Raw genomic sequence first — 54,306 nt, 5'->3', positions numbered from 1 at the left:
CAGACTCTCATTACTGGGATTGCTCTCATAAAGTTCTTTCATTAAATGATTAAACTTATTATAAAACTCCAACGCCTGATCCATCTTACCAAGAGACTGATAAATATTTCCCAGTTTAGAATAAGAGCTTGCCAGACCGTTTTTCAGACTCTCATTACTGGGATTGATCTCATAAAGTTCTTTAAACAAATGATTAAGCTTATTATAAAACTCCAACGCCTGATCTAACTTACCAAGAGACTGATAAATTTCTCCCAGGTTCGCATAAGAAATTGCCAGACCGTTTTTGAGACTCTCATTACTGGGATTGCTCTCATAAAGTTCTTTCATAAAATGATTACACTTATCATAAAACTTTAACGCCTGATCCAACTTACCAAGAGACTGATAAATGTCTCCCAGTTTAGAATAAGAAATTGCCAGACCGTTTTTGAGACTCTCATTACTGGGATTACTCTCATAAAGTTCTTTCATTAAATGATTAAACTTATAAAAAAACTCCAACGCCTGATCCAACTTACCAAGAGACTGATAGATATTTCCTAGTTTCTCATTTAATGCAGCAAAATCATAACCAAATTCTTTATTACTAGAAATGCTGGTCTTAGTTTTGATATGATCATGCAAAGTATCAAGTAATTCCTGTCTTTCATTCAGGTTGCCTTCCACAATTAATGCATCATTCAAATCATAAATATAGTGATGTGCTAATTTCATGATCTCATCTCCATTTCCACCGGCTGCTCTCAAAATGGCAAAACACCATTCATGTTGCTTTTCATCTCTGGATACTGCTTCTGCTAAAACTGTGGTAGCACCCTGTCTTTCCTGTTCTGAACATGAAACATAATAATTCAAAGCTTTATCAGCATTTCCGGCTTTCATCAGGAAATACATTGTCTCAGATATTCGAATATCATCAATTTCAGGCAAGGTCAGCAAATGGAAAGCAATAGCATTGTGGATATTTTTAAATTCATCTACTTCTAATTTATTCAGAAGTGAACTTCGCAAAATGCTGTGTGCCAGGTTCCATTGCAGGTTATCGCCTTCTTCCCGGATATGAGCAGCGAACCAGCGTCTGATGCTCGCAAAAGTCAGAGCATCCCAGTTTTCATTTTTTTCAGGAATGAGTTTTTCCAGGTCACTTTCCCGCAATCCATTCCGACTGCAGGCAAGGTAATTAAATACTTTGAGTGTGAATTCATCTCCGAAGTAACCTGCGGCTTTATCAACCAAATCCAGAAACAACTCACCTGGGGTATCTTTATAACCATTTACCAACTCCAGCATAAAATCATTGAACGCTTGGTCAGCTTTCCCTTTCCCTTTCTGGATTTCTTCAAAATCATGACTATCCAAAGCCATAAGGATATTCACTGCCATGCTTAACCATAAGGGACTTGAGCAGGCTGATATGCCATCATTTCTATTTCTTGCCAGGATAGAATTTTTTACATTTTCAGGCATGTCTTTATGCTGCTTAAGGCAAAGCATCACCAGCATCGCTTCTGCTTCTTCTTTTGTAAAATGGTCAATGTCTCTGGAAACTAATTCTCGATGATATTGTACTGCCTTCACCTCGGTTCCTGTAATGGCTGTGCACAGCATCCGCACCTTGCCCGGCATCACCTGCGGCAGCCAGGTCATATTTATTGCCCGTGAAGTAGGTTCAAAGCGGTCCAGGGCATCAAGCAATATAACTACCTGTTCTTTTTCTGCAATGGCAAAGAGCAGTTCTTTGAATTTCTGTTGAAGCTCTTCAATGGCAGGTTTCTGATCTTTTTGCTGTGAGGATATATTTTTCAGGTCAAATTCATCTGTTTTGCCAATATCTGTTTCATATTTAATCCCAAGCCTTTTACTTAATTGCTTGTTCCACCTCTGTAATAGATCAGCTACATTTCTGGAGCGAGGTGAAATCCCGGCAGAATTTGCCAGCAGTACGCAATCTTCCCTTTGCAGCATCCTGTAGATCATCGAAAATACCGCACTCTTCCCCGATCCGCTTTCACCAGTCAGCACCAGTCCCCATTTCTCTGCATCCGTATTCAGCAGATGCTCTTTCAATTCCTTGAGTAATTCAATCCGTCCGCAAAAAGTTGGGACTTCCTCTACAGTAGTGCCGGTTTTTATAGTCGTAATATGAGTATGGTCTTCAATAAAAGCGTCCAGCAATGCTTCTTGCTGCTCATAAACATTCTTCGGCACATCGCTTTCTTTGATCTTTGCCTGGGCTTTGCATTCCCGGATTATATCTTCATATACTATTTCTCCCCAGGCTTCCAAACCCACCACTTTATGCTTATTTTTATCCCAGTTTCCTGAATATGGCTTAACCTTATCTTTTAATCTCTTCTTATCAAAATGATCTCTGATTTCAACTTTCAGATTATTGAGTGCAACCTTTCGCTCTGATAATTCCTCATCTTCCAGTTCAGGATCATATTCATCACAGTATCTGGCAGCAACATCGCCTGGCATTTCTTTATAAGGCAGTGGATCTCTAAAATAAAACACGCTACGGGTCAATTGCTCTTCACTGGCGAGTACACCAAACTCAATCTCCAATGCCGTAACGCTTTTACATATATGAGAAACATCAGATGGGATGGTATTGGTAGGTTCTTTGGAAACAGGATTATCATTAATTTCTTTTTTATTTCTCTTAAAAATGCTAAACAAACTTTTTTTAAAAGGGGTTTGTGGAACATCTTCCCTATTCTCAGAAATTGTTGTTAATCGAGTGTGACCTTTCATCTCTTCCATTCTTTTTATAGCATCTTTCATCCGATCTTCCGCCGGTACCCAGCCATACCTGTCACCCAGCAAACCAATAAAGAAAGGACGGCAACGCTTTATCTCATCCAGGCACACCTGCAATACCCTTACCTCACGATCAGATTCATCATTGATAGTTGACGTATCCAATCCCCATCGCAGATCTACAACTTCCAGCCGTACCCGGTTTTTCCTCAATTCCTCTTCAACTTTTGGAAATACAATATTCTTCAGATGATCACGCTCTGCCTGCATATCTATAAAAGTACTGCTGATAAATATAGAAAACGTCTGCCAGGCTATAAATTCCGCTTTAACTTTTCCCTCATTATTCATGGTTTCCCCTCCTTTTCATTACACAATAATCTATCCGCTAAGCTATTTTTCGTCTGTTATTTAATAATTAAATTCTCATGTATAATGAACATATTTCCTGTTAAATGGTCAAGAAAATTATTTTATAGTTCTTACGAATAATCACGAGTCTGTTCAACCTAAGTTATTGATAAATAAAGGTGAAAGTCAATATTTGGCTCATTTAGTGCACATCTCTGCTTAATTTGTGGCATTAATCAAAAATGACATTTTTGCTAATTTATCACCTCAAAAGAAGCTGCAAGAAGCTTTTCCCCTGATTGAGCAACAGGTTTTATCAGCTCCTTTACTTAGCTCCAGATAATATGTCATCGACTAAAATAAACACATAAAGAGCTATGCCAGGAGTTTAGTTAAAGAGAAAGTAGATAGAAAAATTTTCAAGGAAATTTGTATATATTTTGACTAATTTTAAATCAAATAATTGCACTTCAAAGCAAATTGGAATTGAATTTGATAAAAGTGTAACCGGCAATAAAACTAAAGGCTACTGAGAGGAAAGAATCAAACACAAAAAAGGTTTACATTATATATCGATCAATTTAGTTGCTTCATATAGGATGAAATTTACCATCGAAGAGTAATCAAAATGACCAACAAGTGAATTATTGTGTATGCTAATTATCAAGCAGAGATTATGTTTTTCCATAATAAAAGAACCCATTATGCTAACTTACTTTTAACCTTCTGGCAACAAAGGGGCAAGAAGTAAGCAAGACAAGGCTGAACGGCATAACACATATATGTCATGCCGTTCAGCCTTGCACAGCCTATAGGTTGCCCCTTTGTTACCAGTATGCTGCCAGTATGCTCCTTTAAGGCATACAGTGGGGATTTTGAGGCAATCCAGATAATTTTCCTGAGCAATTTTGCCTGTGCGGCAGAGGCATGCAATTTACTTAAAAAAAAGGGAGGTTATTTATGCTTATACACTATCAGACATCTTAATGGGAGTAGAGAGACAATCATTTTTAAGAGACTGATTCTTTATAAATTATTCTGGAGAGTTGAGGATAAAATTCAGATGAAAAACGGGAGGATGTCAGAACAAATTTACAATAATTGACAAATATTGAAGTACACGAAATTTTGATATCTAATGGAAAAAAAGAAGTTTGGATATTTAATACAGATAATATTTGTGGTCATCCTGATAGGAATCGGGTTATGGTCACAGCGAAATCGTGTTAATGAGAGCAGGCAGACTGCTTTCATCATGGACACTTTTTTTGAAATAGAAGCATCAGGGCGAATACCTGATCTGGATGCTGTAATTGATAGTGCATTTGCTCTGGCACGTGATTATGAGCATCTTTTATCATATTATGTTGAAGGTAGTTTGATAAGTGCTGTGAACAATTCTCGGGGTGAGAAAACACATATTGACAGCACCTTGAAGGAAATACTCGTTAAAGGAACATATTTCTATCAGGCGACTGCTGGGAAATATGATCTGAGTATTGGCAGTTTAAGTGACCTTTGGGATATCTCAAAAGCCAGAATTCCTGAAGAAAAGGAAATAATTGAAGCTCTGGCAAATACGGGATTTGACAGAATAATTGTTGAAGGAGACAGTATCCTGATTCCAGCAGGGATGAAACTTAATCTGGGTAGTATTGCCAAGGGATATATAGTTGACCAAGTAATTGATTTTCTGATAAGTGAGGGTGTGAGTGAAATTCTGGTCAATGCTGGAGGTGATATTCGAATCTGGGGAGGAGATGGAATGTTGATAGGCATTCAGCATCCCCAGAAAGACCATGGAGAAGTAATAGATAAGATCCGTATAAAAGATCAGGCAGTAGTAACCTCAGGAGACTATGAGCGGTATTTTGAGGTAGATGGAGTGAGATATCATCATATAATTGATGCTTTAACCGGATATCCTGCGAGGCAGTGCGTGAGTGTGACGGCAATAGCTGATGATGCAGAGACAGCCGACGCACTTTCTACAGCAGCTTTCGTGTTATCTGTACCAGATGCTATCAAGCTTGCTGATGCACTTCCTAATGGCTGGGTGATCATATATCACATGGAAGATGATAAACTGGTGAGAAGTGTAAGTTCTGGTGCAGAAGAATTTCTGGAGTAAATGATATGAAAAATAAAGACGTACAAAGTGAACGTGATACAAGAGAAATAACTATTGACCGGGTGGGGGTAAAAAAAATACGCTATCCGATAGTAGTAGAAGATCGTAGAAATGTAAATCAGCAGACAGTGGCAGATATAGCACTTTATGTAGATTTGCGGGAGCATGAGCGTGGAACACATATGAGCAGATTTCTGGAAGTACTTAATAAATATCATAAAGAAGATATCATCAGTAATCTGGAACAGTTTCTGGCAGACCTGCGAGAACGTATGGGCTCTGAGACCGCATTGGCAGTAATAGATTTTCCTTACTTCATCGAGAAAGAGGCACCAGTGAGTAAGATCAGATCATTATTATCTTATCAGTGTCATTTTCAAGCTTCATTGAAAGAGGAATATAGGCTGGTGATAGGAGTGAAAGTGCCAATCACAACATTGTGCCCATGCTCCAAAGAGATCAGTGATAATGGAGCACACAGTCAGCGATCTTATGTAAATATCCAGGTGACACTCGGTGAATTTGTGTGGCTGGAAGAATTGATAGAAATGGTGGAAGCTTCCGCGAGTTGTGAAATATATTCATTATTGAAGCGTCCAGATGAGAAATACGTAACAGAGCAGGCTTATGATAATCCCCGCTTTGCTGAAGATATTGTGCGGGAGATAACGCTAAAATTAAGGCAGGATGAACGCATAGCCAGCTTCAAAGTTGAAACAGAAAACCTGGAGAGCATTCATGATCATAATGCTTATGCCGGTGTGTGGAGTAATAATTTCTGGGAAATCAAGGATTAAGGTAAATATAAATAAATGGAAAAAGATTATAGAGTAGAAGATATAAAATTAGCTAATGGTTTGAAAGTGATTTTTGCCGAAGACCAGATAATACCATTGGTCAGTGTACAAATGCATGTCCGGTTTGGTTCAGCCTGGGAATCAGAAGCAGAAGCAGGATTTTCACATTTTGCCGAGCATCTGGTATTCAGATCAACCCGGAATTATCCAGATGGGATCATCATGGATAGAGTTGCCTATCTTGGCGGCTCTATGAATGCCTACACAGAATATGACAGCACCTGTTATTATATTGATATTTCCAAAGAATATCTTGAGGAAACAATAAAAATACTTGGAGATCTGGTTCGCTATCCGGAATTTACTCAAGCAGATTTTAATTCAGAAAAGAAAGTGATCATTGAAGAATTAAAGGAATCTGAGAATGACAGAGAAGATAATCTGATAGAGCGGATAGCTAATGATTATCTGAAAGACAATCCTTATCGAAATCCCATTATTGGTAATCGGAAATCATTGAAAAACGCTACACGGGAAATTTTGCAGGAATTTATCCAAGGGCATTATTATCCGGGAAACTGCGTACTGGTTGTAGCAGGAGATTTTGAGCGGAACCAACTTGATGAATGGATAAATAAATATTTTGCTGATTGGGAAGGAAAAGAAAGCACAGAGCGTAAACCAGTATATGGAGGACACCCGGAAAAATTCTCCTTCAAAGTTATCAAACATAAATCAGATTCTGATATCGTGGCAGTGGCAATCCCTGATCTGACAGAGAATCATCCTGATGCGATTGCACTATCAGTGGTTTATAAATCATTTATGATTGGCAAAAACTCATATCTTTATGATGAGCTTTTTAAACGAAGGAAACTGGTGGACAGCATAAAAATTAATGGAATCAGTGGAATCAATGATGGTGTGAGTATCATTCTACTGTTTCCTAATCAGGGAATTGAAGCCCTGGATGTGATCAAGGGATTCTGTGAATGCTGGAATGATTTCTGCAGCAGGGGTATCAGTGCTGTTCAACTCATGCAGCAAAAAGCAGAGATCCTTAACAGTTTCAGATTTTCCAGGGAATACATGGAATCTTATGCTTCAAATCTTGGAATGGATGAGATATATTCAGATTATCATGACTATTTCACCTTTCCCGACAAATTGAAGCAAATATCCCGCGGTGCTATAAGAGCGGTAATTGATAAATGGCTTCGCATAGATTATATGAAGATCTATTATCAGGGTTCTAAGAATGTCTCTGATCTCGCAGTTAAGCAGATATTCACCAGCAGACAACCAGTGAATTTTAATCATGCTGATCAGGAATATGCTCAGCGGACTCTTGCTAATGGCATCAAGGTGCTTTATAGAAAAATTATTGGCAAGCCAACAGTTGGTATATCAGCAGTATTTAATGTTTCTCAATTATATGAAGAAGAAGGTATCAAAGGAATAAATTCAGTTTCTGGAGCATTAATGCTATATGGTAATCAGCAGCATAATTATGATAAATTTCTGGATTTTTGCAGTTTGCATGGCATCAACATGCGGATCAGTCCTCAGATGGATTATACAACTTTGAAGTGCAAATGCTTTACAGAAGATCTGGCAATGGCTTTGGAATCAGTATCGAATGTATTATTTGCTCCAGAACTACCCAGGGAACACTTTTTAAATATCAAACAAGCAATATTGAGTATGATGCGCCGGCAGAAAGACTATCCGCAACGCGAAGCGCTTAAGAACTGGCGAAAAATGATCTATAGCACGAAAAGCAATTTGTACAGCCGGGACGGAAGACGGAATGATCTGAATAAATTGACTTTGTCCCGTGTAAGAAGATGGCAAAAAGACTACTATACTCCGGATAATATGACTCTGGTTGTAACTGGAGATATAGATTTTTCTGCAGTTGATGAACTGGTGGAAAAGCATTTTGGTGATAAAACCGGCAAGCATATTGACTACAAACCGAATTATCAGGTCTATCCTTCTGTAAAGCGTTATAAGGTAATCGACACGCAATCCAGTCAGGGGATAATAGTAACCGGTGGGTTTGGTCCTGGTCTGGAATCACAGGAAGAAGCAATGGCAATGTCTGTACTCTGTCAGATACTGGGTGGAGACACAAATTCGCAACTATTCAATGAACTGCGGGAACAGCACGGTCTGGCATATTCTGTAGATATGGATTATTATACGATGATGAATTCCGGTTCGTTTATTATGGCAGCAGCAGTCGATCGTGAAAATACTGAAATAGGTCTTAAAATGATCAAGCGGATATTTAAACAGGTTGGTGAAAAAGGTGTAAGCGAGTATGAACTCACAAAAGTGAAAAACCACCTGGCTGGTCAAATGCTCCAGCAGGAAGAAAGCGTATCGGCAATAGCATCGACAATGGGCTCACGAATTGCGTTAGGACTGGGTTTGGAGCACTATCTTAACCGCAGGGAAAGACTGCTGGCAGTTACTGGTGAACAGGTAAAACTGGTAGCAAAGAAATATTTGCGAGAAGATAAATTATATACTCTGATACAAAAATGATAAAAGAAGATCTGATGATCAAGATTGCAGGAGAAAGGAATTGAGAGGTTGTGGAATAGACTCGGGTTCGCGTACTACGAAGCTGGTTTTTCTGGAAAATAACCAGATCATCTGGGATGATGTGCAGCCTACAGGTCTGTCACCTGTACGGACAGCAGAATCCATGCTGGAGAAGGCAAAAAGGGAAATTCCTGCTGAATTGGTTGATGCACTATCAATTGTTGTTACCGGCTATGGCAGAAACCTGATATTGCAGAACCGGAGAAAAATTTCTGAAATAACTTGTCATGCCCGGGGTGTAAATTATTATTTTCCCGATTGTAAGTTAGTAATCGATATTGGTGGACAGGATTCCAAAGGAATATTGCTTGAAAATGGTGGAAAAGTAACAGATTTTGTGATGAATGACCGATGTGCAGCAGGAACAGGCAGATTTCTGGAAAAAGTTGCAAATATTCTGGAAGTGGAAGTTTCAGAATTAGGAGATCTGGCTGAACAATCCGAGCGAGAACTGGAAATCACTAATACCTGTGTGGTATTTGCTGAATCAGAAATGATAGGGATGATATCCAGGGGTGAGAAACGATCTGATATTGCTCAGGCTGTTCACAGGTCAATTGCGCGTAGAATCGCAAATATGGTCGCTGGTTTCCCCAAAGAACAGGAAGCAGTTTTTACTGGTGGAGTGGCTTTGAATAAAGCTATGGTGAAATGTCTGGAAGAAGAAATAGAGACGAAGATCAAGGTGACAGATAATCCTTTTTTGACTGGAGCACTGGGTGCTGCCTTATTTGCTCAGGAGTATGATGAAAAGAAGTAATATGATAATTCTGGCTGTATTGATGAGTTTGTGCTGGCTTTGTGAAGCCCAGGATCAGAATACGATCACTTTGAATTATCCAGTGGAATTAATGAAACATTATATTACCAGTGAAGAATATGATCTGGCATTGGAAACAGCAGAAAAATATCTGCCGGAAGATGCCAATGCAGATTCTCTGATCTGGCTGAGTGCATATATTTATAAAGACAGGCAGGAATTTCAGGCAGCAGCAGAAAGATATAACAAAGTAATCGAGGTTTCACAGGATTCCCTGCTGGTGACCAATTCTGCTGAGAATCTGATAATACTGGTTCCTAATCTGGATTCACGCGCTGCAATTGATTTGCTGGTTTCAGCAGTTAAAAAAGTTAATGATGACAAAAATTATCAGAAATTGATCATGAAGCTGGCTAGCCTGTATGAGAGCAATTATCTTTATAGTGAAGCAAATGATATTTATTTTATCCTTTTGGAAAGCGATCTTGATATCAATGAACGAGATCTCTATATAAAAATAGCTACTAATAAAGTATTTGAAAAGAAATACCATGAGGCAGTGGAATATGCTGATAAAGCAGATGCTGCCATTGATAGTGTATTGAGTGCTGAAGCTTTATTTATAGAGTTTTTGAGCTTTCAGGCATTGGGAAAGAATGATCAGGCATTACCTCCTTTGATCAAATTGTATAATAATTTTCCTGAATTTGCCAGATTATTTGAAATTAATCTAAATCTTGCTGATCTACTGCTGCAGGCTGATGAAAAACTTGCTGCCTGGTATGTTTTGGAGAAATTTTATCCTTCTGCAAGTAAACTGGAAAAAGAGCTGATCTCAGATAAGATAAAAGAAATAGTTGATTCTATTGAAATAGATGCCGGTCAGATGAATTATTTTGATAATTTTGATCAAAATTTTGATTCTCTTATAGAACAAAAATAGAAAAGATCCCCATTTTAATAAATTAATATCTCTTTATTTAACTAAGCTAAAAAAGATTTTATTGTTAACACTGATTTTCAGGTTGACGGAAAGTGGAAGGGACAAAATCTGGGAATAAATTAAATTATTAGGAGGTTGCATGAAGAAAGAATTCAAAAAAGCAACAGTAGATGGCAATACTGCCGCAGCCCATGTGGCGTATGCCTTTAGTGATGTTGCAGCAATTTATCCAATCACTCCCTCATCACCAATGGGAGAATATGCTGATACATGGGCAGCAAATAATAGAAAAAATATATTTGGTGAACGAGTAGATGTGGTTGAAATGCAATCTGAGGCGGGAGCTGCTGGAGCGATCCATGGTTCTTTGACTGCTGGTGCGTTAACCACTACCTTCACTGCTTCGCAGGGTCTTTTATTGATGCTTCCCAACATGCACAAAATAGCTGGTGAGATGCTTCCTACAGTATTTCACGTTTCTGCCAGATCACTTGCAGCACAAAGTTTATCGATTTTTGGAGATCACTCGGATGTAATGTCTGCCCGTAATACCGGATTCGCTTTGATGGCAGCGTCATCATTGCAGGAAATTATGGACCTGGGTATTGTATCTCATCTTTCTACATTGAAAGCAAAAGTACCATTTTTGAATTTCTTTGACGGTTTCCGTAATTCTCATGAAATCCAGAAAATCGATATGGTTGATTATGAAAGCATGAGAGAACTTGTAGATATGAAATTTATAGAAGATTTCAGGTCTCGTGCTTTAAATCCTGATGACCCTCGCGTTAAAGTCGGTGCTCAAAATCCTGATGTATATTTCCAGGGACGTGAGACTGTTAATAATTATTATGACGCTACTCCTGATATTGTGAGAGAATACATGGGAGCTGTTTCTGAACTCACTGGACGGGAATACCATCTCTTTAATTATTATGGTGATCCTAAGGCTGATAAACTTATAATTGCTATGGGTAGCGGTTGTGAGACTATTCAGGAAACAATAAACTACTTAAATAAGAAAGGTGAAAAACTAGGATTACTTTCTATTCATCTTTATCGTCCTTTCTGCATAGAAGATTTTGTGTCTGCTATTCCTGCCAGCGTTATGAAAATCGCTGTTCTGGATAGAACTAAAGAACCAGGAGCTATAGGTGATCCATTATATCTGGATACTGTAGCTGCCTTAAAGAATCGTTATGATCTCACTATTATTGGTGGAAGATATGGACTCTCTTCTAAGGAATTTACTCCTGCTATGGTGAAAGCTGTATATGATCATCTGGAAAATGATGGATTCCATGGCTTCACTGTAGGAATTAATGATGATGTTTCTCATAAATCTATCCCAGTTGGTGACACTTTACCAACTTCACCCGAAGGAACTATCAGTTGTAAATTCTGGGGACTAGGTTCTGATGGAACAGTGGGTGCTAATAAGAACTCTATCAAGATTATTGGTGAGGGAACAGACATGTATTGCCAGGGCTATTTTCAGTATGATTCCAAGAAATCTGGTGGAGTAACCCGCTCACATCTTCGTTTTGGCAAATCTCCTATTCAGAGTGAATACACTGTTGTTCATGCAGACTTTATCGCCTGCCATAATCAGGCATATATTGGCAGATATGATATTTTGGAAGGAATTCGCGAGAATGGTGTATTCCTTTTGAACTCAATCTGGGAAGCTGATGAAGTATTTGATAATCTCACTGCTGATATGCAGAGAGTAATAATCGATAAGAAAATCAATGTGTATAATATTAATGCATTGAAGATCGCTCAGGAAGTTGGGTTAGGAACCAGAATAAATACCGTGATGCAGACAGCTTATTTCATGATCTCAGGTATATTACCAGAAGAAACTGCTCTTAATATGATCAAGACCTTTATTAAAAAGACCTTTGCCAAGAAGGGTGATAAAGTGATCAATATGAACATGGAAGCGGTTGATAAAGCTACAGAACATATCCAGAAAATTGAGATACCTGCCGAATGCGGTTGCAAAGCAATGGATATGCATAAACTGGTACCAGATGGCTCAGATAAATTTACTCGTAACGTGATTGAAAAGATCATGCGTGAAAAGGGTGATGACATCCCAGTATCTGATATGCCTTATGATGGTTATATCCCATCAGCAACTTCACGTCTTGAAAAACGTGGTGTATCGCCATTCGTTCCGCAATGGGTCGCTGAAAATTGTATTCAATGTAATCAGTGTTCATTTGTTTGCCCTCATGCAGCCATAAGAGCAAAATTGATCGATCCTGAAAATCTGAAAGACGCTCCCAAAACCTTCAATACTCTTGATGCCATGTCAAAAGATGCTGGAATGAAATTTAAAATCCAGATCTATCCAGAAGATTGCCAGGGTTGCATGGTGTGCGCTAATGAATGTCCTAAAGATGCTCTTGTAATGAAACCTATTCAGGAAGAACGTGATAGAGGCGAAACTATAAATGCCGAATTTTTTGATGCCCTGCCAAATGATGTACTCTCAAAAGTTATGGGTGAATTCACTGTAAAAGGCAGTCAGTTCAAGCAGCCATTATTCGAATTCTCAGGTGCTTGTGCAGGTTGTGGAGAAACTCCCTACGTTCGCGTGATCACTCAGTTATTTGGAGACAGGATGCTGATTGGAAATGCCACAGGCTGCTCTTCCATATATGGTGGAACCTTCCCCACAATTCCCTATTGCCATAATAAAGATGGTCATGGACCCGCCTGGGCTAATTCTCTGTTTGAAGATAATGCAGAATATGCCATGGGTATGCGTTTGGCAGTTGATGCTAATCGCAAGCAATTAAGAACAAAACTTGCTCAATTGCATGAAGCTGGCTGCGAAGCAGAATTAGCAGATAAGGTCAAGTGGTCTCTTGATAATTGGAAAAAAGTTGATCAGGAAGCAAAAGATAATACAGCAGCAATTAAGCAGCTATTGCCAAAAGCCTTGGAAACAGCTACAGAAGAAACCAAACCTATAGTACAAAAAATCATTGAACTTAAGAACTTCCTGATTGATAAATCAGTATGGGCTTTTGGTGGAGATGGCTGGGCTTATGATATTGGATATGGTGGACTTGATCATGTATTGGCTTCAGGAAGAAATATCAATATTCTTGTTCTGGATACGGAAGTATATTCCAATACTGGTGGACAGGCGTCTAAAGCTACACCTCTTGGTGCAGTAGCTAAATTTGCTGAATCTGGCAAAGTAACTGTGAAGAAAGAGCTTGGAAAAATGATGATGGAATATGGGTATATTTATGTAGCTTCCTGTGCTATGGGTGCCAATAAGAACCAGTTCGTGAAATCTCTCAAAGAAGCAGAAGAATATGATGGACCATCAATTGTGATCGCTTATTCTCCCTGCATCAATCATGGTATCAATATGAGCATGAGCCAGAAAGAAGAAAAGAAGGCTGTTGATGCCGGTTACTGGTTGCTTTATCGTTATGATCCACGCCGTGAAGAATTAGGTGAGAATCCCTTTATCTTTGAAAGTCCTAAACCTAAAATTGACGTAGCAGATTTCCTGAATGGTGAGAAACGCTATTCAAGTCTCCAAACCACTTTCCCGGAAAATTCTGCTAAATTTGTTGAACAGTTCAAGGGCTATGTTATCAAGCGTTATAACAAGTTCAAAAAGATGGCTGAAGAATAAACTTCGGCTATTGAATATAACTAATAGCCTTCGCGTTTGCGGAGGCTATTTTCTCTTAAGGCAGGCAGTATTTGAACAATAGCAAAAAAGCTTCCAAAAATGAAATCAGATATGACTCAATTCTGGAAAGTATCTCTGACGGTGTATTTACAGTTGATGAACACTGGCAAATAACCTCCTTTAACCGTGCTGCTGAAGATATCACCGGGATTTCACGCCAGGAAGCGATTGGCGAAATCTGCTCTGATGTCTTTCGTTCCAGTATGTGTGAAAAGGACTGTGCTCTGCGTAAGACGATGCACAGCAATAAACCAATCATTGATAAGTCCTGCTATATAATCAATGCCAAAGGTGATAAAATCCCTATAAGCGTTTCCACTGCTGTTTTGCGCGATCAAAATGGTAATATCTGTGGAGGTGCAGAAACCTTTAGAGATTTGCGTGAAGTTCACACTTTGAGAAAAAAACTTCATAATCAGTACCGAATAGGAGATCTAATCAGTCGTAGTCCAGCTATGCAGGAAATATTTCATCTGCTCCCAATTGTTGCTGAGAGCAATTCAAACCTGTTGATAACCGGCGAGACTGGAACCGGTAAAGAACTCCTTGCCAGAGCAGCACACGGCATGAGCAATAGAGCAAAACAGCCATTTATTGCTGTAAATTGTGCTGCCCTTCCTGATACGCTTCTGGAATCTGAATTATTTGGTTATAAAAAGGGTGCTTTTACGGGAGCTGAGCGAGATAAACCAGGCAGATTTGCTATTGCAGATAAGGGAACTTTGTTTCTTGATGAAATAGGAGAAATCTCACTTTCTATGCAGGTGAAGCTGCTGCGTGTATTACAGGAACATGAATATGAACCGTTAGGTGGAATTAAAACAGAAACTACCGGTGCAAGAATTATTGCTGCTACCAATAAAGACCTCAGCGAGCTGGTGAGTGAAGGTAAATTTAGAGAAGATCTGTTTTACCGAATTAATGTGATAAAACTTGAACTACCACCTTTAAGCGACAGAAAAGAAGATATTCCATTACTTGTAGAACACTTTATTGCCAAATTCAATCATCTTCAAAACAGGAAGATCAAAGCTGCCTCCACCCAGGTTCTGGGTGTATTGATGACACAAAAATGGCAGGGTAATATCAGAGAACTGGAAAATGTAATTGAACGGGCTTTTGTACTTTGCCGTAATGATATGATTGAATTGCAGCACCTACCTCTGGAATTTCAGGTAAATCAGCATGATATCAGCCAGTACAACACGATCAGACAAGTGAAACAGCAGACCGAAAGACAATTAATAATAGAAGCACTCAAAAATAATAATTTTAATCGCAATGCTGCCGCCCGTGAGCTGGGATTGCATAAATCCACGCTTTACCGCAAGCTGAAGAAATTAAATATTGAATTGCCTGCCTCGCATTACAAGCCTCCCCGGTAGCGTAATAGCTACCAATGCTTACCATAAATTCGCACTGACGCTACCAAATTAAATCCTTCTCAATAACCCCTGATTCGCCTAAATTATTACCAATAGCATAGTTATAACTATTTTCGCTAACTGGTACACCTTTTGCATGTATATATTCTGTATTTGATAAGGAGAAAATTATGCTTATAGCGATTCCAGAGTGGAATAAAAGGATTTCACCTGTATTTGATGAAGCACTGCACTTCAAGTTCTACAGGATTCAAGCTGGAGAGGTCAGCGAGATAGCTGATCACGAGCTCCCCGCTCTTTTGACTGGCAGGCAGATAGATTTTTTAGCAGAAGCAGAAGTGAATATATTGATATGCGGAGCAATCAGCAGGCATTTACAGAGAGAAGCAGAGCGTAATGGTATCAGAGTAATACCCTTTTTAGCAGGAGAAACAGAGTTAGTGATACAGGAGTGGCTGTCTGGGGGCTGGCAGCAGGGACGTCATTACATGCCGGGTTGTGGCAGAAGGCAATGGCGCGAGGATTCCAGCTCCTGTCCCAGCAGAGGGAATCGCGGCAATAGAGATAAAACTAAGCACTCAAGGAGGTGATAATATGCCAAATGGAGATAGAACAGGACCAGAAGGACGTGGAAGTATGACAGGACGTGGAGCAGGTTACTGCTCCGGTAACAAACGACCCGGAAACCAAAGTGGTTTACCTGGAAGAGGATTAGGAAATCTTATCAGAAACGGAGTTCGTCTATTATTAGGCGGACGCAATCAGAATGTAAATCGAAGAACAAAATAAGACAGGAGGAAAATTATGCCTTATGGTGATGGAACAGGACCAGAAGGACGTGGAAGAATGACAGGAAGACAGGCAGGATATTGCACTGGAAATGATCGACCTGGAAGATTTGAACGCTGTATTAGCTTCGGAAGAGAGCGTGGTAGAGGAATGGGACGTGGATTAAGGAATTTTGCACACCGAGGTTACTATCCCGCAGATTATGGCTATGAGCGAGAACCCGTGAAGGTTCAGGAAAAGGACGCTCTCCAGCAGCAGCAATCCTGGTTTAAAAATCAACTTGACAATATAACCCGTAGATTATCTGAATTATCAGAAGAAAAAATAGAAAAGTAAATAAATTATAGAAATCAGGAGTAGATTGATCTACTCCTGATTTATGGTGGAGTAATATAATGAAAACATTTCATGATTGCATCCCCTGCCTGATGCGACAAACAATCCAGGCTGTGAGACAAATTTCAGATGATGAGCAATTAATCGAAAGAGTATTAAGATCCGCATTGTTTCTGGCTTCAAAAATGGATTACTCTCAAACTCCTGCCTTAATAGGCAGAGAGATCCATAAATTGATCCGCGAAGAAACTGTAAATAATGATCCCTATGCTGAGATAAAACACAAAGCGAACGATATTGCCTTGGCTATTGCTCCTGCAATTAGGGAAGAGATATTAGCCAGCGATAATCCTTTGCAAATGGCTATCCGATATTCTATTGCCGGTAATATTCTTGATTTTGCTCTTTACAATGGCTGGGATGATGAACGATTTCGGAAAAGTTTACATTCTTCCCGCACCAAAAATATAGATCAGCAACAGCTTGAAATTCTTCAAGCAGAAATAGAAAAAGCTGAGAATATTTTAATATTAGGAGATAATGCAGGAGAAACGGTTTTTGATCGACTTTTAATTGAGCAATTAATGCCGAAGCAGATCACTTATGCTGTTAAGGGCTATCCAGTCATCAATGATGCCTTAAGACAAGATGCGATCTTCGCTGGTATTGATAAATTTGCCACCATTATAGATACTGGTCTGGATTGCGCTGGAACTATTCTCAGCATGTGTTCCAGAGCATTTTTGGATATCTTTTACAATGCTGATCTGGTTATCGCCAAGGGACAGGCTAATTATGAAACACTATTTAATTGTCCCAGACAGGTATTTTTTTTAACTCAGATAAAATGTTCGGTTATTGCTCAGGATTTAGATAGTAATGTTGGTGACTGGGTGATCGCTTCAACCCAGTAGAACAAAAAAAATAGATGGACAATTGTAATTATTCAATTATCTTAATTTATAAATATTAAGGAGAAAATGAAAAATGCGTATAGCGATACCTATAACTAATGGTGCATTAAGTATGCACTTTGGGCATTGTGAAAATTTCATGATCATCGATGTTGAAATGGAAAGCAAAAAGATCATTAGTGATGAAACCCTAAAACCTCCACCTCATGAACCAGGCTTACTTCCCCGCTGGCTGGCAGAAAAAAGCGTTAATGTGATCATTGCCGGTGGTATGGGGCAAAGAGCTCAGGATCTGTTTAAAGCAAACAATATAGATGTTATCGTAGGAGCTCCAAATAAAACCTTTACTGAACTGGTTAATGATTTTATGAATAATAACCTTCAGGGTGGAGCAAATTTCTGCGATCATTAATTGATCATTGATTAAGAAATAAAAAAAACCTGCCGGAAAATATTTCTGGCAGGTTTCTTTTTTTACTCAGAGGGGTTTAATTTATTACCTGGGTCCAGATTCACCATGATTGATTTCATACTCAATTTCGTTTGAAAGCTTATCACCAATATCTTCAAGATTCTTGTAATAGAAATCGATAGGTTTGTCCTTATTCATAAATATCTTGATCACGTCATTTTCCAAAATTCCACTATAATATTTTTCCCAGACTTCATCTGTGACGGGTTTCATGATCAAAATAAGATCCTTTGGTTTCTCATCCCTGATGATATTAACCTTGAATGAATCATCATAATCAACTTTACTGATGATCTCACCAATATCATCAAATTCCGAAACATCTTCACCATTGATCTTCAAAATGATATCTCCTGCCTGCATTCCACCTTCTGCCGCTGGGGTTTCGGGTATTACTTTTTCTATCACAAGACCCTCAGTTTTGCCGTGATCTTCATCTTCTTCATGCGGACCGGAAACTATTACACCCAGAATCTTGCTCGATGAATCCTGATAGGCAAACACGTGCATGGATTCCGGTAATCCCAGTGAATTCCAGATGCCATAAACGTCATCCAGGTCATCAAGTATATCAAGACCGCTGAATACCTGATCAATTGCCTGAAGATCATACCAGTCGAATGACATCTCACCTAATTTGAGCTCTGTTTCTTCCTGGTTGCCATCACGCCAGTATTTCACCATGATCTTATCTTCAGGTTGATATTTCTTCAACATGGGACGAACCTGATCTTGAGAATAAAGTTTCTCTCCCTGAATTTCCAGCATAATATCATCATCTAACAATCCTGCTTTTTCGGCTGGACTATCTTCTGATACCATAGTGATCAACAAGCCATAATTTAAATCGAAGTTTTCCTGATCAAAATCATCTTTGAGGGAGACACCCATCCATACAGGGTTCTTATGCTTTACATATTCTTTTTCTCCCAACACAACGTTAAAGGTTTTTTCACTTTCATTATCAAAAACTACAATTTTAACCTTCTCCCCCACGTTGGAATTTCTGATCATACGGGTTAACTGTTTTTGGGTATACACTTTTTCATCCTGATAAGTTCTGATGATCATTCCCTTTTTCAACCCGGCTTCTGCTGCCTGAGAACCCTCTACTGCATATTTGATGAGTATCCCATAGCCATCTGATATCCCGTATTTTGTATAACTGGAATGATTTATATCTGTTGTCGCTACTCCCAGGAATGGGATTGTTTCGGCACTTATACTAATAAACATTCCCAGAAGCAATAAAATAAAAATAATATTTCTCATTTGTCCTCCAAAATTAATAGCATCCTGCAGAGACCTTTCTGATCTTGTTATTCTGCATTTGCTTATTATATTCTGAAACAACCATTACTTTGCCTGCCCGAGGTGAATTATACTGTCTGATCAAATACGTCTTATCATCATCAATCAACCTGTTAGATGAATTTGCCATTTCTCCCTGATCTACCGGCATCAAAATTCCTTTGCTTTTCTGCACATTCTCTGCTATTATTGGCTGCTCTTTGTTATGATCACCAAAAACCAGTGTGTTTACACTACTGGCAAAATTGGGTACCATAAAAGTAGCTGCCAGAATTAGAAAAAGCAGTGCTGCCATTGATACTGCCCACCTGTATCGAAGCACATATACTCTCTGCCGGCTGAAAAACGCCTGCAGCAATCTGCTCCGGAGGGCATTGAACTGGTATTTATCATCTATTAGGGGGATTTTTAAAGTACTAAGCATATCTTTGATCTTGTCCATGATCTTTCTCCTGTTCCAGAATATTTTTCAGCTTTTTCAAGCTTCGGTGCGTTTTAACCTTCAAAGCATTCTCTTTCTTTCCAAAAATCTCTGACAGCTCCCGATATGATTTCTTCTCAAAATACTTGAGTGCTATCAGATTCTGCTCAAACGGTTTCAAATAACTTAAACACTGTTTCACGTATTTAAACTCATAAGGATAGACGGTGGGGTCATCCGGTTTATCATTCTTTTTCTTCATAACCAGCTTAAAATCACGTTTGCGATCTCGGTAGTACTGGTTTACTTCACTCACAGCTATGCGATATAACCAGGCTGAAAAGGAACATCGATGGCTATCGAGAAATTTGAACCTGTAAAGATTCTTCATAGCTTTATAAAACACATTAGACACTATCTCGTTTCGCACATCCTCGTCGTACGTCCGGTGAAATACGAAATTATTGATCTTCGGATAATATATCCGGTATAGTTCATCAAAAGCCTGGATATCCTGCTTAGCTCTTTTCACTAATTCTCTTTCTTCCAAAAGACACCACCTTATCTCTTTTCAGTTCTGCATTATTAACGCATAAACCTCTGCCGGTTACATCTCTTTTATTCTTTTTTTTATTTACTTCTTGTCAACCTCAATATCATCATCATCTATTTACTGATGATTATGTTAATAGAAATTGTATATTTTCCCCATTAACGAATCTGATATTTGAGCTTTATTTCATCTCTTTACTTATATTTTTCCTCTTCTAAGTGTATAATAGGTGGAACAACTTAGCACAATATCACATGAAAATGTCAGTACGTGCTTTGTTGTTCCTCTGAATAGTCACTTCATGGTAAATTATTTGTTTATTTCTTTAATAAATATATTATTATCTTACTACATAAAAACTATTGTAGTATATTGAAACAAAATTACTGTTTTAATCTATGAAAATGTCTTTATCTTAGTGCTATGTATGATATATATTCTTTTTTAAATAAAATATATTATTGGTTATGTTGCTGCTCTGCTGTTTATTCCTAAGAACTTCTGTCGTCTGAATGACAATTCAAACTGGAAGTGATTTAAGGAATATTCTTAACTGCGGGTAGAAGTCAATTAGTTTCTTCAGGTAGTAATCGAATGAATAAATGTTTTTCTTTGACAATAAAATATGAAAGACAATAAAAGGATATGTAATGGTGTAATTAAAAATGGAGGTTATATTGGAAAAACATGATCTCAAGATTTTATTTGTAGAAGATGATGATTTAATGCGTAATACCATCAAAAATGTGCTGGAAAAAAATGCCAGAACAGTATTGCTTGCAGCTAATGGAGAAGAAGGACTTGAGCTCTATAAGCAGGAAGCTCCAGATATTGTGATCACAGATATAATGATGCCAGTGATGAATGGACTTGAGATGATCCATCAAATCAGGCGATTGGGCAGTAATGTAAAAATAGTAGTTGTCTCTGCCTATAGCGAGAAAGAGAATTTCCTCAAGGCAATTGCTCTGGGAGTTAATAACTTCCTGATCAAGCCAATTTCATATAAGAATCTATTAAATGTCCTGGAAGAATTAGCAAATGTTATCCTGCTTGAGAAAAACGTGGAAGCAGAGAAGCTGGAGAAACTTCAAGCCCAGGAAGAGCTTAAAAAGGCACATGCTGAGCTTGAAGATAGAGTGATCGAAAGAACTCAAGAACTGGCAATAGCCAATCAGCAATTAGTGGAATTTCAGGAGACCCTTCAGGATAAAATAGAGAAGAGTGTAACTGAGATCCGTCTAAAAGATCACATCATGATGCTGCAGAGTCGTCAGGCAGTTATGGGAGAAATGATCGGGCATATTGCTCATCAATGGCGTCAACCACTAAATACTATCGGACTTCTCACGCAGTCGCTCCTTTTTTCTTATCGCAATTCCAATTTATCTGATGAAATGCTGGAGGATAGAGTAAATAAGATCATGGTGGTTCTAGAGCACATGTCAGAAACTATAGATGATTTTAGAAATTTCTTTAATCCAAACCGGGAGAAGATCAATTTCAGCGTACTATCTGTAGTTCAAAAGACGCTATCATTTGTGGAGAGTTCTTTTCAGAAGCACAAAATAGAAATAGATCTTGAGATTGAAGAGGACTGTCAGGTAAATGGTTATGAAAATGAATATTCCCAGGTTTTAATGAATCTTTTGATCAATGCCAAAGATGCACTTGTAAGCCAGAATGAAGATAACCGTAAGATCTGGATAAGAGTAAGCCGTAGAATGGGAAAAAGCTGTCTTGAGATAGGAGATAATGCTGGAGGCATTTCACCAGAAATTAAAGATAAGCTTTTTGATCCCTATTTTACCACAAAAACAGGTGAAGAAGGTACTGGACTTGGTCTGTATATCTGTAAGACTATTGTTGAACAGAAGATGTCTGGCTATATTGATGTCAGTAATGATGAAGATGGTGCAGTGTTTACGATAATTATATAAAATGAAAGATTATAAAGTTCTGATTGTTGAAGATGAGGTATTGATAAGAGAAATGCTTAAGGAGATTTTTATGTCAGAATTTTCAGCTGTATTCACTGCCGGTCATGGTTTGCAGGGGATTGAAAGATATCATGAATTTGCCCCTGACCTGATAATCACTGATATAAAAATGAAGAAGATGGATGGACTTACGATGATCGAGAGGATTCAACAGGAAGACCCAACTCAGAAATTTATAATCATCACAGCCTATTCAGATGAGCATCACCTTAAAACTGCTAAATTACTGGGTGTTAAAGATGTACTTGTGAAACCTATTGATAGTCGTGAACTAATGACTAAAGCGATTGAGATATTACAAAGATGAAAGAATATAAAAATGTCCTGATCATTGATGATGATGAACTAACGACAGTGTTGGTTCGAGAAATTCTGGAATCAGATGGCTATCACTGCGAAACCTGCCAGCAAGTGAAAGATCTTAAAAATTGTTTAACGAAGCTTGATTTCAGTATATTTTGCGTAGACTTGATGCTGGATGGTCTGGAAGGGATAAAACTGATCAAAGAACTTAGAACCCTTTATCCTGAATCTATAATTTTTGTTATTACCGGTTTGAGTGCTGCCGAGTATTTGCAGGACAGCATGGAAGCTGGTGCTGATATGTTTTTTAATAAACCATTAAATGCTGCGAATCTGTTAGAGAAACTTAAAAGTTTGATCAACAGAATAAATGAGCCGGTTCCATGTCAGTCAATGGATAAATTGATCTGGCAGGCATTTAAAGATGCTATGAATCCTGTATTTGTCATTAATCAGGCTGGAGATCTGCATTATGCGAATGGATCTTTTTTGAAAATTACAGGACTTAGTGTCGAGAGGATCACCAGATATAATCTGGAAACCTTACGAATGGACACCATAGACGATCCTGGCAGCCTGATCAAGAGATGTAATAGTTCAATGAACGAAACCAGAATAATGGAAATTAGATTTAATGAGGGTAAATTTGATGAGGCTTGGTATTATGTAGTTATAAATCCGATAAAATGCAGCATAGGTAATCAAGCAACCCTCTTTCTATTTCAATTATTTGATATAACCCGTAAAAAGCAAATGGATAATTTCATCCTGAATAATGAAGAAAAGTTCCGCTCCTTTATCAGTTTATCCAATGATGGGATGGCTTTGATAAATGAGAAGGGACAGGTTATTGAATGGAATAACAGTCTTACCAGGATTACGGGAATTTCCATGGAGAAAGTATATGGAGAAGCGATTTGGGATATATTATCCTGGGGAAATGTGCGCATTAAGGATAAGAAAGTTCCTCCGGAAATCCTGAAGAAATTTATTAAGTATTCTCTAAAAGTCGGATTGGAGAATGAAAATGTGCGACAGGATCTTTGCCAGATAACTCATACTGATGGGCATATTGTTCACCTGCAGTATTCATTTTTCACAATCAAAGCAGATAAGGGGTATCGTCTGGGAATGGTTATCAGAGATAATACAGCCAGTGTAAACGACAGGAAATACATTGCTGAGCAGCATGAAAAGCTTAACCAGGCATATCAGGAGATGGAAAAGCTGGCAAGGATTGATCCTTTAACTCAGATTTCAAACCGCAGAGATGTGGAAATCCGGCTTGATTATGAAATGACTCGTTATGAAAGGCATCATAATCCATTTTCACTGGCGATTGCCGATATAGATAATTTCAAAAAATTTAATGATACCTATGGGCATGACATGGGAGATTATGTCCTGACCGAAATCGCAAAACTGATGAAAGAAACAGTCAGAGCCCAGGATATCCTGGGGCGCTGGGGTGGAGAGGAATTTATTCTGGTCTTTCCTGAAACAGATTCCGTAGGTGGAGATATAATCTCCGAAAGAGTCCGCTCAATAATTGAGCATCATAACTTTAATTTTAAAGGTGTTAGCGTATCAGTTACTATCACAACCGGCTTGGCAGAATTCAAGCAGGGTGAAGTGCTGGATGAAACAATTAAAAGAGCTGATAATGCTCTTTATAGAGGAAAAAATTGTGGAAAAAACTGTATTGTCATATCTTCTTAGGAGTACTTCATGTCAAATTTCATTGCAGAGAAGATAAGGAAAAGAAACTTGGACCTCATTAAGAAGCTCATTAAAATTGGGAAATCATTATCCCTGGAAAATGATATTCAAAAAGTCTTTAAGATAATTCTTGATGAGGTGATGGAAGTAACTAATGCTGACAGAGGAATGATCTATATTACTTCTCCAGATCAAAAAGCTTTGCAGTATGAAAGAGTGAAATGTATATCTGATCAAATGGAAATGGACTCGGAAACCGCCAGTAAGAGATGGAAGTCGATTGTATTATTTGACATAACGGGTGATCCGATAATGAATTCACTGGCAACTTTCGTTTTCCATACAGGATTTGAAGCTCATTTCGATGATGTGTACAATCAGGATTATTTTCAGATCGATCAGATCATAACGATGGATGAGCGGGACAAGTATCGCTCAAAATCAATGGTCGCTGTCCCTTTGGTAGATCATGAAGACCATGTTCTGGGTATCATTGAACTCACAAACAGCATCGATGAAGAGGGTAATATCGTAGCTTTTTCTGATGAACATACTGAGATATTGCTATCAGTCTCATCGCAAGCTGCTATCACTCTAAGTAATAAACTACTGATCAATAATCTTGAGAAAATGATCTTCGATTTCACTCAGGCAATTGCTTATGCCATTGATATGAAATCAGATAAATCATATCAGCATGTGCAGAAAGTTGCCCTGCTCACAAATATTCTCGCTAAAGAAATTAATCTTGTTGATGATGGGGTATACTCGAAACATAAATTCTCTCAAGATGAACTTGATGAAATCGCCATTTCAGGCTGGCTGCATGATCTTGGTAAAATTGTAACCTCAAATAACCTTCTTAATAAAAATACTAAGCTGCAGTCAAGCTGTGATCGGATTAAATTCGTTCAAACAAAATTTGAATTACTGGAGCAGGTCATATTTAATCAATTAATGCAATTAAAAACTGAAACTGAGAAAACTGAACTGCAACACATCCTGGAGAAATTACCTGAATATATGGATTTGATAATTTCCCTTAACCAGGGATCTGAATATGTTTCTGAAGAGGTGTTAGAAACTCTGGCTGAGATTGCTGCAGTAAAAATTAGCGCTCATGGGAAGGAATACAGACTGCTGGACGAAGATGAACTGGAAAACCTGATGATCCGGCGCGGAACTCTTACGATCAAGGAATATGATGAGATAAAAAAACATGCTGACATTACTTATAAGATACTTTCCAATATCACTTTCCCGACGAAATTTCAAAACGTACCCAAAATTGCCTCATCGCATCATGAAAGACTCAATGGAACTGGTTATCCACTAGGACTTAAAGATGATGATATACCTTTGCAATCACGCATTTTAGCAATAGCAGACGTCTTTGATGCGCTGATGTCAGAAAGATCTTATAAATCATCTTATGATCTTGATAAGTCACTTAAAATTCTTGCCAGTATGGCAAAGAATAATGAAATTGACAAAGATTTAATGGATATTATGCTGGATAAGAAAATTTTTATCACTTTTGCCAGCGAATATGATGTAAAAGATTTCGCAAACATTGATATCGATAAGATCAAGGAAATTTACCGGAGATAAATGAAATGGCCAATGTAAAAATTCTGAGAGATCAGGATCACTTTCTTAACGATATTCAAAATTCTTTGCACAGGCAATTAGCTGAGGAGGAAATACTCTCTCTTCGCAGGGTCCTGGATCGAGTAGTCCGGGTTCCATCACCAAAATTATTAGATTTGAATATTCCTTTCTGGTTGATCAAAAGATTTTATTTTCAGATCTATCTGGGTGAAGACAAACGTACAAAAACCCGCAATGATCGCAGCAAATTTGAAAGAACAAAACTGAAGGAATATAAAGAAAGAAATGCTGATTACTATTTTGCATCCCTGCCTGAAGATATTCAAAAAGGCTTTCAATATGAAGAGAAAAGGGTAATTCAGGCAGTATTTATACGGGCAATATCTATTCCATCAAGGAAAATTCTGGAAACAAATATAAATTTCAAGATAAAAAACAGATATTATCTTAGTATCTATCTGGGACTGGATAGAAGAAGAGGTAAAAGAAAAAACGCCAGTCATGCTCTTAATACTCTAAGTTTTATGAGCTCTATGCTGATTTATCTGCTAGTGATAATATTTGTTGCCTTTTTTGCCAAAACTGTGTTAAATTATGATTTAGTTCAGGGTGGTCATGGTATTGACTGGTTAATTGATAAACTTGGTTTAAATAAATAAGGGAGAAGTGGAATGCCATTTAAAAACAAACTCAAAGACGTTGATTATTTCATGGATCAGATGGGTCATGGAATAAAAAACAGCTTCACTGAAGAGCAGGAAAAATTCATTCGCCTGATACTGGCTAAAGCCATCAGAATTCCATCAAAGAAGCTTATTGATCTTAATGTGCCATTCTGGTTTGTCAAAAAGTACTATATGCAGCTATATGTTGGTGAAGACAAAAGAAGAAATTCCAGGAAACAAAAATCAGTGAATGCAACTTCAGAAAATATCATTGAAAGAGATTTCAGTTATTTCTATAGTCTTATTCCTTCTGAGGTTGCCAAAACTCTTAATTTTGAGCAGAAACGATCTGTCCAGGACATTCTTAAACGGTGTATTATTGTTCCTACTAAAAAGATTTATGAATCCAATAATTCTTACAAGATATTCAAGAAGTATTATTATATCTCTTTCTTTTGGGGATATGACAAAAGAAAGTCACAACGTGCTGCTGGTACTGATTCATCAATGAAAGGCTTGAATTTATCTGTACGTGGATTTGTTTACTTCATAGAATTAGCTTTGGCAGTCGGGGTCATCTATGCTCTGATCAGAATTGTGGGCTCTATGTTTAATTTCAATCCCGCTGATGCCATTGAAAAAGGAATGCTGGATGATGTAATTAATGAAAAGGTGCAAGACAGGATCGATCAAGGTTATTCATTACCAGAAATTATGAACATAATCAATTATTACTGGTGGACTTACTTAAAGCCATTCATCTAATAATCTCTGATTGTTCATAGTTAGTGTCTTTCTTAGTAGTGATCGTTAGATTGCCTCGATAATTCCCTTATCTAAACCAAGCATATAATAAGGGAGAGCAGTTAAACTCTCCCCTGTTTATTCTATTATCTATTTGTGTTCACTGCCACATAATGGTATTGACCATTTAATGATTTCACTCTGAAGAGCAACTGATCTTTACCATCTTCTTTCACTTTTTCATAGATCTCATTGAAATTTTCCACATCTTCCACAGTTTCAAAATTTATCTCCAGGATCACATCTCCAACTCTTAATTCACTATCTTCAGCAGGAGAATCCTTTTCAATTGCACTAATGAACACTCCGCTGCTTTCATCAATTTTATATTGTTTGGCAGCATCACTATTTACGCTTTCTACCTTAAGTCCTAACCAATCAGCATTAGGCGTTGAAATATTACTCTCAGCCAAGTCAGCGGGTCTTTTCATCAGAGTTACGTACATGGTTTTGTGCTTTTGCTTGCGAACGATCTCCACAGGTAGTTTTATACCAATCTCGCTTTCAGCCACTATTATTCGGAAATGAGCAACATCCGCAATCTCCCTGTTATCAAACTTGATGATCACATCACCCTGTTCCAGTTTACCATCTGATGCCGGTGTATCATCTTCCACTTTAGCGATCAGTACACCAGACACATCTTCCAGATCAAGGCTCTTTCTAAGGTCAGAAGTAATCTCCTGAGGCAAAATTCCCAGGTAAGCTCGAACCACCTCACCATGCTGCATCAAGTCATTTGCTACCTTTCTGACCATATCCACTGGAATGGCAAAACCGATACCAACATTACCCTGATTAGGAGTACTGATAGCTGCATTCACTCCGATAACATCACCATCAATATTAACCAATGGTCCTCCACTATTTCCGCGATTTATTGCAGCATCAGTTTGAATATAATTCTGATACAAGGGTCCACCATCACTTCCGAAATTAAAGTTGGATCGTCCCAAAGCTGAGATAACTCCCACTGTGACGGTTCGATTTAATTCTTCTCCAAAAGGGTTTCCAATTGCTATTGCCCATTGTCCAACTTCCAGATTAGCAGATTCTCCCAAAGGAGCAATGGTCACCCATTCATCGCTTTCTATTTCTATCTTGATCACAGCAAGGTCACTATCACTGTCCAATCCCACGATCTCACCAGGATATTCCTCTTTATCTTCCAGTGAAACAGTAATCTCAGCCCCTTCTTCATTACCTTTTTCTACAACATGATTATTGGTTATTATATAAACAGTATTACCTTCTCGCTTGAAAATAAATCCTGTGCCCATTGCCCGTGCCTTACGACTTGGTGACTGTCTTTGAGGTTGAGGAAAAAAGAATTTAAAAAATTCATCCTGATTAGGAAATCCATTAATAGTCATTCCAGGAGTCTCATATTCCACCTGAATATTCACAACTGATCCCCTGATATTTTTCACCACATCAACAAAGGGATTTCTGCTGTCCCCAAAAACTGCCACTGCCATTACCAGCAGCATGATAACTGTCATAGTTCTTAGTATTACTATTCTTTTCATAAAACCTCCAATATTAAGAATCGATCACAATCATCAATATTCTCCTAATTTATTTATCGATATTTAAACGTCACTTTCAGTTTGAGTTACAGTTTTTTTATATCTTACCTACCGGTGCAATATAGATAACCATCTCATTTTCACCATCTATCTGCAGCAATTGATCTGCTGCTGACTGGTTATAGGCAGCAATTGCACAGGTACCACAACCCACTGCATCACAGGCAAGATAAAGATTCTGGCAAACGTGACCTGCATCGAGTAAAATTAGCTTTGTTGACGCAATAGCATATCTCCATTCCATTCGATAAGGTATAGCACTCCAGTAAAACACCACATTCGCACCAGTACTCCAGGATTGCCCTTTCACCGATTCTGTGATCGACTGGTTCATGTCTTCCGGTTTATAGATGAAAATCAGTGCATGCTCCTCCGGTAAATAACGGTAAATCCCTTGATCCAGATTTTCTACATTTAGTATAGCCAGATATGTTTCCAAAGCATGCCTGGAACCAGCAGAAGGAACAAATCTCTTGGATGTAGCTTCATTGATCTTAAGCCTGATTGCCTGAGTGCTCCATAATAAATAAGATAATTCTTGCAGTTTTAATTCTTTACTACTAAATTTTCTGCAACTTTTACGATTGAGTGTTGCTTTGCTGAAATCTGTTGTTATCTTCCAGTCCCAATTCTCTGGTTTTGGCAAAGCGATTATTTCAATATTTTCTGGAAATGGTTTAGTTACTGGAGGTGATTTCACTCCCTTGCTCTGGTCTGTTTCAGCAAAATTATAACTCGTCCATTCATTAGCATTTAGCTCTTTTCGGTCATTCTCCATCTTATCTCCTTTTGTAATTATAAAAAAGGGGCAGCGATCCCCTCTCAGGAATTGCTGCCCATTATATTAGTTATTAAAACTTAAATTTTATCCCAAAATCTGCCCCATATCCCTTGGCAGCATTGAAAAGGCCATTATAATAAGTTCCACCTAACATCAATTCAATTGACTCAGAGTCTACTCCGAACTTGAAACTATAGCTGTCAATATCACCATTACCGTAGGTAAGTTTAATGGGTAGCCAATCTAATGGTCTATAGGTAGTTCCCAGAAAAAGTCCATCAAGTAAATAATCGCATGACTGATATTTCGCCATCACATCAAAACCTCTTCCTACATAATATTCCACACCAAAGGTTATTGAAGCATCAAGCTTAACTTCCCGATCCCCATCATAATCTTCACCTTCCACAGTCTCACTTTCATCTATCGCTTCGTGATCTTCATCAATAAAATTCAAATAGTCAAGGTGGTAATTATAATAATCTGAATATACCAGATCGCTGTATGTAAGCTTTGTTCCCAGATCATCTACATTAAAATACATCCAGCCATTAGGCAGCTTCATTTTGAGCCCGAGACCGAAACCGGTAGAATAATTACCCGTTATTGATGAAGGGTCAATATCAGAGTGTAAGATACTCACATGGCTTTCTACATATAGACTATCCTGATTGGAAATGAGTTCCTGCTCACTTTCCATTACTTCTGCATATCCAGCCGAATTATTTACATTCACACGTGCACCAAGATATATATCAGCCTCACGAAGATAATTCAGCACACTTTCAAGCCTGAGTACAAAACTCCCTGATTCCTTATTTGATATCCTTGCAGGTGGTATAAGAGATAAATTCACACTTTTGGGATATGCCCAGTCAAAACTGAATTTAATGAATTGATAGAAATAAGTATCGCTCATAGCACTTGTGTTATATTGATCCTCATCATTGCCATTGAATAAAATCTGCATAAACTCTTTATCAATATCTCCCATATAACCACGAATATTTGATGTCATGGTTAATTCCCAGTTCTTGAATCCGAACGCTAAAAGATCAATAGTGGCATATCCAGAAAAATTGAGATTAGAAGATGAAAGCAGATCCTTTTCTGACTGAGTAAGCACATGACCTTCTTCAAACATGGCGAGATCACTTACAGTTAAATGATTATTGGAGAAACCTCCATTCATAAAAAATCCGGGAAGAATTATATCACCACTCTCACGATCTGCTATATCAGCAGGATTTTCTGCAAAATCACGGAAAAATCCCTGTAAACTAACTGCAAGTACTATTGCTATAAATAAAATAATTAACCGTCTCATCTTATTCCTCCCCATTATCTATCAGGTCCTGCGATATCCTGATGATTATTTCTGCCATGCCCACTAATTGAATTTCTCCCGCCAAAGCATGCTCTCCATCACTAACAAGATTTATTCGGGAAGCTACATAAGTGAGATCTTTCAAGAAATAACTCAAGTCTTTCTGATTAAGGTCTATCATTAGTTCCTTTGTTTCACCTTCTAAAGTCGTTTCTAATCCAGGCATTACAATCAAATCTACGATACTGGTATCGGGATTTTCATAGTGATAAATCTCATTCATTATATTATTTTCACTATCCGATAGCAATACTTCTGCACCCACTTGCATACCGGTTGTATTAATGTAGGTCAATTTCAGACTGGCACTCTGAAAAGCATCAAATTCTTCCTGCTTAAGTTCTACATCTTCTTCAGAGATCACTATTTCTCCATCCTGACGTGGGATCACCCAGGCATCAGTAGCAAGAGATAAAGTTGATTCCAGAATGATATTTGATGTGAGCAAATCTCCCTGATGATATATTAATTCTGAAACTCCATCACCTGCTGTTACCTGAACTTCAAATTCAATCAGCACAGGTAATAAGGACAACAATTCATTAATATTATAAACATCACTATTAAATTCTATGCTGAAAGATGTTGATGCAGGTATTTCGATCTGGGGTATTTCACCACTTTCGATATTTATCAATTGCACCATTTCATTTTCCGTATTAAAAGCTCTGACATCTATCACAAGATCTCCCGGTATTTGCGAATTACCTGTGCTTAGATCTATTCTGATCTCACTGTCACCTACGAAGATAAACTGCCCCCCCTCTTGCACTTCTGGATAATCCACATCAAGGGTAATTTCATCACTGATACTTTCCTGCTCCTGAGGTTCGATAATTCCTCGTACATACTCAAACTCCAGTTCACTAAGTTCTGCTTCTACTAAATAAGAATCGCTTGCATTGATTTGTCGATAATCATCTACATCAGTACTGTCTATATTTGCTACTATAAATATTTCAATATCACTTAGTAATTCGGTTCCATCTCCCAATCTTGCTCCACCTAATTCCAGTATCTCATCAAACATTCCTCCTTCACTGCTGCGGGGTATCTCATAATCTGCCTGATAGTTTTCTTCACTATCGAGAAATAATGCAGGTATATCAACATGTAGATGCAATGCAACATCAATCCCGTTTTCCACATGAATACTCAATTGATAATCAGGATTATCAGCAAGCGTCGCTTCATATATATGATAATCTTCATCCAGTTCAATGCTTACAGTATCCTCTATTGTCTGCTCTGCTATCAGCGCTTCTGCAGCACTAGCTTTCAAATCATCCCAGAAACTAATATTAGTCTCCAGTTGATCTTCCAGAACAATTACTACACTGTTACCATCGGTACCTCGACTACCCCCACTTATTAAAAGCTGCATATCTCGATAGAGTACAATACCTTCAAGGTCAATTGAAGTTGTATAATTCTCTCCTGGGGCCAGATTGCGGTCTTCAAGAATGATGTCATCAATCACATTCTCCCACACACCACCATCATTTTCATGTACCAGACTCAATGTCAAATATTCTCCCACCTGATAATTTCCTAAACCTATGATCATATTATTAATAATTTCCAAATCAAATCCACCTGACATTATCTCTACCCACTGAATCTCATTTACTGGTTCAAGTTCGATGCTGATATCTTCAAAACTAAATGATACTATTTCAGGAACTTCCACTCCTTGACCCGGTATATCCAGATTGGCTGCTGAAGCAAATTCTCCAAATGTTATCCCACCTTGAATGGGATCTACATCAGATATCGCAATATCTCCAATTTCGGCAGTATCGCTTTCAAAAACAGGTTCTGTTTGTCCGATATCAATTTCCTGTTCATTTAAATTTTCCTGGTAAATACCTAATACTGTGTCTCCCACAGCATTCTCTGTTAACACGATTGAGCTGTCTTCTTCTGCAAGTTCCAGTAGATCATAGCTGTCATTTAAAACATAAAAACTTAATTTTGTATCCCAGGTCGGCAAACCGGGATTTTGGGGCAGGGAGCATCCTAAAAACATTAGTAATACCACAATTACAATAAAAATCCATTTTTTCATACTATCTCCTTAATGCATTTAATGTCATCATTAGAACAAGATTATCGAAAATAGCAGCTTATGTCAATTCTTTCCTTATTCTATTCAGAGATGTGAAATCAATCATAATATTATTAGCGGTACTTTTACAATTTGAACACTGTAAATTCGAAGTGCAGCTCTCCCATTTTAAATTGTGTATAATATCCCGGCATTACTGACTCCTGAAATTACTATTTCAAATCATCACTATTTGTTATAACATTTCACCTGACTAAATTAGTTTTTCCTAATTTGTACAGGATTTTTGTTCTAATATTATACTATTGTTATTTTTTTTAGCTATATCGCTTATATCATATTTATTTAGGATATTTTAATGCCCCTAATTATATACCAAGTGGAACAACAAAGCACATACTGACATTTTTTTGTTATATTGTGCTTTGTTGTTCCACCTGTTTCACACTTTGAAACATCTTTTTAATCTCAGATAATGCAAATATAATCTTAGATGATCAACCTTTCAATGGTAATTGATGAGTAAAATTTTCTTTCTGTTGATCTGAAGGTTCTGGAGATGCTGGATTCAGGAACTGGCAATCATTTTCGTGAGAAAATTCTCAATGATGCTAATTATGTAAAAATATCAGGGGAAATTATTTCATAAGAGAAAAAGAAAAGAAAAATTCGTTTTGACTTATCAGTAATTGGATTATATTATTTTTGATTGTAGGTATGGGAACTTACTCGAAATTACTCGATGCCTAATATCATTGATGAATATTTAATTTAATTATTAGTAGTAGTTTAGAGAGAAAGTAAAAGTAAATTTATTATTAATTTTGTAAGGAGATAATATTCATAAAATGAGATATTTCAGGCAAGGGAGCAAAACGAAATTGCTATATTATGTAGGAAAAAAGGAATATTTCTTTGATGATAGAGAAAAAATTATTGACAACATAAAGCTGTAAATACAAAAATAGAAGGGAATGGGAGCGAAGTGTGAGGTTAATATTACAAGATATAGAAAAAAAACTAAACCTTATGGAGGTATAATGAAACGGAAAATCTTTTTGATTTTGTTTATTGCTCTAACTGTTGCTATATTGCAGGCTGATCTTGCCAGTGCGGGATTTGTGATGAGCGATATAGACCAGATGGGGCTTGCCCCGTTTGACTTTCAAGTAAATAGTAGTGACCTGTTAGCAGAAGATCAGGCAATATCATTTCAATTTCATTTGAATTATGATGCAGACCTGTTCGTGTATAATGGTTATACTACTGGAGCAGATTTACCAGGCATGCTGGTAGTTAACGATCTTAATCCTGGACTGATCAATGTAGTTTGGGCAAGTGCTGCTGCACTTACTGGGATCAATGAATTAATGTCCATCAATTTAGAACCGGTTGAACCATGTGAGACCGCAATCACACTAACCGAAGCACGCTACAACAATACTGATATCACTAATTTCACTGGTGGCATGATCTCAATAGTTCCTTTTCCAGTACTTGGATTAACTATTGAAGATGTAGAACATCAGGGCCTCAGTGCTTTTGACGTGACAGTACAATCCATTGATATCTTACTAGATGATGGCATACTCAGTTATCAGTTCAGCTATTATTACGATCCTGAGATAGTGGAATATGTAGATTCCGCTTTGGATCCAGATTTAAATGGACAATTAGTGGTAAATGCAGAAGAGTCAGGTATGCTCAACGTGGCTTATGCAGGAGCTGACCCGATTTCAGGGATCAATGATCTTTTGATAATCACTTTCCAAGCTGTTGGTTATGGATATGACGAGCAATATATCTCCGATGTCTATATGAATAATTATGAGGTAAGTGACGATATCAGCGGTTTGATAACCGTTTATCCAGCCTGGGAAGAAATAACCGTTAGTGTCACTGGTGCTGATGTATTTATTGGTGATCAGTTTATGAGTGCTGTTCAGACATCACTTGTAATGCCTGAAAATGGCTTAGTAGCTTTTCAGTTTATTCTTACTTATGATGCAGAATTGCTGGAATATGCTGGATTGAATGAACAAAACCGTTTTATAGATGATCTGGTAATAAATGACACAGTGCCTGGAGTACTTCAAGTTGCTTATGCAAATAGTGATGTAGTTTATGGTGAAGGGTCTCTTGTAGAATTCCTGTTTAATGCCATTGATGATGGTACAACAGAACTGACTTTATCAGAAGTTGTTTATAATAATGAATATATCACCAACCTGGTTCAAGGAGAGGTAATTATAACCAATCCTAATAATGCACCCATAGCATCTGCTGGAGTGGATTTTGAAATTCTGGAAGGTGAAGCAGGAATGCTTGATGGCAGCGGAAGTTATGATCCTAATGATGATGACATCACTTATTTATGGACTGGTGATCTTGTCCTCGATGATGAAACCGCTATAAATCCAACTTTTACTGCTCCAGAAGTTGAAGAGAATACTTATATATTTATGACTTTAACTGTTGATGATGGTGAATTTATCGCTACTGATGAAGTATTAGTAACCATAATCAATGTTCCCAATCCTGCTGACGCAGTTATATCTATGGATGATCAGGATGTTACACTAGATCAGGAATTTCCTATCAATGTTTACACAACACCTCTTGATGCAGATTTTGGTGTAATTTCATATCAGTATATTGTTAATTATGATCCGGCAATTCTTACATATACAGGTTCCAGTATTGGAACTGGAATGCCGGATGGAATGCTGGTTGTAAATGATACAGAACCAGGTGTTCTGCAGGTTGCATTCAGCACTGCAGATGCTATTACTAATCCTGATTATCTTACTCAGTTTACATTTGTAGGCACAGTATTAGACCAATCAGAAATTAACATAAGTGATTTTTATTATAATAATACTGCCGTGCAAAATGTACTACCAGCAATGATCACTGTGCATGTACCATATTATTACACCGGAGTTTATATAGAAAATGAAGAAGTCGGCTTAAATATGGAATTCACCAGCGATCTTATGACTGAAGAGCTGATGGCAGACTGGGAGATAATATCATATCAGTTTGATCTATATTATGATCCTGCAATGCTTGAATTTTCCGGATATCAATTAGGTGATGTACCCACTGGTGGCAATCTACTGGCTTATGAAATAACTCCAGGACATGTTTCTGTCGCTTTTGCTGATTTTAATGCTTTAATCGGAGCGGGAAGTATCGCTGGATTTAATTTTATTCCACAGCAATTAGGCAGCACTGATATAATTATAGAGAATTTCAAATATAATGCCGCTTACCTGCCTAATGTAGAAGGTGGTACTATTAATATAATTATTCCTTATTCCAATGCAGTGATCAGCGCACCAGAACTTACTGTCGGCGGTGGTGAGACATTCACCGTAGGGATATCAACCACAGACATTAATCCAGCCTGGGGTGTTATCAGCTTCCAGTTTGACCTGGGATTTGATGCAGATCTTCTGGATTTTGTAGGATACAATTATGGCTCCATAATCAATGCAGGAAATCTGTTAGCTTATGAGAATGCAGACGGAAACGTGGCAGTGGCATTTGCTAATTTTGATCCAATTGGTGGAGAAGGTACATTGATAGAGCTGGAATTTACAGCAGCAATGGAACTTGACCAATCAGTACTTGATATAGGAAACTTTAAATATAATTCACTGTTTCTTGATGATGCCAATATTTATGATGGTATGGTAACCATCGTGGAACCATATGCTGACGCAGTAATCACATGTCAGGACGCAGAGACTCGTGAGGGACTTAATTTTACTGTTGGTATCAGCACTACAGAACTGCAGGAAAACTGGGGTTTGATCAGTTTTCAGTTCAATCTAGGATTTGATCCGGAATATGTGGAGTATGTAGGTTATGAAGCTGGTAATGTGATAACATCAGGTAACCTTCTGGCTTTTGAAAATGCTGCCGGAAATATTACTGTAGCATTTGCAGATTATATGTCCTTGAGTGGAGTAGGGGATTTAATAGTATTGGAATTTACGGCATTACTTGCAGGAGACACGACTCTTGATCTTAATGAATTTAAATATAATGCATTTTATCTTGATAATCTGGTTGATGGATCTGTGTTTATCGATGTGGGTAATTATCCTCCAGTAGCAGTTGCAGGACCTGACCAGATAGTAGACGAGGGTGAAGTAGTCATGTTGAATGGTACTGCATCATATGATCCAGACGACTATTTGAGAGTACCACAATGGGATCTTAATCCTCCAGATTATGAATATAACGGATTTATCTGGGGTATGGTGACTATCAATGGAATTCCTGCTGAAGATCTTAATGATATGATCGGTGTATTTGTAGGTGATGAATGTCGTGGTATCGCTCAACAGAGTGATGACAGTGTTCAAGATTACACTGTTCCCTTTGGTTACTATGCCTTTATGCCTCAGGTATATAGTAATGTAACCGATGGAGAGGTCATGACATTTAAATTTTATGATGCCAGTGCAGATATGATCTATGATGTAGAAGGTGAATTGCCATTTACTGCTGATATGGTAGTTGGCGGTGGCATGGATCCTTATGTATTTGTAGTAACAGCAGAGCCAACTTATGACCTTACATTTAACTGGTTAGCTCCTGATGGTATAATCCTTGATGATCCTGCTTCTCCCACACCCAGCTTTACTGCACCATGGTTAGATGCTGATACGGATCTCGTGTTTGGACTGGAAGTTTCTGATGGACAAGCCTGGTCTGAAATTGATGAAGTTGTTGTAACAGTGATTGATCACCCTATTGATGAAATAGTGGTTAGTGCACCTGAATTTACTCTGGATGAAGACGTACAATTTGATGTGCCAATCACTACTACGATGATACAGCCTGATATGGATGTTATCTCTTATCAGTTCAATCTGTATTATGATCCAGTTGTGATCCAGTATGATGGGTTTACAGCAGGCGCATTATCACCTAATATGCTGGTAGTATATAATGTTGAACCGGGTATGATCAATGTTGCTTATGCAGATAATAATCCCATCACTGGAGAAGGTGAACTTCTTTCATTCCAGTTCACAACTCTGGATGGAGGGGTTAGCCCTCTTGATATTGCAAACTTTAAATACAATAATGTATTTGTAAATATGGTGGATGGTTCTGTGGAAGTAATTGACGTCAATGATCCACCAGTATTTGATCTGCCACCAATGATCAGCTTCAATGAAGATGAAGTGCTGGTAGAAGATTTCAGTCAGTATATCATTGATCCTGATAATGATGAGCATACTATTATTTTCTCTGGTAATAGCATGATAAATATCTCAGTAATGGGTTATGATGTAACAATGAGTGCTCCGGCAGACTGGTTTGGCTCAGAAACAGTTACCTTTATAGTAACTGATAATGCAGGTGCAGTTGCATTCGATACAACCGTAATCAATGTAGTATCAGTAAATGATCCACCAGTTCTGGATGTACCTCCAGTAATGTATTTCGATGAAGATGGCGAGATGATATTTGACATTGGGATGTACTCCAGTGACGTGGAAAATGACCCACTTCTACTTTATGTAACGGGTATGGTAAACCTTGAAGTTGTTATCGACGGACTGGTTGCAACAATAACTGGAACCGATAACTGGAATGGTGAGGAACTCCTAACCTTTACTGTAGATGATCAGCAGGGAAGAGCAACAGCAAGTGATGATTGTAATTTTGTAGTAGAACCAGTAAATGATCCACCAATAGCAGATGCAGGAGATGATTTTGAAATTCTGGAAGGTGAACCAGGAATGCTCGATGGCAGCGGAAGTTATGATCCTGATGATGAGATCACCTATTTATGGACTGGTGACCTTGTCCTTGATGATGAAACCGTTATAAATCCAACTTTTACTGCTCCAGAAGTTGAAGAGAATACTGATATAGTAATGACTTTAACTGTTGATGATGGTGAATTTATCGCCACTGATGAAGTATTAGTAACCATAATCAATGTTCCCAATCCTGCTGACGCAGTTATATTTATGGATGATCAGGATGTCATATTGGATGAGGAATTTCCTGTTAATGTTTACACAACACCTCTTAATGCAGATTTTGGTGTAATATCATATCAATATATTGTTAATTATGATCCGGCAATTCTTACCTATACAGGCTCCAGCAATGGAACAGGAATGCCTGAAGGAATGCTGGTTGTAAATGATACTGAGCCAGGTGTTCTGCAGGTAGCATTCAGCACCGCAGACGCTATTACTAATCCTGACTATCTTACTCAGTTTACATTCGTAGGCACCGTATTAGATCAGTCAGAAATTAACATTAGTGATTTTTATTATAATAATACTGCCGTGCAAAATTTACTACCAGCAACAATCACAGTGCATGTACCATATTATTACACTGGAGTTTATATAGAAAATGAAGAAGCCGGCTTAGATATGGAATTCACCTGCGATCTTATGACTGAAGAGCTGATGGCAGACTGGGAGATAATATCATATCAGTTTGATCTATATTATGATCCTGCAATGCTTGAATTTTCCGGATACCAATTAGGTGATGTACCCACTGGTGGCAATCTACTGGCTTATGAGATTACTCCAGGACATGTTTCTGTCGCTTTTGCTGATTTTAATGCTTTGGTCGGAGCGGGAAGTATCGCTGGATTTAATTTTATTCCTCAGCAATTAGGCAGCACTGATATAACTATAGAGAATTTCAAATATAATGCCACATACCTGCCAAATGTAGAAGGTGGCACAATTGATATTATCATTCCTTTTTCCAATGCAGTGATCAGTGCACCGGAACTTACTGTCGGCGGTGGTGAGACATTCACCGTAGGTATATCAACTTCAGATATAAATGAAGGTTGGAATGTTATCAGCTTCCAGTTTGATCTGGGATTTGATCCTGAGCTTCTTGATTATGTAGGATACAGTAATGGTTCCATAATCAATTCTGGTAATCTGCTGGCATATGAAAATGCTGATGGAAATGTATCTGTAGCATTTGCAGATTTTGCTCCAATCAGTGGAGAAGGAACTCTGATAGAGCTGGAATTTACAGCAGCAATGGAACTTGACCAATCAGTACTTGATATAGAAAACTTTGAATATAATTCACTGTATCTTGATGATGCCAATATTTATGATGGTATGGTAACTATCGTGGAACCATATGCTGACGCAGTAATCACATGTCAGGACGCAGAGACTCGTGAGGGACTTAATTTTACAGTGGGTATCAGCACTACAGAACTGCAGGAAAACTGGGGTGTGATCAGTTTTCAGTTCAATGTAGGCTTTGATCCGGAATATGTAGAATTTGTAGGCTATGAAGCTGGTAATGTAATAACATCAGGTAACCTTCTGGCTTTTGAAAATGTTGCTGGAAATATCACTGTAGCATTTGCAGATTATATGTCCTTGAGTGGAGTAGGGGATTTAATAGTAATGGAATTTACGGCATTACTTGCAGGAGATACGACTCTTGATCTTAATGAATTTAAATATAATGCACTTTATCTTGATAATCTGGTTGATGGATCAGTGTTTATCGATGTGGGTAATTATCCTCCAGTAGCAGTTGCAGGACCTGACCAGATAGTAGACGAGGGTGAAGTAGTCATGTTGAATGGTACTGCATCATATGATCCAGACGACTATTTGAGAGTACCACAATGGGATCTTAATCCTCCAGATTATGAATATAACGGATTTATCTGGGGTATGGTGACTATCAATGGAATTCCTGCTGAAGATCTTAATGATATGATCGGTGTATTTGTAGGTGATGAATGTCGTGGTATCGCTCAACAGAGTGATGACAGTGTTCAAGATTACACTGTTCCCTTTGGTTACTATGCCTTTATGCCTCAGGTATATAGTAATGTAACCGATGGAGAGGTCATGACATTTAAATTTTATGATGCCAGTGCAGATATGATCTATGATGTAGAAGGTGAATTGCCATTTACTGCTGATATGGTAGTTGGCGGTGGCATGGATCCTTATGTATTTGTAGTTACGGCAGAGCCAACTTATGACCTTACATTTAACTGGTTAGCTCCTAATGGCATAATTCTTGATGATCCTGCTTCTCCCACACCCAGCTTTACTGCACCATGGTTAGATGCTGATACGGATCTCGTGTTTGGACTGGAAGTGTCTGATGGACAAGCCTGGTCTGAAATTGATGAAGTTGTTGTAACAGTGATCGATCACCCTATTGATGAAATAGTGGTTAGTGCACCTGAACTTACTCTGAATGAAGACGAGCCATTTGATGTGCCAATCTCTACTACGATGATACAGCCTGATATGAATATAATCTCTTATCAGTTCAATCTGTATTATGATCCAGCTGTGATCCAGTATGATGGATTTACAGCAGGTGCATTATCACCTAATATGCTGGTAGTTTATAATGTTGAACCCGGATTGATCAATATTGCTTATGCAGATAATACTCCCATCACTGGAGAAGGTGAACTTCTTTCATTCCAGTTCACAGCTCTGGAGGGAGGGGTTAGTCCTCTTGATATTGCAAACTTTAAATACAATAATGTATTTATAAATGTAGTGGATGGTTCAGTAGAAGTAATTGGCGTTAATGATCCACCAATATTTGATTTGCCTCCAATGTTCAGCTTCAATGAAGATGAAGTGCTGGTAGAAGATTTCAGTCAATACATCATTGACCCCGATAATAATACGCATACAATAATATTTACTGGTAATAATCAGATAGATATCTCAATTAATGGCTATGAAGTAACAATGAGTGCTCCCGAAAACTGGTTTGGCTCAGAACCTGTTACTTTTATAGTTGATGACAATTCAAGCAGAGCAGTTGCCGTTGATGCAACTATTATCAATGTGATTCCTGTGAATGATCCACCAGTTCTGGATGTACCTCCAATAATGTATTTCGATGAAGATGGCGAAATGATCTTTGATATAGGGATGTACTCCAGTGACGTAGAAAACGATGAACTTTTACTCTATGTATCTGGAATGGTAAATCTTGAAGTTGCTATCGACGGACTGGTTGCAACAATAACTGGAACCGATAACTGGAATGGTGAGGAAACCCTGACCTTTACAGTAGATGATCAGCAGGGAAGAGCTACTGCTACTGATAACTGTAGTTTTGTAGTAAATCCAATGAATGATCCGCCAACTCTTGATTTACCTGAATATTGGGCATTTAATGAAGATGAAAGTCTTTTATTCGATGTTTCGCTTTATGCTGAAGATATAGATTATGACCAGTTAAGTATTGTCAGCGTTGAATATGAAGAAGTAAATCTATATAACAGCTTCAGTAACATGGAGATAGATTTCAGTTCAGCAGAAAACTGGAATGGTTCCACTGATGTAACAGTTACCATAACAGATACCGCAGATCGTTATATAGCTTCAGATGTTATGACAGTAGAAGTGCTGGCAGTGAATGACACCCCAGAAATCGACTTGCCGGTCAGCATCAATTTTGATGAAGACACTGTGGAAGAATTGGATTTTTCACAATATCTTTATGATGTTGATATGGACGAATTGCTTTTAACAGTTGCAGAGGGTGTAAACGTCCATGCTGATATCGTAGATCACATGGTAACTTTTACTGCTGATGAAAACTGGAATGGAGCAGAAGACTTAGAATTCACTGTTAATGATCAGCAAGGCAGAGCAATTGCCACAGATATCCTGAACGTGATTGTGAACCCGGTAAATGATGCTCCATATCTTGATCTGCCAATATTTATTTCCTTTAATGAAGATGAGGAATTAAGCTTTGATATAAGTTCTTATGCAACGGATGTTGACTTAGATGCCCTGAATATAGTCAACGTGGACTATGATCAGGAAAATTTGTATAACAGCTTTACTGGATTGATAATCGATTTCAGTGCAGCAGAAAACTGGAATGGTCTCACAGAAGTTACAATTACTATAACTGATAACGTAGGTCGCGATATCGCATCTGATGTGATGGATGTTATAGTACATCCGGTTAATGATCCTCCAGAATTTATTAATCTTCCTGACAGCTTAAGTTTTAATGAGGATGAAATCCTTGAAGTTAATTTTTCACAATATCTTTATGATGTTGATATGGACCCATTGAACCTGACAGTTTCTGGAGGCATACATGTCGATACTGCACAAATGGGAGACTTTTTAATCTTTGCAGCAGATGAAAACTGGTTTGGTGAAGAAGAACTGGTATTCACGATTGATGATCAGCAGGGAAGAGCAACTGCCATGGATACTATCAATATAATTGTTTATCCAGTAAATGATCCACCTGAGATCACAGAATTTCTGCCAATAGAGACTGAATTTAGCATTGCTGATACATCTTTAGTTACCTTCAGCATATCAACACTAGACATTGAAGAAGATAGTGAGATCTCCTGGTATCTTAATGACCTGTTACTTCCTGGAATCAATACTGCGGAATTCGCTATCACTTTTGATCGTAATGGAAACTACATTGTTAAGGCGCAAGTAACTGATGCAGATTATATGGCTGAAACAATCTGGAATGTCCTTGTATGGATGGGACCTGACTGGGTACCTGTAGTATATCCTTCAAGCACAATTGTATATTCGCGTGTAACCATTGATGGTTTGCCAGTTAGTGAGCTTGATATGGTAGGTGCTTTTGTGGATGGTGAGATACGTGGATGGGTCAATCCTGTATATTCAGTTGAAGATGAAGCCACTTATGCCACAATTACAGTTAATGGTGTCGAGATCGAAGAGATTGATTTCAGTCTTTATGATTATTCTGCAAACCTGTACTACAGTTTATATGAAACCTATACAACTGATCCTGGTGGAGAGATTGGTACTCCTCCGGACTTTATAAATTTAGCATTTGGTAGTGGTTATGGACCAAACTGGACGCCAGTAATCTACACAAACAGCACCATTGTTTATGGTATTGTTCAGATAGAAGGATTACCAGCCGAAGAAGGAGACAGAGTAGGTACATTTGTGGGACCAGAATGTCGTGCTGTATCTGATGTGGTTATTCTTGGAGATAGTACTGCCATTGTAACGCTTATAGTGCAGGGTGAAACTGCTGAGATAGCTCATTTCAAAATTTGGGATTCAAGCGAAAATGCTATCCTCTCTGTTCCATTGACGATTACTACTAGTCCTGGTGGGGAAATTGGTTATCCACCAGATCAGATTATTATTAATGCTTCTGAAAGTGCAAACATCACTCAGTTAATCAATCTTCAAACTGGCTGGAACTTGCTCTCACTTAACATATATCCTTCCAGTTACCTGATTGCTGATATTTTTGGAGAACTGATTGAAAACGAAGAACTTATCAAAGTCAAAAACATATTCTATAGTTATGACCCAGATCTGTTACCGGTTTACAATACTTTGACTGAAATAGATGATGGTGCAGCTTATTATGTAAAAGTTACTAATAATACCGCTCTTTCTTTAGAAGGATTACCAGTAAATGTAGCGGATACTCAAATTGCCTTGAGTGCTGGCTGGAACTTGACCGGTTACCTGCCGCAGGTTTCTCAGGATCTAGAAGATGCATTGTTCACTATCATTGATCAGCTTCTTAAGATCAAAGATTCATTTGGCAGTTACGATCCAAGCCTTCCACCTGAATTTAATACACTCACCACGATGACTCCAGGCTCTGGTTACTGGATTAAAATGTTCTCAGCAGCTACCTTGATCTATCCTGATGGACTTCGTGCATCTCAGCAGCCAATCGCTCCTGTATGCCCGATCTGGGAACCTGTAATATACACAAATAGTACCATTGCTTATGGACATGCATCCCTGGAAGGATTACCTGCAGATGGATTCATTGGAGCATTTGCTGGTGATGAATGCCGGGCAGTCTCTGTAATCGATAATGGAATAATCTCATTGGTTATTAATGGTATAGAGAATGAAGAAATAAGCTTCAAACTGTATCAGGATGAAGTAGTGTATTCCAGCAATCAGATGGTTACTACAGATCCAGGTAATGATGTATCAGATATTGTGATCTATTTTGATCATAATGATGCTCCATTAGTTACCGGACTGGCTAATATCTATCCTAATCCTTTCAATCCTCAAACCACGATCAGTTATGAGATTTCTCAAACTGGAAATGTGAAAGTGGATATCTATAATATCAGAGGACAAAAGATAGAAACACTTGTGAATGAACAGCAGTCTGCTGGAGATTACAAGTTGATCTGGAATGCCACTCATCAGGCAAGTGGAGTATATTTCCTGAGATTCCAGACAACTGGACACTCAGAAACAAGAAAAATGATTCTTATGAAATAGTATGAGGGGGGAAACAAAAGCCGGACAGCTAATGCTGTCCGGCTTTCCCTTTTTATAAGAGCTTAAAATTATATAATAGTATCTTTCAGATATTTGGCATCATCCCTTTCTGGATAATCATTCACATAATGAGCACCCCTGGATTCTTTTCGCATCAAGGCTGAACGAATAATCAAAGATGCCACAATAGCAATATTACGGGTTTCAATCACTTCCTTACTTACTGAATTATGCTGATAAAAATTATTGATCTCTTCATAGATATTTGAAACCCGGGAATAAGCATACTTAAGCAATCTGCGCGAGCGCGTGATGCCCACATAACCTTGCATGATAGTATTTAATATCTGACGATTATGCGAAATAATCACCCATTCATTTTCGTTAAAGGTATTTGAAGCCTGCCAGGGAAGTATCTCAGGAAAACTCTCATCCTCTTTCATACTTTGATGATGGGATGCTCTCCAGGCAATCACTAATGCTTCCAGCAAGGAGTTTGATGCCAGTCGATTAGCACCATGCAACCCCGTGCAGGATACTTCACCTGCAGCAAATAAATTCTTAACAGCAGTTAGTCCATCAATTGTAGTAGTGATCCCACCGCAAAAATAATGGGCTGCTGGAACTACAGGAATAGGTTCACATGTAATATCAACACCTCTACTCAGACACTTTTTACGAATATAGGGGAAATGTGTAAGAAGTTTATCTTTGGGAATTTGAGTGGCATCAAGATATAGAAATTTATCTCCGCTCTTTTTTAATTCAAAATCAATTGCCCGAGAAACGATATCTCTGGGAGCCAGGCATTCCAGTTTATGATACTTCTCCATAAAGGTTTCACCATTAAGCAGTTTAAGTATTCCCCCTTCACCACGCACAGCCTCAGAAATAAGAAACGGATTATTATCAGGATCATAAAATGCAGTCGGATGAAACTGAACAAATTCCATATTTACCATTCTGGCACCGGCAAGATATGCCATGGCATATCCATCTCCAGTAGCAATATCAGGATTAGTATTATATGAATATACCTGTCCCCCACCACCAGTTGCCAGCATTGTTTTTCGTGATCTGTATATCTCAATTTCTCCAGTAATTGTATCCATCACATATGCGCCCCAGCAGGTTATCCGCGGTATAAAGTGCTTTGCCTGGGATATGTGATGCTGCGTAATAAGATCAATTGCCAGGTGGTCTTCATAAATTTCAATATTATCATTATTTTTGCAGGCTGCAATTAATGCCGTCATGATCTCGTGCCCTGTAGAATCTGCTGCATATGCCACCCGTTTTTGAGAATGCCCACCTTCTCGGGTTAATGATAGATTTTCCAACCGTCTATCAAGCCGGTCATTTTCCATAGTGAATTTTGTACCCAGATCAATAAGATACTGTAATCTGTCAGGAGCTTCTTTCACAATCTGCTCAATTACCTCTTCCTTACCAAGTTCTCCACCGGCAATAAAGGTATCTCGTACATGATTTTCAAAAGAATCCTGCCTGTCCACCACAGCAGCAATTCCACCTTGGGCATAGTCTGTATTGCAGTTATGCATCTTCTTCTTTGTAACAATTGCAACCTTACCTTGTCTGGAAGCCTCCAAAGCAAATACTAGTCCGGCTAAACCACTACCAATCACCAGATAATCATAAGTTTTCATATATTATCCTTTTTTATAATTACGCTCATCTTTCATCATTATCAAAGCATCTTCCACAGGATTGCTGTAATATCCCCCTCGAACATGGACTTCTTTGAATCCGAGATTTTCATACAATTGCAAAGCTGCCTTATTGCTTCTGCGAACTTCCAGAAAAAACACTCTGGAGCCATTATCCCGCATTTCATTCAGTATTCTTTTGGTAAACCAGCTACCTAATCCCTGATTTTGATATTCAGGGCAAATTGCCAGATTGTAAATAGAAAATTCATCTAAAACCTGTTGTCCTATCAGATAGCCTATTATCTTTTTGCTCAATTTATCTGATAATTTCCAACAGCTAGAATGATCAAGTGATGAGTAGAATGCTGATTCTTCCCAGGGATTGCTAAAAACATCTTTTTCGATTTTAATTACCTGATCAATATCTTCTGCGATCAATCTGTCGATGGCTATTTCCATTAGTACTTCAACTTCTGACCCGGAAAAATATGGCAATTCCCATTCTCATCCTTCTTAAGATTATTCTCACTAAGAAGATGACTGGCCGATACTCCTAACGAATAGGCTATCCCTGAAATATAATCACCCTTTTTGACAACATACTCTTTGGCTTCTTTCGGTTTGGAATAACCAAATAATTTTAATTTCTGTCCGGGATAAATGATATCTGAATGCAATCCATTAATGCTCTTCAGCTTGCTGATACTCGTTTTGAACTTCAACGCAATTTTATATAAACTGTCACCCTTTTTCACCTCATATTCTGTGAAATATCCATCATTATCTTTCAAAAACTGCTTTTCAATCCTTCGAATTTCATCTTCATCCGCCTCAGCATCCTTTGGCAGGCAAATTGTATATTCTCCAGGAGGTAATACAACATCCAGCACAGCAGAATATTTCTTTCTGCTACGCTGATAGGTTTTTATCCAGGGATTAAGTTCCCATACTCTGCTTACAAAAGTTCCCTGTGCCTGTGCCCAATCATCAATTTCATAATAACCACTCAGTTTCACATGAACTTTCTTGATTTCAGTAAGTATCTCCTGCTGTCGTGTGAATTCTTTATTAAAAATCTCTTTCTCATTTTCAAAGATCAGCTTAAGTGCTACTGCTTTCCAGACATATCTATTAGTTTCATCCACTCCCATGATCAGGTCAAAAAAGTTCTTCCCTCCCTGTTCTCGAATTACTTTCTCCACATTGCCTATCCCGGCATTATAACCACAAAAAGCCAGCAGCCAGTCATCTACTCCCTTTCTTTTCAAATATTTATGATTATTTAGTAAAAAATTTGCCGCCGCTTCTGTTGCTAAAAACACGTCACTTCGCTGGTCTACAAATTCATCTACTCTCATGCCATAACCAGTGGCTGTTCTTTTCATAAACTGCCATATACCCATTGCTCCAACAGGTGATTTTGCCATATAGCTTAATCTACTTTCAGCCACCGCCAGATACTTGGCATCAACAGGGACACCATGTCTGGTTAGCACACTGTCAAAATAAGAAAAATATCTCCCGCTGCGAGGGATGTATTTATAGGCATCTTTAAGTTCTTGATTGTAGATCTTGATAAATTTGTCTTCTATCCTCTCATTTTTTAAATCAAAAGTTACCCCGGCAAATGATATAGTATCAGGAATTATAAATCCCTGCCTGATCGCCACCATCTGATCAGCTTCATTCAGGGCAAATTCCTGTTCAGCGATCACGCTATCCTGAAAGCAAATAATCGCGCTGAGAGAATCAATCTGGTCTTTCTGATATTTAATTACTTCCTGAAGTGAATCACGCTCTGCTACCCAGAAATGATTTGCTTCTTCCGGTGGCTTGATCACTTCATTAAAATCATATTGCCGATGAATAGTACATCCAGTTAATATTATGATAATTATTATTAATAAATACTTCCGCATTAAAAATACCCCATTACTTTTAGTAATATGTATAAAGCTGGTGCCGCAAATAAGAGACTGTCAAATCTGTCTAATATTCCACCGTGATTCTGTAACATAGATGAGCTGTCTTTTATTTCCAGATCCCGCTTTAGCAATGATTCAAAGAGATCTCCATATTGTCCGAACAATCCTCCCGAAAGAGTTAACATCCAGATAAAATTCCCACCAAGCTCTTTATAAAAGAATACTAATACAGCGCTGGCGATCAAAGCAAAGGAAAAACCTCCAATATAACCTTCAATAGATTTATTAGGTGATATCTTGATCACTCCTTTGGTTCTACCCAAAAACATCCCCGTCATATAAGCCATAGTATCAGTTACCCAGATCACCACCAGCAATGAAATCACAATCAATCTTCCATCAAGATTTTCACTGGCTATATTCCGCATATTCATCACAAGTCCTAATGGAACTGCGGTATAAAATATCGAATACCAGGTTACAGCAATTTTCTTAGTTGATTTATCTGCCCGATTACTGAATAAATAGTTGCCACTCGTTACTATCAGACCAATAAATACAGTGCCCACTAAATATTCAAATGGTAATTGAAGAGAAATATACACCAGTAACCCGAAGATTTGCATCGTAATCGGGATTTCAAACCCCTTTTTCGCATAGTTCTCACGCAATTCGTTTAGCATCATCACCAGTATTATCCCCAGAAATGCAAAGGTATAAACTCCACCTAAGTAAAATACCAGTAGCATCACCGGTACAAAAATCAGACTTACAAGTAATCTATTAAAAAATTCCATTACCTCTCCCTTTTGCCAAAATGGCGTTTACGCTCCTGAAAATCAAGGATTGACTGAATAAATTCTGACCTGCTGAAATCTGGCCACAATGTTTCCGTAAACCAGAATTCAGAATAGGTAGATTGCCAGATCAAGTAATTTGAAAGCCTGATCTCTCCACTGGTTCGGATCACCAGATCGGGATCCGGCATTCCTGCAGTATACAAATGATCTGATATTATCTGTTCATTGATATCTTCAGGTTGCATATCACCATCCCTCACTTTTGCCGATATTGCCTGAACAGCTTCAATTAGTTCTCTTCTACCCCCATAATTCATCGCAACGTTAAAGTACAGATCCTTATTATGCCATGATCTACGGCAATTCTCTTCCACTTTTATATCGTAACCCGGAGGAAGATGCTGCTCTGTACCTATAAAGCGGATATTCACTCCATTGGCTACCAGATCATCTATCTCCCCTATCAGCGAATCAAGAATAAGTTTCAGCAAATAATTCACTTCCATCCTGCTCCTGCCCCAATTCTCGGTCGAAAAAGCATACACTGTCAAGTACTTGAGATCTATTTCACGAGCAGTTTCCACAATTTCACGAACTGCTTTAACTCCAGCTTTGTGACCATTGACCCGTTTCATACTATGCTTTTTTGCCCATCTTCCATTACCATCCATTATAATTGCAACGTGGTTCGGCATCCTCTCTTTATCTATCTTAGGGATCAGTAATTTATAGTCTGTTGCGGTCATTTTTTCCTCTCTGCTTCAAATTTCAACCAGGCATTAATAAAGCTATCAAGATCACCATTCATCACTGCTGATGTATTACCTGTCTCATGATCTGTTCTATGATCCTTCACCATTTGATAAGGATGAAATACATAACTTCTTATCTGATTACCCCAGCCAATATCTGTCTTTGTATTCTCTATCTCCTGCCTTTCCTTTTGCTTCTCTTCTTCCATCTGCTGATATATTCTGGATTTCAGAACCTGCATTGCTACTGCTTTATTATTTATCTGTGACCGTTCATTCTGGCAGGATACAACTATTCCACTGGGAATATGAGTGATCCGCACTGCGGAATCAGTTGTATTTACTCCCTGTCCTCCCTTTCCACTGGCACGATAAGTATCTATTCTCAGATCACTGGGATCAATTTCTACTTCTATTTCTTCGTCTATCAAGGGACACACGAAAACAGATGCAAATGACGTCTGCCTTTTACCCTGAGCATTAAAAGGTGATATCCTTACAAGGCGGTGAATGCCTATCTCGCTTTTGAGCATGCCATATGAATATTCTCCGATCACTTCCACTGTCACACTTTTGATACCTGCTTCATCCCCAGGTTGATATTCTATTATCTCAAATTTCCTGCTACTGGCTTCTGCCCAGCGTGAATACATGCGCAGCAGCATCTCTGCCCAGTCCTGCGACTCAGTACCCCCTGCTCCAGGGTGAATTGATAATATCGCACTTGTATGATCAGTTTTGCCATTTAAAAGCAGTTTTGCCTCGGCATCTTCTACTATCTTACCATTAACCCGCAGGTATTCAGATGCTTCCTTTTGCAATTCCTCACTTTTCTCTTCATTCAAGAGTAAAAGATAAGTCTCCAGCTCATCCTTTATTCCCTCAATTGCAATAATATTGTCTATTATCAGCTTCTTATGACTCACTTCCCGAATTATCTTTTGCGCCTCGATCTGGTCATTCCAGAAGGTTGGCTCAGTCATCTTGCTTTCAAGCTGTTTTATCTCCTGTTCCAGACGGGAACGGTCAAAGTAACCTCCTCATGGAAACTACTTTTTCACTGATAATTTCAATCTCTTTTTCCAAATCAAACATTTCCATCTTTTGCTCCTATATATCTATATTTACTTGCTGGTAAAAAATACCGCTTTACTTCCTCATTAAAATATCTATCTGTCATGGTTGATAAAAAATCACGCACCTTCTCTTCAGCATTATAAAGACCGCAATATCCCTCGGTCTTATGATTTATAAAATGTTTAAAGATATTGGATTCCCTGTTATCCTTCCTGATATCTTCCAGGTATTCTTCAAATAGAAGTTTCATACTGCGGTTAATTACTTCCTTGGATTTCTTTACCTTGATATTAGTGTATATCTTAGCATAATTAAACACTTTCAGCTTTAAAAGCTGTTGAGATGTTTCCTCATCAAAAGCGATATGACCCTTCCCCAGACTATTCACGATCACACTTTTTACTAATGTATCAATGATCTTACTATTCCGTTCACCCAGGTGACTCACCACATCCTGAGGCAATTCTTCTCTTTTTAAAATATTCAATCTTATGGCATCTTCTATATCCTGACCGATATAGGCAATTGTATCAGATATCCGCACTACACAACCTTCCATAGTTGCCGGCATCCATTCCACTTTTTCACCCTTTTTCTTCTTCTGGATATAATCCTCAATATCTGCCTCTGTCTTATCTAAATCAGGTTTTAATACAGTATTATGCACCTCTCCATCATGAGAGATTATTCCATCTCGCACCTGAAAGGTAAGATTCAATCCCCTTCCCTTCCTGCTGATGCTGTCAACTATCCTCAAACTCTGGATATTATGATGAAAATAGCCTAAACCATGCGCCAGACAGCAGGTATTCAATGCCTGCTCTCCGTCATGTCCAAATGGAGTATGTCCCAGATCATGACCCAATGCTATTGCTTCGATCAATTCCAGATTCAAGCCCAGAAACTTGCCTATTGTTCTACTGATCTGCGATACATAAGTAGTATGCAGACTGCGATTGGTCATCTCTTCATCTATCAGGTTTGTAAATGAAAATACCTGTGTTTTGCCCTGATATCTCCGATATGCACCACTATAAAGTATCCTGTCACGATCCCGGGCAAATTCTGACCTTACCGACTGATGAAGATCCTTATGCAGTCTTCTGGCGGATTTATCACGGCAGGCATACTCCGAATAATATTTCTCATCTTCGCTGATCTTGTTTTTATAGATTTCACTCAGTTTCTTCAAGTCCATCTTCACTCCCTGAATTCTGCTTTTCTATAACTAATATAAACCGGGTAATTACCTTCCCGCATTTTCTTTTCCTCAAAATATGTTACTATATGTCCATGTCGAGGTATTTTTGTACTCCCACCCATGATAGGCTTAAAATCATCTCTTGCCTTGAAATGCTTCAAGATATATTCAGCATATTCCTGATGATCAGTTTGAATCTCCAAAATACCTCTCTCATCAAGGATCTTATATAGCACATCCAGAAAACCGTGCTGGATTATTCTTCGATGCTGATGCCTGCGTTTGGGCCAGGGGTCAGGATGAATTAGGCAAACTTTTCTAATTGATCCTTCAGCAATATATTCTATTATGCTGGAATCTACATATAAATTCAATATCCTCACATTCTTATGCCTTTCAGTATCCAGCTGGCGCAGGGTATAATCTATCCGCTCTGGATTGATCTCAATCCCCAGATAGTTATAACGCCAGTCTAATAACGATTGCCCTACAATATACTCTCCCCTGCCAATTCCAATCTCCAGCACTATCGGATTGCTGTTGCCATATATTTCTTCAAAATCAAACAATTTACTTTTTTCTGCCTGAAGCTGAAATATCTCCCGCTTCTCAGCTATTTCCTGGAGTATTGCTTCACTTCTTATACTACGACCCATAATCTTCTTTTTCTCTCACTTATCCCTGTTTAATTCGGATCAATATGAATAGTAGCTTCTATTCTCAATCTGTCACGTAAAATCTTCTCTATCTGGATCAAAATTTTATGCCCAAAACCTATTTCCCAATCTTTAGGCATCCGCACGTGAAAAGTAAGCTCCTTATGCTCTCCATACTGATGCACATGAAAATGATGGGGATGTAATTCTATGTTATTATTTTTTGCCACTTCGTCACATATTGATATCACTTCTGTTCTCAATTCCTCGTCAGCACTCCTGCCCAAAAGCCTGTCAGCGGACTTGATAAATATCCTGTAGGCTGTATATCCGATCATTATTGCTACTAATATTCCTAATAATGAGTCCATCCACCAGAATCTGCTGCCTGCAATAATACCTGCCATGACAACTACTGATGATAGGGCATCACTCCTGTGATGTTGTCCATCCGCTATCAGGGTGGATAGATGATGCTTTTTCCCGAAATGGATGGAATATCGAGCTAATAATTCCTTTAATATGATTGATATTAGCGTCACGATTATTGCTATTGTGCCATATTCTGCGGATTCCTGATTATTATATCTATCTACTGACTGGTGAACGAATTCTACACTCACTATAGCCAGAAGCACACCTATCAACATCGAAGCTATCAGTTCTGCCCTGCCGTGACCATAAGGATGATCTTCATCTGCCGGTTTACTTGAGATCTTCG

General features: G+C 38.2%; 35 protein-coding genes and 1 pseudogene. 19 read left to right on the top strand and 17 right to left on the bottom strand.

The window, feature by feature from the left end:
* On the bottom strand, nucleotides 1-3,117 hold a 3,117-nt coding region (locus RAO94_00500; GenBank protein MDP8320806.1), incomplete at its 3' end, for a tetratricopeptide repeat protein.
* A 1,138-nt stretch (nucleotides 3,118-4,255) separates the two neighbouring features.
* Here RAO94_00500 and RAO94_00495 point away from each other — a divergent pair.
* The 12 genes from RAO94_00495 to RAO94_00440 all read left to right on the top strand — a co-directional run bounded on the left by RAO94_00495 (nucleotide 4,256) and on the right by RAO94_00440 (nucleotide 17,924).
* Complete coding sequence (locus RAO94_00495; GenBank protein ID MDP8320805.1) at nucleotides 4,256-5,248, top strand: FAD:protein FMN transferase; 993 nt, start codon at nucleotides 4,256-4,258, stop codon at nucleotides 5,246-5,248.
* A gap of 5 nt (nucleotides 5,249-5,253) precedes the next feature.
* On the top strand, nucleotides 5,254-6,045 hold the full coding sequence (folE2, locus tag RAO94_00490; GenBank protein MDP8320804.1) for a GTP cyclohydrolase FolE2: 792 nt from the start codon (nucleotides 5,254-5,256) through the stop codon (nucleotides 6,043-6,045).
* Between the two features lie 15 nt (nucleotides 6,046-6,060).
* Nucleotides 6,061-8,598 (top strand): pitrilysin family protein, encoded by a 2,538-nt coding sequence (locus RAO94_00485; GenBank protein ID MDP8320803.1) that lies wholly within the window; start codon nucleotides 6,061-6,063, stop codon nucleotides 8,596-8,598.
* 40 nt (nucleotides 8,599-8,638) lie between these two features.
* Nucleotides 8,639-9,418, top strand: coding sequence for an acyl-CoA dehydratase activase (locus RAO94_00480; protein MDP8320802.1), 780 nt, complete (start codon nucleotides 8,639-8,641; stop codon nucleotides 9,416-9,418).
* Nucleotides 9,402-10,361 carry a hypothetical protein gene (locus RAO94_00475; GenBank protein MDP8320801.1) on the top strand — a complete coding sequence of 320 codons (960 nt, stop codon included), beginning with the start codon at nucleotides 9,402-9,404 and terminating at the stop codon, nucleotides 10,359-10,361. Before RAO94_00480 ends, RAO94_00475 begins: the two co-directional genes overlap by 17 nt.
* Nucleotides 10,362-10,500: 139 nt before the next feature.
* Nucleotides 10,501-14,028 (top strand): pyruvate:ferredoxin (flavodoxin) oxidoreductase, encoded by a 3,528-nt coding sequence (gene nifJ, locus RAO94_00470; protein ID MDP8320800.1) that lies wholly within the window; start codon nucleotides 10,501-10,503, stop codon nucleotides 14,026-14,028.
* Nucleotides 14,029-14,099: 71 nt separating this feature from the next.
* Nucleotides 14,100-15,473 (top strand): sigma 54-interacting transcriptional regulator, encoded by a 1,374-nt coding sequence (locus RAO94_00465; GenBank protein ID MDP8320799.1) that lies wholly within the window; start codon nucleotides 14,100-14,102, stop codon nucleotides 15,471-15,473.
* A gap of 170 nt (nucleotides 15,474-15,643) precedes the next feature.
* On the top strand, nucleotides 15,644-16,063 hold the full coding sequence (locus RAO94_00460) for a NifB/NifX family molybdenum-iron cluster-binding protein (protein MDP8320798.1): 420 nt from the start codon (nucleotides 15,644-15,646) through the stop codon (nucleotides 16,061-16,063).
* Nucleotides 16,064-16,067: 4 nt separating this feature from the next.
* Entirely contained in the window at nucleotides 16,068-16,262 is a 195-nt protein-coding gene (locus RAO94_00455; GenBank protein ID MDP8320797.1) for a DUF5320 domain-containing protein, read from the top strand.
* Between the two features lie 15 nt (nucleotides 16,263-16,277).
* Nucleotides 16,278-16,598 carry a DUF5320 domain-containing protein gene (locus RAO94_00450; protein ID MDP8320796.1) on the top strand — a complete coding sequence of 107 codons (321 nt, stop codon included), beginning with the start codon at nucleotides 16,278-16,280 and terminating at the stop codon, nucleotides 16,596-16,598.
* Nucleotides 16,599-16,657: 59 nt separating this feature from the next.
* Nucleotides 16,658-17,512 carry an ARMT1-like domain-containing protein gene (locus tag RAO94_00445; GenBank protein MDP8320795.1) on the top strand — a complete coding sequence of 285 codons (855 nt, stop codon included), beginning with the start codon at nucleotides 16,658-16,660 and terminating at the stop codon, nucleotides 17,510-17,512.
* A gap of 73 nt (nucleotides 17,513-17,585) precedes the next feature.
* The gene (locus RAO94_00440) at nucleotides 17,586-17,924 is read left to right on the top strand and encodes a NifB/NifX family molybdenum-iron cluster-binding protein (GenBank protein ID MDP8320794.1); all 339 of its coding nucleotides are present in this window, start codon (nucleotides 17,586-17,588) and stop codon (nucleotides 17,922-17,924) included.
* Nucleotides 17,925-18,008: 84 nt separating this feature from the next.
* On the opposite strand, the gene RAO94_00435 is transcribed toward RAO94_00440, so the two are convergent.
* From RAO94_00435 to RAO94_00425, 3 genes are read right to left on the bottom strand one after another with little or no spacing between them, the layout of a single operon-like run.
* On the bottom strand, nucleotides 18,009-19,256 hold the full coding sequence (locus RAO94_00435) for a PDZ domain-containing protein (GenBank protein ID MDP8320793.1): 1,248 nt from the start codon (nucleotides 19,254-19,256) through the stop codon (nucleotides 18,009-18,011).
* Nucleotides 19,257-19,269: 13 nt separating this feature from the next.
* The gene (locus RAO94_00430; protein MDP8320792.1) at nucleotides 19,270-19,737 is read right to left on the bottom strand and encodes a hypothetical protein; all 468 of its coding nucleotides are present in this window, start codon (nucleotides 19,735-19,737) and stop codon (nucleotides 19,270-19,272) included.
* A complete protein-coding gene (locus RAO94_00425; protein ID MDP8320791.1) occupies nucleotides 19,712-20,266 on the bottom strand; it encodes a sigma-70 family RNA polymerase sigma factor in 555 nt (184 codons plus the stop codon). Before RAO94_00425 ends, RAO94_00430 begins: the two co-directional genes overlap by 26 nt.
* A 680-nt stretch (nucleotides 20,267-20,946) precedes the next feature.
* Between RAO94_00425 and RAO94_00420 the strand changes: the two genes are divergently transcribed.
* From RAO94_00420 to RAO94_00395, 6 genes are read left to right on the top strand one after another with little or no spacing between them, the layout of a single operon-like run.
* The gene (locus RAO94_00420; protein ID MDP8320790.1) at nucleotides 20,947-22,209 is read left to right on the top strand and encodes a response regulator; all 1,263 of its coding nucleotides are present in this window, start codon (nucleotides 20,947-20,949) and stop codon (nucleotides 22,207-22,209) included.
* Between the two features lies 1 nt (nucleotide 22,210).
* Entirely contained in the window at nucleotides 22,211-22,576 is a 366-nt protein-coding gene (locus RAO94_00415) for a response regulator (GenBank protein MDP8320789.1), read from the top strand.
* Nucleotides 22,573-24,291: a diguanylate cyclase gene (locus RAO94_00410; GenBank protein ID MDP8320788.1), complete on the top strand. Its 1,719-nt coding sequence runs from the start codon at nucleotides 22,573-22,575 to the stop codon at nucleotides 24,289-24,291. Before RAO94_00415 ends, RAO94_00410 begins: the two co-directional genes overlap by 4 nt.
* A gap of 9 nt (nucleotides 24,292-24,300) precedes the next feature.
* Nucleotides 24,301-25,902 carry an HD domain-containing phosphohydrolase gene (locus tag RAO94_00405; protein MDP8320787.1) on the top strand — a complete coding sequence of 534 codons (1,602 nt, stop codon included), beginning with the start codon at nucleotides 24,301-24,303 and terminating at the stop codon, nucleotides 25,900-25,902.
* Between the two features lie 5 nt (nucleotides 25,903-25,907).
* Entirely contained in the window at nucleotides 25,908-26,561 is a 654-nt protein-coding gene (locus RAO94_00400; protein MDP8320786.1) for a hypothetical protein, read from the top strand.
* A 12-nt stretch (nucleotides 26,562-26,573) separates the two neighbouring features.
* On the top strand, nucleotides 26,574-27,332 hold the full coding sequence (locus RAO94_00395; protein ID MDP8320785.1) for a hypothetical protein: 759 nt from the start codon (nucleotides 26,574-26,576) through the stop codon (nucleotides 27,330-27,332).
* A gap of 125 nt (nucleotides 27,333-27,457) precedes the next feature.
* On the opposite strand, the gene RAO94_00390 is transcribed toward RAO94_00395, so the two are convergent.
* From RAO94_00390 to RAO94_00375, 4 genes are all read right to left on the bottom strand, one after another.
* Complete coding sequence (locus tag RAO94_00390) at nucleotides 27,458-28,900, bottom strand: trypsin-like peptidase domain-containing protein (GenBank protein MDP8320784.1); 1,443 nt, start codon at nucleotides 28,898-28,900, stop codon at nucleotides 27,458-27,460.
* Nucleotides 28,901-28,997: 97 nt separating this feature from the next.
* A complete protein-coding gene (locus RAO94_00385; GenBank protein ID MDP8320783.1) occupies nucleotides 28,998-29,738 on the bottom strand; it encodes a SagB/ThcOx family dehydrogenase in 741 nt (246 codons plus the stop codon).
* 73 nt (nucleotides 29,739-29,811) lie between these two features.
* Nucleotides 29,812-31,068 (bottom strand): hypothetical protein, encoded by a 1,257-nt coding sequence (locus RAO94_00380; protein MDP8320782.1) that lies wholly within the window; start codon nucleotides 31,066-31,068, stop codon nucleotides 29,812-29,814.
* 1 nt (nucleotide 31,069) lies between these two features.
* On the bottom strand, nucleotides 31,070-33,196 hold the full coding sequence (locus RAO94_00375) for a hypothetical protein (protein ID MDP8320781.1): 2,127 nt from the start codon (nucleotides 33,194-33,196) through the stop codon (nucleotides 31,070-31,072).
* A 1,040-nt stretch (nucleotides 33,197-34,236) separates the two neighbouring features.
* On the opposite strand from RAO94_00375, the gene RAO94_00370 reads away from it, so the two are divergent.
* Nucleotides 34,237-45,504 (top strand): cohesin domain-containing protein, encoded by an 11,268-nt coding sequence (locus RAO94_00370; protein MDP8320780.1) that lies wholly within the window; start codon nucleotides 34,237-34,239, stop codon nucleotides 45,502-45,504.
* 68 nt (nucleotides 45,505-45,572) lie between these two features.
* Here RAO94_00370 and nadB read toward each other — a convergent pair whose 3' ends face one another.
* The 9 genes and pseudogenes from nadB to RAO94_00325 form a co-directional block, all read right to left on the bottom strand.
* Nucleotides 45,573-47,171 carry an L-aspartate oxidase gene (gene nadB / locus RAO94_00365; GenBank protein ID MDP8320779.1) on the bottom strand — a complete coding sequence of 533 codons (1,599 nt, stop codon included), beginning with the start codon at nucleotides 47,169-47,171 and terminating at the stop codon, nucleotides 45,573-45,575.
* Between the two features lie 3 nt (nucleotides 47,172-47,174).
* The gene (rimI, locus tag RAO94_00360) at nucleotides 47,175-47,633 is read right to left on the bottom strand and encodes a ribosomal protein S18-alanine N-acetyltransferase (GenBank protein ID MDP8320778.1); all 459 of its coding nucleotides are present in this window, start codon (nucleotides 47,631-47,633) and stop codon (nucleotides 47,175-47,177) included.
* The gene (locus RAO94_00355) at nucleotides 47,633-49,093 is read right to left on the bottom strand and encodes a LysM peptidoglycan-binding domain-containing protein (protein ID MDP8320777.1); all 1,461 of its coding nucleotides are present in this window, start codon (nucleotides 49,091-49,093) and stop codon (nucleotides 47,633-47,635) included. Before RAO94_00355 ends, rimI begins: the two co-directional genes overlap by 1 nt.
* Nucleotides 49,093-49,896: a phosphatidate cytidylyltransferase gene (locus RAO94_00350; GenBank protein MDP8320776.1), complete on the bottom strand. Its 804-nt coding sequence runs from the start codon at nucleotides 49,894-49,896 to the stop codon at nucleotides 49,093-49,095. The genes RAO94_00355 and RAO94_00350 overlap by 1 nt, the downstream gene beginning before the upstream one ends.
* Entirely contained in the window at nucleotides 49,896-50,645 is a 750-nt protein-coding gene (locus tag RAO94_00345) for an isoprenyl transferase (protein MDP8320775.1), read from the bottom strand. The genes RAO94_00350 and RAO94_00345 overlap by 1 nt, the downstream gene beginning before the upstream one ends.
* Nucleotides 50,642-51,673, bottom strand: a pseudogene (gene prfB / locus RAO94_00340) (peptide chain release factor 2). Before prfB ends, RAO94_00345 begins: the two are co-directional and overlap by 4 nt.
* A 65-nt stretch (nucleotides 51,674-51,738) precedes the next feature.
* The gene (locus RAO94_00335) at nucleotides 51,739-52,926 is read right to left on the bottom strand and encodes an HD domain-containing protein (GenBank protein ID MDP8320774.1); all 1,188 of its coding nucleotides are present in this window, start codon (nucleotides 52,924-52,926) and stop codon (nucleotides 51,739-51,741) included.
* A gap of 2 nt (nucleotides 52,927-52,928) precedes the next feature.
* A complete protein-coding gene (gene trmB / locus RAO94_00330; GenBank protein MDP8320773.1) occupies nucleotides 52,929-53,585 on the bottom strand; it encodes a tRNA (guanosine(46)-N7)-methyltransferase TrmB in 657 nt (218 codons plus the stop codon).
* Nucleotides 53,586-53,614: 29 nt separating this feature from the next.
* A partial coding sequence (locus tag RAO94_00325; protein ID MDP8320772.1) for a cation diffusion facilitator family transporter occupies nucleotides 53,615-54,306 on the bottom strand: 692 nt, incomplete at its 5' end.

The sequence above is a fragment of the Candidatus Stygibacter australis genome, assembly GCA_030765845.1.
Taxonomy (GTDB): Bacteria; Cloacimonadota; Cloacimonadia; order Cloacimonadales; family TCS61; genus Stygibacter; species Stygibacter australis.
Note: the sequence above shows the minus strand (reverse complement) of the source record. Positions and strands in the feature narration are given on the sequence as shown.

What these genes read in the sequence shown, in the direction of transcription:
- RAO94_00350 (MDP8320776.1), bottom strand. Translation starts at nt 49,896, where the DNA reads ATGGAATTTTTTAATAGATTACTTGTAAGTCTGATTTTTGTACCGGTG.
- RAO94_00345 (MDP8320775.1), bottom strand. Translation starts at nt 50,645, where the DNA reads ATGACCGCAACAGACTATAAATTACTGATCCCTAAGATAGATAAAGAG.
- RAO94_00475 (MDP8320801.1), top strand. Translation starts at nt 9,402, where the DNA reads ATGATGAAAAGAAGTAATATGATAATTCTGGCTGTATTGATGAGTTTG.
- RAO94_00380 (MDP8320782.1), bottom strand. Translation starts at nt 31,068, where the DNA reads ATGAGACGGTTAATTATTTTATTTATAGCAATAGTACTTGCAGTTAGT.
- RAO94_00400 (MDP8320786.1), top strand. Translation starts at nt 25,908, where the DNA reads ATGGCCAATGTAAAAATTCTGAGAGATCAGGATCACTTTCTTAACGAT.
- RAO94_00415 (MDP8320789.1), top strand. Translation starts at nt 22,211, where the DNA reads ATGAAAGATTATAAAGTTCTGATTGTTGAAGATGAGGTATTGATAAGA.
- RAO94_00440 (MDP8320794.1), top strand. Translation starts at nt 17,586, where the DNA reads ATGCGTATAGCGATACCTATAACTAATGGTGCATTAAGTATGCACTTT.
- RAO94_00335 (MDP8320774.1), bottom strand. Translation starts at nt 52,926, where the DNA reads ATGGACTTGAAGAAACTGAGTGAAATCTATAAAAACAAGATCAGCGAA.
- RAO94_00375 (MDP8320781.1), bottom strand. Translation starts at nt 33,196, where the DNA reads ATGAAAAAATGGATTTTTATTGTAATTGTGGTATTACTAATGTTTTTA.
- RAO94_00435 (MDP8320793.1), bottom strand. Translation starts at nt 19,256, where the DNA reads ATGAGAAATATTATTTTTATTTTATTGCTTCTGGGAATGTTTATTAGT.
- nadB (MDP8320779.1), bottom strand. Translation starts at nt 47,171, where the DNA reads ATGAAAACTTATGATTATCTGGTGATTGGTAGTGGTTTAGCCGGACTA.
- folE2 (MDP8320804.1), top strand. Translation starts at nt 5,254, where the DNA reads ATGAAAAATAAAGACGTACAAAGTGAACGTGATACAAGAGAAATAACT.
- RAO94_00355 (MDP8320777.1), bottom strand. Translation starts at nt 49,093, where the DNA reads ATGCGGAAGTATTTATTAATAATAATTATCATAATATTAACTGGATGT.
- nifJ (MDP8320800.1), top strand. Translation starts at nt 10,501, where the DNA reads ATGAAGAAAGAATTCAAAAAAGCAACAGTAGATGGCAATACTGCCGCA.
- RAO94_00390 (MDP8320784.1), bottom strand. Translation starts at nt 28,900, where the DNA reads ATGAAAAGAATAGTAATACTAAGAACTATGACAGTTATCATGCTGCTG.
- RAO94_00385 (MDP8320783.1), bottom strand. Translation starts at nt 29,738, where the DNA reads ATGGAGAATGACCGAAAAGAGCTAAATGCTAATGAATGGACGAGTTAT.
- RAO94_00430 (MDP8320792.1), bottom strand. Translation starts at nt 19,737, where the DNA reads ATGGACAAGATCAAAGATATGCTTAGTACTTTAAAAATCCCCCTAATA.
- RAO94_00370 (MDP8320780.1), top strand. Translation starts at nt 34,237, where the DNA reads ATGAAACGGAAAATCTTTTTGATTTTGTTTATTGCTCTAACTGTTGCT.
- RAO94_00405 (MDP8320787.1), top strand. Translation starts at nt 24,301, where the DNA reads ATGTCAAATTTCATTGCAGAGAAGATAAGGAAAAGAAACTTGGACCTC.
- RAO94_00455 (MDP8320797.1), top strand. Translation starts at nt 16,068, where the DNA reads ATGCCAAATGGAGATAGAACAGGACCAGAAGGACGTGGAAGTATGACA.
- RAO94_00450 (MDP8320796.1), top strand. Translation starts at nt 16,278, where the DNA reads ATGCCTTATGGTGATGGAACAGGACCAGAAGGACGTGGAAGAATGACA.
- RAO94_00445 (MDP8320795.1), top strand. Translation starts at nt 16,658, where the DNA reads ATGAAAACATTTCATGATTGCATCCCCTGCCTGATGCGACAAACAATC.
- trmB (MDP8320773.1), bottom strand. Translation starts at nt 53,585, where the DNA reads ATGGGTCGTAGTATAAGAAGTGAAGCAATACTCCAGGAAATAGCTGAG.
- RAO94_00410 (MDP8320788.1), top strand. Translation starts at nt 22,573, where the DNA reads ATGAAAGAATATAAAAATGTCCTGATCATTGATGATGATGAACTAACG.
- RAO94_00460 (MDP8320798.1), top strand. Translation starts at nt 15,644, where the DNA reads ATGCTTATAGCGATTCCAGAGTGGAATAAAAGGATTTCACCTGTATTT.
- RAO94_00395 (MDP8320785.1), top strand. Translation starts at nt 26,574, where the DNA reads ATGCCATTTAAAAACAAACTCAAAGACGTTGATTATTTCATGGATCAG.
- RAO94_00485 (MDP8320803.1), top strand. Translation starts at nt 6,061, where the DNA reads ATGGAAAAAGATTATAGAGTAGAAGATATAAAATTAGCTAATGGTTTG.
- RAO94_00495 (MDP8320805.1), top strand. Translation starts at nt 4,256, where the DNA reads ATGGAAAAAAAGAAGTTTGGATATTTAATACAGATAATATTTGTGGTC.
- rimI (MDP8320778.1), bottom strand. Translation starts at nt 47,633, where the DNA reads ATGGAAATAGCCATCGACAGATTGATCGCAGAAGATATTGATCAGGTA.